Annotated in this window: 45 protein-coding genes (2 of these 45 running past the window's edge); 9 read left to right on the plus strand and 36 right to left on the minus strand. The window is 71.9% G+C overall.

Features of this window, described 5'->3' with window-relative positions; genetic code table 11:
• The 12 genes from FRCN3DRAFT_RS0234800 to FRCN3DRAFT_RS47685 all read right to left on the minus strand — a co-directional run.
• Positions 1 to 742 carry the 5' portion of a PspA/IM30 family protein gene (locus FRCN3DRAFT_RS0234800; protein WP_007513407.1) on the minus strand. It extends 137 nt beyond the left edge of the window, so 742 of the gene's 879 nt are visible here — the first part of the coding sequence; the start codon lies at positions 740 to 742; its stop codon lies off the left edge, out of view.
• 309 nt (positions 743 to 1,051) lie between these two features.
• Positions 1,052 to 1,369, minus strand: coding sequence for a helix-turn-helix domain-containing protein (locus tag FRCN3DRAFT_RS0234805; RefSeq protein WP_007513408.1), 318 nt, complete (start codon positions 1,367 to 1,369; stop codon positions 1,052 to 1,054).
• 284 nt (positions 1,370 to 1,653) lie between these two features.
• Positions 1,654 to 2,949 (minus strand): competence/damage-inducible protein A, encoded by a 1,296-nt coding sequence (locus FRCN3DRAFT_RS0234810; RefSeq protein WP_035931073.1) that lies wholly within the window; start codon positions 2,947 to 2,949, stop codon positions 1,654 to 1,656.
• On the minus strand, positions 2,939 to 3,745 hold the full coding sequence (locus FRCN3DRAFT_RS47675; RefSeq protein WP_007513412.1) for a CDP-alcohol phosphatidyltransferase family protein: 807 nt from the start codon (positions 3,743 to 3,745) through the stop codon (positions 2,939 to 2,941). The genes FRCN3DRAFT_RS0234810 and FRCN3DRAFT_RS47675 overlap by 11 nt, the downstream gene beginning before the upstream one ends.
• Positions 3,742 to 5,439 (minus strand): MiaB/RimO family radical SAM methylthiotransferase, encoded by a 1,698-nt coding sequence (locus tag FRCN3DRAFT_RS0234820; protein ID WP_027141223.1) that lies wholly within the window; start codon positions 5,437 to 5,439, stop codon positions 3,742 to 3,744. Before FRCN3DRAFT_RS0234820 ends, FRCN3DRAFT_RS47675 begins: the two co-directional genes overlap by 4 nt.
• Positions 5,440 to 5,556: 117 nt before the next feature.
• Positions 5,557 to 6,771, minus strand: coding sequence for a helix-turn-helix domain-containing protein (locus FRCN3DRAFT_RS56785; protein ID WP_232794345.1), 1,215 nt, complete (start codon positions 6,769 to 6,771; stop codon positions 5,557 to 5,559).
• Positions 6,772 to 6,991: 220 nt separating this feature from the next.
• Positions 6,992 to 9,541, minus strand: coding sequence for a DNA translocase FtsK (locus FRCN3DRAFT_RS0234830; protein WP_007513415.1), 2,550 nt, complete (start codon positions 9,539 to 9,541; stop codon positions 6,992 to 6,994).
• 306 nt (positions 9,542 to 9,847) lie between these two features.
• Positions 9,848 to 10,240: a type II toxin-antitoxin system VapC family toxin gene (locus FRCN3DRAFT_RS0234835; RefSeq protein WP_007513416.1), complete on the minus strand. Its 393-nt coding sequence runs from the start codon at positions 10,238 to 10,240 to the stop codon at positions 9,848 to 9,850.
• Positions 10,237 to 10,506: a type II toxin-antitoxin system Phd/YefM family antitoxin gene (locus FRCN3DRAFT_RS0234840; protein WP_007513417.1), complete on the minus strand. Its 270-nt coding sequence runs from the start codon at positions 10,504 to 10,506 to the stop codon at positions 10,237 to 10,239. Before FRCN3DRAFT_RS0234840 ends, FRCN3DRAFT_RS0234835 begins: the two co-directional genes overlap by 4 nt.
• Positions 10,507 to 10,569: 63 nt before the next feature.
• On the minus strand, positions 10,570 to 12,255 hold the full coding sequence (locus tag FRCN3DRAFT_RS0234845) for a ribonuclease J (RefSeq protein WP_007513418.1): 1,686 nt from the start codon (positions 12,253 to 12,255) through the stop codon (positions 10,570 to 10,572).
• Entirely contained in the window at positions 12,252 to 13,193 is a 942-nt protein-coding gene (gene dapA, locus FRCN3DRAFT_RS0234850; RefSeq protein WP_035931075.1) for a 4-hydroxy-tetrahydrodipicolinate synthase, read from the minus strand. Before dapA ends, FRCN3DRAFT_RS0234845 begins: the two co-directional genes overlap by 4 nt.
• Positions 13,194 to 13,442: 249 nt before the next feature.
• On the minus strand, positions 13,443 to 13,766 hold the full coding sequence (locus FRCN3DRAFT_RS47685) for a hypothetical protein (protein ID WP_035931077.1): 324 nt from the start codon (positions 13,764 to 13,766) through the stop codon (positions 13,443 to 13,445).
• 181 nt (positions 13,767 to 13,947) lie between these two features.
• On the opposite strand from FRCN3DRAFT_RS47685, the gene FRCN3DRAFT_RS0234860 reads away from it, so the two are divergent.
• On the plus strand, positions 13,948 to 15,645 hold the full coding sequence (locus FRCN3DRAFT_RS0234860; RefSeq protein WP_007513421.1) for a hypothetical protein: 1,698 nt from the start codon (positions 13,948 to 13,950) through the stop codon (positions 15,643 to 15,645).
• Between the two features lie 96 nt (positions 15,646 to 15,741).
• Here FRCN3DRAFT_RS0234860 and FRCN3DRAFT_RS0234865 read toward each other — a convergent pair whose 3' ends face one another.
• The 7 genes from FRCN3DRAFT_RS0234865 to hisS form a co-directional block, all read right to left on the minus strand.
• Complete coding sequence (locus FRCN3DRAFT_RS0234865; protein WP_007513422.1) at positions 15,742 to 16,449, minus strand: hypothetical protein; 708 nt, start codon at positions 16,447 to 16,449, stop codon at positions 15,742 to 15,744.
• A 228-nt stretch (positions 16,450 to 16,677) separates the two neighbouring features.
• Positions 16,678 to 17,940 (minus strand): acetate/propionate family kinase, encoded by a 1,263-nt coding sequence (locus tag FRCN3DRAFT_RS0234870; protein WP_007513424.1) that lies wholly within the window; start codon positions 17,938 to 17,940, stop codon positions 16,678 to 16,680.
• Positions 17,941 to 17,985: 45 nt separating this feature from the next.
• Entirely contained in the window at positions 17,986 to 20,469 is a 2,484-nt protein-coding gene (locus tag FRCN3DRAFT_RS0234875; RefSeq protein ID WP_007513426.1) for a phosphoketolase family protein, read from the minus strand.
• Positions 20,470 to 20,760: 291 nt separating this feature from the next.
• Positions 20,761 to 21,957 (minus strand): CU044_5270 family protein, encoded by a 1,197-nt coding sequence (locus FRCN3DRAFT_RS50175; RefSeq protein ID WP_007513428.1) that lies wholly within the window; start codon positions 21,955 to 21,957, stop codon positions 20,761 to 20,763.
• The gene (locus FRCN3DRAFT_RS0234885) at positions 21,950 to 22,657 is read right to left on the minus strand and encodes an RNA polymerase sigma factor (protein WP_232794346.1); all 708 of its coding nucleotides are present in this window, start codon (positions 22,655 to 22,657) and stop codon (positions 21,950 to 21,952) included. Before FRCN3DRAFT_RS0234885 ends, FRCN3DRAFT_RS50175 begins: the two co-directional genes overlap by 8 nt.
• 82 nt (positions 22,658 to 22,739) lie before the next feature.
• Complete coding sequence (thyX, locus tag FRCN3DRAFT_RS0234890) at positions 22,740 to 23,474, minus strand: FAD-dependent thymidylate synthase (protein WP_007513431.1); 735 nt, start codon at positions 23,472 to 23,474, stop codon at positions 22,740 to 22,742.
• Positions 23,475 to 23,607: 133 nt separating this feature from the next.
• Positions 23,608 to 24,924 carry a histidine--tRNA ligase gene (hisS, locus tag FRCN3DRAFT_RS0234895; protein WP_007513433.1) on the minus strand — a complete coding sequence of 439 codons (1,317 nt, stop codon included), beginning with the start codon at positions 24,922 to 24,924 and terminating at the stop codon, positions 23,608 to 23,610.
• Positions 24,925 to 25,218: 294 nt separating this feature from the next.
• On the opposite strand from hisS, the gene FRCN3DRAFT_RS0234900 reads away from it, so the two are divergent.
• Positions 25,219 to 27,051: an Hsp70 family protein gene (locus FRCN3DRAFT_RS0234900; RefSeq protein ID WP_007513435.1), complete on the plus strand. Its 1,833-nt coding sequence runs from the start codon at positions 25,219 to 25,221 to the stop codon at positions 27,049 to 27,051.
• Positions 27,052 to 27,053: 2 nt separating this feature from the next.
• Positions 27,054 to 29,333, plus strand: a complete 2,280-nt coding sequence (locus tag FRCN3DRAFT_RS0234905; RefSeq protein ID WP_007513437.1) for a hypothetical protein — start codon at positions 27,054 to 27,056, stop codon at positions 29,331 to 29,333.
• 13 nt (positions 29,334 to 29,346) lie between these two features.
• On the opposite strand, the gene dapB is transcribed toward FRCN3DRAFT_RS0234905, so the two are convergent.
• From dapB to FRCN3DRAFT_RS0234930, 5 genes are all read right to left on the minus strand, one after another.
• On the minus strand, positions 29,347 to 30,087 hold the full coding sequence (gene dapB, locus FRCN3DRAFT_RS0234910; RefSeq protein WP_007513439.1) for a 4-hydroxy-tetrahydrodipicolinate reductase: 741 nt from the start codon (positions 30,085 to 30,087) through the stop codon (positions 29,347 to 29,349).
• Positions 30,088 to 30,182: 95 nt separating this feature from the next.
• Entirely contained in the window at positions 30,183 to 31,535 is a 1,353-nt protein-coding gene (locus FRCN3DRAFT_RS0234915) for a M16 family metallopeptidase (RefSeq protein WP_035931080.1), read from the minus strand.
• A 199-nt stretch (positions 31,536 to 31,734) separates the two neighbouring features.
• Positions 31,735 to 33,918 carry a polyribonucleotide nucleotidyltransferase gene (locus FRCN3DRAFT_RS0234920; protein ID WP_007513442.1) on the minus strand — a complete coding sequence of 728 codons (2,184 nt, stop codon included), beginning with the start codon at positions 33,916 to 33,918 and terminating at the stop codon, positions 31,735 to 31,737.
• A gap of 231 nt (positions 33,919 to 34,149) precedes the next feature.
• A complete protein-coding gene (rpsO, locus tag FRCN3DRAFT_RS0234925; protein ID WP_007513444.1) occupies positions 34,150 to 34,419 on the minus strand; it encodes a 30S ribosomal protein S15 in 270 nt (89 codons plus the stop codon).
• A gap of 301 nt (positions 34,420 to 34,720) precedes the next feature.
• Positions 34,721 to 35,662: a bifunctional riboflavin kinase/FAD synthetase gene (locus FRCN3DRAFT_RS0234930; RefSeq protein ID WP_007513447.1), complete on the minus strand. Its 942-nt coding sequence runs from the start codon at positions 35,660 to 35,662 to the stop codon at positions 34,721 to 34,723.
• Between the two features lie 609 nt (positions 35,663 to 36,271).
• Here FRCN3DRAFT_RS0234930 and FRCN3DRAFT_RS47695 point away from each other — a divergent pair.
• The 4 genes from FRCN3DRAFT_RS47695 (at position 36,272) to FRCN3DRAFT_RS0234955 (ending at position 43,712) form a co-directional block, all read left to right on the plus strand.
• Positions 36,272 to 37,414 carry a restriction endonuclease subunit S gene (locus tag FRCN3DRAFT_RS47695; RefSeq protein ID WP_007513448.1) on the plus strand — a complete coding sequence of 381 codons (1,143 nt, stop codon included), beginning with the start codon at positions 36,272 to 36,274 and terminating at the stop codon, positions 37,412 to 37,414.
• 133 nt (positions 37,415 to 37,547) lie between these two features.
• A complete protein-coding gene (locus FRCN3DRAFT_RS0234945; protein WP_007513450.1) occupies positions 37,548 to 39,083 on the plus strand; it encodes a type I restriction-modification system subunit M in 1,536 nt (511 codons plus the stop codon).
• Entirely contained in the window at positions 39,080 to 40,195 is a 1,116-nt protein-coding gene (locus FRCN3DRAFT_RS47700) for a restriction endonuclease subunit S (RefSeq protein WP_007513452.1), read from the plus strand. Before FRCN3DRAFT_RS0234945 ends, FRCN3DRAFT_RS47700 begins: the two co-directional genes overlap by 4 nt.
• A gap of 34 nt (positions 40,196 to 40,229) precedes the next feature.
• The gene (locus FRCN3DRAFT_RS0234955) at positions 40,230 to 43,712 is read left to right on the plus strand and encodes a DEAD/DEAH box helicase family protein (protein ID WP_007513454.1); all 3,483 of its coding nucleotides are present in this window, start codon (positions 40,230 to 40,232) and stop codon (positions 43,710 to 43,712) included.
• A 47-nt stretch (positions 43,713 to 43,759) separates the two neighbouring features.
• Here FRCN3DRAFT_RS0234955 and truB read toward each other — a convergent pair whose 3' ends face one another.
• The 8 genes from truB to rimP form a co-directional block, all read right to left on the minus strand.
• The gene (gene truB, locus FRCN3DRAFT_RS0234960) at positions 43,760 to 44,734 is read right to left on the minus strand and encodes a tRNA pseudouridine(55) synthase TruB (RefSeq protein ID WP_007513456.1); all 975 of its coding nucleotides are present in this window, start codon (positions 44,732 to 44,734) and stop codon (positions 43,760 to 43,762) included.
• Positions 44,735 to 44,745: 11 nt separating this feature from the next.
• On the minus strand, positions 44,746 to 45,894 hold the full coding sequence (locus tag FRCN3DRAFT_RS0234965; RefSeq protein ID WP_007513457.1) for a DHH family phosphoesterase: 1,149 nt from the start codon (positions 45,892 to 45,894) through the stop codon (positions 44,746 to 44,748).
• Positions 45,891 to 46,505, minus strand: coding sequence for a 30S ribosome-binding factor RbfA (gene rbfA, locus FRCN3DRAFT_RS47705; RefSeq protein WP_007513460.1), 615 nt, complete (start codon positions 46,503 to 46,505; stop codon positions 45,891 to 45,893). Before rbfA ends, FRCN3DRAFT_RS0234965 begins: the two co-directional genes overlap by 4 nt.
• Positions 46,506 to 46,527: 22 nt before the next feature.
• Positions 46,528 to 46,857 carry a DUF503 domain-containing protein gene (locus tag FRCN3DRAFT_RS0234975; RefSeq protein ID WP_007513462.1) on the minus strand — a complete coding sequence of 110 codons (330 nt, stop codon included), beginning with the start codon at positions 46,855 to 46,857 and terminating at the stop codon, positions 46,528 to 46,530.
• 126 nt (positions 46,858 to 46,983) lie between these two features.
• Complete coding sequence (gene infB / locus FRCN3DRAFT_RS47710; protein ID WP_035931083.1) at positions 46,984 to 50,214, minus strand: translation initiation factor IF-2; 3,231 nt, start codon at positions 50,212 to 50,214, stop codon at positions 46,984 to 46,986.
• A 222-nt stretch (positions 50,215 to 50,436) separates the two neighbouring features.
• A complete protein-coding gene (locus FRCN3DRAFT_RS52195) occupies positions 50,437 to 50,868 on the minus strand; it encodes a YlxR family protein (protein WP_335341686.1) in 432 nt (143 codons plus the stop codon).
• Positions 50,789 to 51,949 carry a transcription termination factor NusA gene (gene nusA, locus FRCN3DRAFT_RS0234990; protein ID WP_007519447.1) on the minus strand — a complete coding sequence of 387 codons (1,161 nt, stop codon included), beginning with the start codon at positions 51,947 to 51,949 and terminating at the stop codon, positions 50,789 to 50,791. The genes FRCN3DRAFT_RS52195 and nusA overlap by 80 nt, the downstream gene beginning before the upstream one ends.
• A complete protein-coding gene (gene rimP, locus FRCN3DRAFT_RS50180; protein ID WP_007519448.1) occupies positions 51,946 to 52,968 on the minus strand; it encodes a ribosome maturation factor RimP in 1,023 nt (340 codons plus the stop codon). Before rimP ends, nusA begins: the two co-directional genes overlap by 4 nt.
• 378 nt (positions 52,969 to 53,346) lie before the next feature.
• Here rimP and FRCN3DRAFT_RS0235000 point away from each other — a divergent pair, with 378 nt between their 5' ends.
• Positions 53,347 to 53,961 carry a hypothetical protein gene (locus tag FRCN3DRAFT_RS0235000; RefSeq protein ID WP_007519449.1) on the plus strand — a complete coding sequence of 205 codons (615 nt, stop codon included), beginning with the start codon at positions 53,347 to 53,349 and terminating at the stop codon, positions 53,959 to 53,961.
• Between the two features lie 97 nt (positions 53,962 to 54,058).
• Positions 54,059 to 54,574 (plus strand): DUF4439 domain-containing protein, encoded by a 516-nt coding sequence (locus tag FRCN3DRAFT_RS0235005; protein WP_007519450.1) that lies wholly within the window; start codon positions 54,059 to 54,061, stop codon positions 54,572 to 54,574.
• A gap of 12 nt (positions 54,575 to 54,586) precedes the next feature.
• Here FRCN3DRAFT_RS0235005 and FRCN3DRAFT_RS0235010 read toward each other — a convergent pair whose 3' ends face one another.
• The 4 genes from FRCN3DRAFT_RS0235010 to cysT all read right to left on the minus strand — a co-directional run.
• The gene (locus FRCN3DRAFT_RS0235010) at positions 54,587 to 55,042 is read right to left on the minus strand and encodes an RrF2 family transcriptional regulator (RefSeq protein WP_007519451.1); all 456 of its coding nucleotides are present in this window, start codon (positions 55,040 to 55,042) and stop codon (positions 54,587 to 54,589) included.
• A 94-nt stretch (positions 55,043 to 55,136) separates the two neighbouring features.
• Positions 55,137 to 56,072, minus strand: a complete 936-nt coding sequence (locus FRCN3DRAFT_RS0235015) for a sulfate/molybdate ABC transporter ATP-binding protein (RefSeq protein ID WP_007519452.1) — start codon at positions 56,070 to 56,072, stop codon at positions 55,137 to 55,139.
• Complete coding sequence (locus FRCN3DRAFT_RS0235020) at positions 56,069 to 57,004, minus strand: sulfate ABC transporter permease subunit (protein WP_007519454.1); 936 nt, start codon at positions 57,002 to 57,004, stop codon at positions 56,069 to 56,071. The genes FRCN3DRAFT_RS0235015 and FRCN3DRAFT_RS0235020 overlap by 4 nt, the downstream gene beginning before the upstream one ends.
• Positions 56,997 to 57,671, minus strand: the 3' portion of a protein-coding gene (gene cysT, locus FRCN3DRAFT_RS0235025) for a sulfate ABC transporter permease subunit CysT (protein ID WP_007519456.1). The gene runs 183 nt beyond the window's last position; only the last 675 of its 858 coding nucleotides appear in the window; its start codon lies beyond the right edge, outside the window; the stop codon is at positions 56,997 to 56,999. Before cysT ends, FRCN3DRAFT_RS0235020 begins: the two co-directional genes overlap by 8 nt.

Here is a 57,671-nt window from a genome sequence, read left to right on the forward strand (position 1 = left end):
CGCCGCCGGCGGTACCCGGCCCGGCGGCCAGGCCCGCGCGCAGCTCGGCCAGCCGGTTGCTCGCCTTCGCGTCGATGGTCGCCCGGCGGACCTCCAGCATGCGCGCCTCGACCCCGGAGGAGGCCAGCTCGTGGCGACCCATGGCGACGGAGTAGCGCTTCTCGACCTTCTCGCGGACCTCCGCGAGCGTTGGCGTGTCGCCGGCCGGGGCGAGGTCCGACATCGACTCCATCGCCTTGCTCATCTGCTCGCGCATCGCGGCGTGCTCGATCTGCGTCAGCAGGCGAGCACGCTCGGCGAGCTGCTGGCGCAGCCGCTCGGTGTTGTCGTCGACGGCGCGCCTGGCGAGCTCGGAGGACTCGGCCGCCTGCTGGTGCAGGGTGCGCATCTCGTCCAGCGAGGACTCCGCCGCGACCAGCTCGCTGGCGAACGCCTGCGCCGTCTGTTCGTACTTGCCGGCGCCGGCGGCGTCCCCACCGGCGCGGGCGTTGTCGGCGAAGGCGAGCGCGGAGCGCGCCGACTCCGTGAGCATGGTGACGTTCTCGATCTGACGGGCCATCCGCATCTCCAGCTGGCGCTGGTTGCCCAGCACCAGGGCGGCCTGCTGGCGCAGGGCCTCGTGCTGACGGCGGCCCTCCGCGATCGCCTGGTCGATCTGCACCCGCGGATCGGCCTTCTCGTCGAACTTCCGGTTCGCCGACGCGGACAGATAGCGCAACGCCCGCCGGACGACATTCGCCATAGTCCGATCGTCGCACGTCCCCGGCCCGTGCAGACAGCCCTGCGCCAACGTCACCAATCGACGTCATATGTCCAGTTCCGGACACCGCTGGCCACGGTCCACGCCTTATGCGCGCTTACCACCGATTCCGCTCATAGCTGAGCGCCTGACCTGGTGTGGATCGGGAGTGGGCCACGAAATCGACAGGGGTGCGGGCGCCGGGTCAATCCGGCGCGCGAGGCACCGGAGCCCGGTATCGAAACGCTTTACAATGCGTTACATCGCGGTTTCGCGACACACCATCCGGTTTGTCGCGCCCGGTCGACGCTGTCAGGCCGCGCGGTCGACCATGGGGGCCGGAGGACGGGCGGAGACGACCATCGGAGCGCCGACCCTCGGCGTGTCGGTGGCGAGCTCGGCGAGCTCGACGTCGTCGCTCACCTCGCGCAGCAGATCCGCCAGCCGGACCCCGAGCGCGTCGCAGATCGACGCGAGCAGCTCGGAGCTGGCCTCCTTCTGCCCACGCTCGACCTCGGACAGGTAGCCCAGCGACACCCGGGCCGCGGACGACACCTCCCGGAGCGTCCGGTGCTGATCCTGACGGCGACGGCGGAGCGCCTCACCGATCATGCGTCGGAGCAGGACCATCGCGCCTCCTCCTTCGTGCACGGTCTGGGTTTCACCGTATACCTACTGGGGTGGTCACCGACTGGCCGTTGACGGGACCGTAGCTCTGTAACCACCGCGCGTCTGGCAAACAATCCCAGGAGTGCCCCGGAACGCGCCCTGGAAGCGCATCCACCTGCTTCAACGGTCGACATCCGCCATCGGAGCCCTTGGTACCCCCACTAGTGGGGGCGGCGCGGGCCTCGTACAACGACCCGCTTGATGCGCGATCACCTGGGACAAACATGATCGCACCTCCTAGCCCACTAGCTGGCGGAGATCTCCACACTTCCCGACGGTCCGGCACCGACCGCCGGCAGTCCCGAGAGCGTACGCCGTAACACGTCGAGCGCCTGCACGACCGCGAAGGTCTGGATAAGCGGTCGGTCTCCGGGCAGCCGCAGCGACCGGGTCACGGTGCCGTCCGGGCCGGCGAGCCCCAGGTGCAGGGTGCCCACCGGCTTGCCCTCCTGCTCCTCGGGCCCGGCCACACCGGTGGTCGCGAGCCCCCAGGTGGCGCCGAACAGGTCGCGCACGCCGGCCGCCATCGCGGCGGCGGTGCGCGCCGACACGGCGCCGTCCGTGGCGAGAACCGCCTCGTCGACGCCGAGCACGGAGGCCTTCGCGTCGGTCGCGTACGCGACGACGCCACCGCGGAAGTAGGCCGACGCGCCGGGAGTCGCGGTGAAGGCCGCCGCCAGCCGGCCGCCGGTGAGTGACTCGGCCACGGCGACGGTGCCCTGGCATGCCGCCAGGTGGGCACCGATGACGCCGGCCAGCGTGTCGTCATCGGTGCCGTAGACCGCCGGGCCCAGCGCCGCGCGCGCCGCCGCCTCGACCGGTTCGATCAGGCGCCCGGCCTCGGCGCGGTCGGCGGCCGCCGCAGTGATCCGTACTCGGGTCTGGCCCTCGCTCGCGAGGAACGCGATCGCCGGGTTGCCCACGCCGCGCAGGCGCTCGACCTCGATCGACAGCGCCTCGGCGACGGCCGACTCCCAGACGCCGGCCGTGCGCAGCACCCGATGTACGACGACGGATGGCTGCCCGGCCCGGCGCGACAGGTCCGGCAGCACGCTGCCGGTGAACATCGCGTACATCTCGCGCGGCACGCCGGGCATCGCGTACAGCACGGCGCGGCCGATCTCGATCCGGATGCCGGGCGCGGTGCCCGGGCCGTTCGGCAGCGGCTCGGCGCCTTCGGGCAGGTCGGCCTGCCGGTAGTTCATCTCCGGTACGTCGCGGCGAAGCTCGGTGAACCGGCGCCGCAGCTGCGCCTCGAGGAACTCGTCGCGGCGCAGCGCCACCCCGGCGGCCGCGGCGATCCCCTCGCGGGTGAGGTCGTCCTGGGTCGGGCCGAGGCCGCCGGTCACGATCACCACGTCGCAGCGCCCGGCGGCGGTCCGCAGCGCCTCCTCGATCCGGTCGATGTCGTCGCCGACCACCACCGACGTGGCGACTCGGACACCGACGGCGGCGAGCTCGCGGCCGAGCCAGGCGGCGTTGCCGTTGAGGATGTCGCCGTAGAGCAGCTCGTCGCCGACCGCGACGATCTCAGCCAGCATCGACGTCCCGTCCCCTGCCACCGGCGACCTCCCTCGGATCCTCGTCGGGCGTTCTCGGCGAGGCTGAGGCACGCCGCAGCGCCAGCGCCCGGGCGACGTAGTCGACGCCGGTGGCGACCGCGACGACCACGCCCGCCGCGAGCACCGCCTTGCTGACCCACGCGGCCGGACCGGTCAGCGGCAGCACGGCCAGCCCGAGCGAGATGTTGAGCAGCAACGTCTTGAGCTTGCCACCCCGGCTCGCCGCGATCACGCCGTGCCGGATCACCCACAGCCGAAGCAGGGTGACGCCCAGCTCCCGGACGACGATGACCACCGTCACGGCCCAGGGAATCTCGCCGAGGATCGACAGCGACACCAGCGCCGCGCCGGTCAGCGCCTTGTCCGCCACCGGGTCGACGAACGCGCCGAACTCGGTGACCAGACCGTGCCGGCGGGCGACGGCACCGTCGATCTGGTCCGTGACCGCGGCGACGGCGTAGGCCGCGAAGGCGGCGATCCGCCAGCCGTCCTCGTGCGGACCGACGAACAGGAACACGACGAACACCGGCACCAGGACCAGCCGCATGATCGTCAGGATGTTGGCGATGTTGAGCAGCCTCGGCGCCGCTCCAGCGGGAGCCGGGGGCTGGACGCCGTCAGCCGGCGAGACGACGCCATCCGAGGCGCCGAGGCCATCCGGGGTGCCGACGTGCGTCGCCGCGTCCGCGTCCGCGAGCGCGGGTCCGTCGGCCTGGGCGGGCACGCCGGACGCGACCGTTCGGCCAGCCTCGCCGGGCAGGCCCGCCATCGTCACGGACGAGCCCCGACGGCGACCCGGGCCGCGGGACCACCGGCCGCTGGCGCGCCTGCCCGGTCCAGCACGGCGACGAAGTCGGCGACCAGGTCGACGCCTTCGGTGGCGACCACGCGCGCGAGCACCAGATCACCGACGACGACGGACGCGCCGGAATCGCCAGACCGTCCGGGCGTGTCGGTCACCGCGGGAAGCCGGACGACGCAGGCGCCGTCGACCTCGGGCTGCTGGTGGGCGGCACAGCCGTGGGCCGTACGGCCCGACGGGCCGCCGGCCGCGTCCGGCCCGGCCTCGGGCACGCCGGCCTCCGCGAAGCCGTCGTCGGAGATCTCCTCGACGAGCACCTCCACGGTCTCGCCGACCCGCCGCTCGGCGCGCGCCGCGGTCAGCTGCTCGACCAGGTCGGCGATGCGGGCACGCCGGCGCTCGATGGCCCGCGGGGCGATCTTGCCGGGCAACCCGACGGCCTCGGTGCCTTCCTCGTCCGAGTAGCCGAACACGCCGACCGCGTCGAGATCGGCCTGTTCTAGGAAGTCGGCCAGGATGTCGAGGTCCTCGGCCGTCTCGCCAGGAAAACCGACGATCACGTTGGAACGGGCGCCGAGCTCGGGCGCGAACGCCCGGCCCCGGCGCAGCAGGTCGAGGAAGTCGGCCGACCCACCGAACCGGCGCATCCGGCGCAGCACCGTCGGGCTCGCGTGCTGGAACGAGAGGTCCAGGTACGGCGCGACCCCTGGAGTGGTCAGCAGCACCTCGAGGAGGGATGGGCGCGTCTCCGCCGGCTGCAGGTACACCGTGCGGACGCGGACGATGCCGGGGGTCGCGGCGAGCTGGGGCAGCAGCTTCTCCAGGGCGCGCAGGTCGCCGAGGTCCTTGCCGTAGGAGGTGGAGTTCTCGCTGACGAGCACCAGCTCTCGGGCGCCCTGGGCGGCGAGCCACTCCGCCTCGGCGAGGATGTCCCCCGGCGCGCGGGAGACGTGCGAGCCGCGGAAGGACGGGATCGCGCAGAAGCTGCACCGTCGGTCGCAGCCGCTGGAGATCTTCAACGCCGCCACCGGGCCGCGTTCCAGTCGCCGCCGGACCACCACCGGCTTCGCCGGGGCAGCCGGGACGACCGCCGCCGAGGCACCCAGTGCGGCCGGGGCCGCGAGGGCCGCTGGAGCCCCCGAGGCCGTCGGAGCCGCCGGCGCGACGGTGGCGTGCCCCGGCACCACGACGTCGGCGGCGGCGGCGGCGCGGCCCCGCTCGACGGGCGTGATCGGCAGCAGGGTGCGCCGGTCGCGCGGGGTGTGGGCGGCCGGGCGCTCGCCGTCGAGCACGGCGCCCAGCCGCGCCGCGATGTCCGGATAGGCGTCGAAGCCGAGCACGGCGTCGGCCTCGGGCAGGCTCTGGGCGAGTTCGGCGCCGTAGCGCTCGGCGAGGCAGCCGACCGCGACCACGGCCTTCGGGCCCGGACCGGCGGCGTCGGGCGCGGTGCGCAGGCCGTCGGCGGCGAGCAGGGCGTCGATCGAGTCCTTCTTGGCGACGTCGACGAAGCCGCAGGTGTTCACGAGCACCGCGTCGGCCTCGGCGGCGTCGTCGACCAGCTGCCAGCCGCCGTCGGCGAGCCTGGCCGCGAGTTCCTCGGAGTCCACCTCGTTGCGCGAACAACCCAGAGTGACGAGCGCGACACGACGACCCTGACCAGCGGACACCACGTCAGGCTACCGGGCTACGGCTCGCGGGCGCGTCGCGCCGGCCGCCGGGCCACGAAGTGAGTGCTCCCGCCGGATACGGACGTGGTCCTGGGCACCCCGGGCTCCCCGGGCATCTCAGTTGCTCCGCCCCGCCGCGGGAGCGGCGCCGTCGACCGTGCAGTCACCCGAGCCGCCGAGCGCCACCAGCACCGTCACGACCTGCCCAGGCGCGCCCATCGTGCCCAGCTTGTGGCCGTTGCAGGACAGGTCCATCGCGCCCGCGTTGCCCATCTTGACCCGCAGCGCCTTGGCCGTGAGCGTCCTGGTGTCGCCCTTGGCCAGGATCTGGCGCAGCACGACGTGGTTGCTGTCGTCGCTGACCTCCAGCCAGCTCTGCGCGCTCACCGCCTCGAGCCGCAGGTTCACCTCGGTCGGCGGGGCCGTCGACGGTGGGGCGGCGCCAGGCGCCGCGCCCGGCGAGGCGGCCGCCGACGGGCTGGGCGCCCCGGTCACGGCCGTGGGCGTCGGCCCGTCATGCCGCGACGAGCCCGGAATCAGGAAGGCGACCAGGGCCAGCAGGCAGAGCACCGCGGCGGAGACGACCATGGCGGTGCCCCAGTGTCGGCCACCACGACGTCCCTCGCCGTGGCGAAGTGGGTCGAACGAACTGGCCGACGACGGCGACGACGGCGACGGGATCCGCTCGTGATCGGCGTCGTAGGCGGCGACCAGGGGCTCCGGGTCGATCCCGAGTGTGCGGGCGATGCCGCGGATGTGACCGCGGGCGTAGACGGAGCCACCGACGCCGGAGAAGTCGTCCTGCTCCATCTGGCGGATCAGCGTCGCCCTGATCCGAGTGCGGGCACTGACCTCGTCGATCGACATCCCGGTGGCCGATCGGGCTCTGGCCAGCCGGGCACCGATGGTCGCGCCGTCGTCGGCGGCCTCCGGGGAGGCGACGCCGGCCGCCTCGTCGCTCTGGACATCCTCGTCCTCGGATGCCGCGTCCTCGGATGCCGCCAGGACCGGTTCCTCCGGGCGGACCTCCTCGGCCGCGGACGTCCCAGCCGACCCGTCGGCGGACCTGCCTGCAGGCCGGCCGTGCCCGTTCGGCGGGGACCCCGGGCCCTGCCGATCAGGCGGGGACCCCGGGTTGGGCCGATCCAGCAGGGATCCGGCCAGCGATCCAGCGGGCACCTCAGGCCTCGTCGGCCTCACGGGAGCCTCGGGCTCCGCCGGCTCGGCGGGAACCGCGCCGGCCGGGGGCGCCACCTGGGCTACCCGGCCAGTGCTCTCGACGGGGTCGGCGCTGAGGTCCCGATGCTGGTCGCGCGGTCCGTCGAAAGCCACCACGGGCGAACCTCCGCACGCATCCGACGCTGGCCGGCGCGGGCCGCGGCGCCGATGACCCGACATCGGGGGCCGCGTTGGGGGCGACGGCCGGCCAATGACGATCAACGGGCAGCGGGGGTGCCGGGCCAACGGCAATGAATAGACGTTGCCTGAGTTTACGATTCCACGCCGCGTGTCGAAACCCGTCGCCGCCCCCGAAGGGACCAACTGACCAACGTCAGCCACTCCGCAAGGTAACGAGAAGTCCTTCCAGCTCATCTGGCATCACCAGGACATCACGGGCCTTCGAGCCTTCACTCGGGCCGACGATCCCCCGGCTCTCCATCAGGTCCATGAGCCGGCCGGCCTTGGCGAAACCCACGCGCAGCTTGCGCTGCAGCATCGACGTCGAGCCGAACTGGGTGCTCACCACGAGCTCGACGGCCTGCAGGAACAGCTGCATGTCGTCGCCGATGTCCTCGTCGATGTCCTTGCGCGGGCCGGCCTCCTCCTCGAACACGTCCTCCCGGAACGCCGGCGGGGCCTGCTCCTTGGTGTGGTCGACGATCGCGGCGATCTCGTCCTCGGAGACGTAGGCGCCCTGGATGCGGGCCGGCTTGCTCGCCCCCATCGGCAGGAACAGCGCGTCGCCCAGGCCGACGAGCTTCTCGGCGCCGGCCTGGTCAAGGATGGTGCGGCTGTCGGCCAGGGACGCGGTGGCGAACGCCAGCCGCGACGGGACGTTGGCCTTGATCAGGCCGGTGACGACGTCGACCGACGGGCGTTGGGTCGCGAGCACCAGATGGATGCCGACGGCGCGGGCCATCGCGGTGATCCGACAGATCGCGTCCTCCACGTCCCGTGGGGCGACCATCATCAGGTCCGCGAGCTCGTCGACGATTGTCAGGATGTACGGGTACGGCGTGTAGACGCGCTCCGAGCCCGGCGGCGCGACGATCTCGCCGTTGCGCACCTTCCGGTTGAAGTCGTCCACATGGCGCACACCGTTGGCCGCGAGATCCTCGTAGCGGTTTTCCATCTCCTTCACGACCCACTGCAGCGCGTCCGACGCCTTTTTTGGATTCGTGATGATGGGGGTAATGAGGTGCGGAATACCCTGATAGCTGGTCAGCTCGACCCGCTTCGGGTCGACGAGCACCATCCGCACCTGGTCCGGCGTCGCACGCGCCAGCACGCTCGTGATGAGGGTGTTGATGCACGTCGACTTGCCGGCCCCCGTCGCGCCCGCGATGAGGATGTGCGGCATCTTCGCCAGGTTCGCCAGGACGTAGCCGCCCTCGATGTCCTTGCCGAGCCCGACCAGCAGCGGGTGCGGGTTGCCGGTGGCGTCGGCGCTGCGCAGGACGTCGCCGAGGGAGACCAGCTCACGGTCGGTGTTCGGGATCTCGACGCCGACCGCGCTCTTACCCGGGATCGGGCTGATGATCCGCACATCCGGGCTCTTCACCGCGTAGGCGATGTTCTTCGCCAGCTGGGTGATCCGCTCGACCTTGACGGCCGAGCCCAGCTCGACCTCATAGCGGGTCACCGTCGGGCCGCGGGTGAACCCGGTAACCCGGGCATCCACCTTGAACTGGGAGAAAACATCCGTGAGCGACGCGATCACCAGGTCGGTCGCGGCCGAGCGCAGCTTCGGCGGGGTGCCGGACTTCAGCAACGTCGGCGACGGAAGCACATAGTCACCCTCGACGGGCACCGGCACGAGGTGCTCGATCTCGTCGTCCGCCCCCGCGACCGAAGCGGCTCCGGCCGCGGAGCCGGCCCCACCGGCCGGCTTGCGCTGCCGCGGCGGGCGCCGCGCGGGCGCGGCCGGCTCCTCCACGTCGCCGTCGGGGCCGAGGTCCAGGCCAAGGTCGAGGTCGAGGATGTCGCCGGTGGCCACACCGGCGCCGTGCCCGGCCGGCGGTGGGACCCTCCGGCCCGCCGGGCCAGCGAACTCGGTGTCGACGTCGTACACGTCGCCAGCACCAACTCCGGTGCCAGCGGCGGCGGCGCCGATGTGACGGCGGCCCCTGCCCCGGCCGCGGCCCCCGGCCGGCGTGCTGCCCGCGAGCAGCTCGTCGGCGAGTCCGACCCGGCCCGACTCGCCGGGCAGCTCGTCGGCGTCGTCGAACTCGTCGATGTCGTCGCCGGGACCGCCGGCGCGGCGCGGGCCGCGGGCCGACGCCCCTCGCTGGCCGTCGCGGTCCTCCCGGACGCCGGCGGCCAGCCGGTCGACCAGGCCGCGGGCCAGCACCGGAACCTGCCGCAGCGGCGTCCGCGTGATCACCAGCACGCCGAAGAGCGCCAGCAGGATCAGCAGTGGCGCGGCGACATACGGCGTGACCGCGGCCGCCAGGGGCGAGGAGGCGATGAAGCCAGCGGTACCGCCCGCGGCGCGCAGTTTCTTCAATCCGCCGTCGAAGTCGGGGATGCCGCGCACCACGTGGTAGAAGCCGAGCGCGCCGAATGTCGTCGCGACCCAGCCGATGACCACCCGGCCGCGGCTGTCCGGGTCGGCCGGGGCTCGAACCAGTCGCCAGGAGGCGACGAACCCGATCACCGGCAGCAGCAGCGCCCCGGCACCGAACAGCAGCCGCAGCAGGGAGCTCAGCGCGGCGCCGACCGGCCCGGCGGCGTGGAACCACAACGCGGCCATCGTGAGGATCGCGCCGCCGAGCGTCGCGAGCCCCACACCGTCGCGCCGGTGCTCTGGTTCGATCCGCAGCTCTCGGCTGCCGCGGCGAATGTGCCGCAGCGAGGTACCGAACACGGTCGCGCCGGTCATCCATAGCCGGCCGACACCCCGGAGCAGCCACACGGTGATGGCGAGCGAGAGGGGCGTACGGGGGTTGGACGCACCGCGTGCGCGTCCACCGCCGCCGGAACCGCCCGACGGACGACTCGCGCCCGAACCACGGCCACGGGCAGGCCGGCTACCAGCGCCGGCGGCCCGGGACGTGGCCGATCCTTCCCGGGGTCGCGCGCCCGCCCCGGTCGTGCGTGTGGCCACGCGAGCACGTTACAAGCCCGGCCCAACCACTCCCGGCATCCCCGACCTTCCGGGCGCGCCGTGGAGCGGTCACAGCGCCGCTCACGCCGGCACCACAGATACGTCATATGCCGACAGTTGTTGGTCGGCAGTCACGATCGGCACGTCGAGACACTGGGCCTGGGCCACGATCAACCGATCGAACGGATCACGGTGATGATCAGGCAGGTCAGCTACCCGCAAGGTGTGATCATGCTCGATGGCAAGCGCCACGGTTCCGGATAGCCGAAGAAGCTCCGGAATGAACCGGTTGGGCGGCTTTGGGAGGGGCAGCTTCCCCAACCGGTACTTGATCGCGATCTCCCAGCTGCTCACGGCGGACAGCAGCAGCTCGTTGCGGATGTCAGCAAGCAGTTCCCGAGTGGTGTCGCTGAGCCGGCCAGGCTCAGCGACCATCCACAGCCAGGTCTGCGTGTCCACGAGAAAGCGGTTCACCGGTAGAAGAGATCCTCGACGTCCGCGGGAAGCGGTGCGTCGAAGTCATCGGGCACCGTGAACTGGCCCTCGGCGATACCCAGCCTGCGGACCCGCGGGCCAGGAAATGGAACGATCTTGGCAACGGGCTGGCCGCTGCGCAGGATGTCCACCTCCTGGCCGCCGTCCACCGCGCGCAGCAGTTCGGACAGCCGCGTCTTCGCCTCGTGCACGCCGACCTGGATCGCAGGCTTGGCCACAGGCTCCGGGATCCCGGGCTTAGTCATGGACTTAGTCTACCCGGGTTCACATCAAAGATCACCCAGCTTGGGGCGGCGACACGGTCCGGCTCAGACCTCGACGACGACGGGGACGATCATGGGGCGGCGGCGGTAGGTGTCGCTGACCCAGCGGCCGACGATGCGGCGGACGAGCTGCTGGAGAGCGCTCGCGTCGGTCATGCCCGAGCGCATGCCGTCGGCCAGGCCGTCCGCGACCATCTTGCGCACCTTCTCGAAGGCGGCCCTGTCGTCGGAGAAGCCACGGGCGACGAGATCCGGCCCGGCGATGACCTTGCCGGCGGCGGCGTCCACCACCGCGGTGATCGTGATGAAACCCTCCTCGCCGAGGATGCGCCGGTCCTTCAGGCTCGACTCGCCGACATCGCCGACGGCGCCGCCGTCGACGTAGACGTAGCCGCACGGCACGGCACCGGTGATCGACGCCTGGCCCTCGACGAGGTCGACGACCATGCCGTCCTCGGCAAGCACGATCCGCTCGGCGGGCAGGCCGGTCAGCTCGGCGAGCGCGGCGTGCGCTCGCAGATGCCGCCACTCGCCGTGGATCGGCATCATGTTCGACGGCCGGGTGGCGTTCAGGACGTAGAGCAGCTCGCCGGCGGCCGCGTGGCCGGAGGTGTGCACCTTGGCGACGCCCTTGTGGACGACCTTGGCGCCCCAGCGGGTCAGGCCGTTGATGACCCGGTAGACCGACTCCTCGTTGCCGGGGATGAGGCTGGAGGCGAGGACGACCGTGTCGCCGGCCTCGATCCGGATCGCATGGTCGCGGTTGGCCATCCGCGACAGCGCCGACAGCGGTTCGCCCTGCGAGCCGGTGCAGACCAGGCAGATGTTGCGGTCAGGCAGCGACTCGATGTCGCGGGCGTCGATGACCAGGCCGGGCGGCACCCGCAGCAGGCCCAGATCACGCGCGACGCCCATGTTGCGGATCATCGAGCGGCCGATGAAGCAGACCGAACGGCCGTGCGCCTCGGCGGCGTCGAGGACCTGTTGCACCCGGTGCACGTGGCTGGCGAAACTCGCGATGATGATCCGCTTGCCGGCCTCCCGGAACACCCCGTCGAGCACGGGGGCGATCTCCCGCTCCGACGTGACGAAGCCGGGTACCTCCGCGTTCGTCGAGTCGGACATCAGCAGGTCGATGCCCTCCAGGCCGAGGCGGGCGAACCCGCCGAGGTCGGTGAGCCGGCCGTCGAGCGGCAGCTGGTCCATCTTGAAGTCGCCGGTGTGCAGCACCAGCCCGGCGGCGGTGCGGATCGCGACCGCGACGGCGTCCGGGATCGAGTGGTTGACGGCGAGGAACTCGCACTCGAACGGGCCGAAGCCGTGCTTCTGCTCCTCGGTGATCTGCATGGTCACCGGCTTGATCCGGTGCTCCTGGAGCTTGGCGACCATGAGTGCCAGCGTCAGCCGGGTGCCGACCAGCGGAATGTCGGCTCGCTCGCGCAGCAGGTAGGGAACCGCGCCGATGTGATCCTCATGGGCGTGCGTGAGGATGATCGCCTCGATGTCGTCGAGACGGTCCCGGATCGCGGTGAAGTCCGGCAGGATCAGGTCGACGCCGGGCTGGTCGGTCTCCGGGAACAGCACGCCGCAGTCGACGATCAACAGCCGGCCGTCGTGCTCGAAGACAGTCATGTTCCGGCCGATTTCGCCGAGACCACCGAGCGGGATGATCCGTAGGCCCTCGACCGGCAGCGGCGGCGGGGCCCCGAGCCCCGGGTGCGGACGGCTCATGAGGCGTTCGCCCCCACAGGCGCGGCGGCGAACGCCGGCGCCGCGGGCGGCTCCAGCACCGCCGCGGCCAGGTCCAGGCGGAGCTGGTCGATCTCCGCGGCGGTGGCGTCGACCAGCGGCGGGCGAACCGGCCCAGCAGGCAGGCCTCGCAAGGTTAGAGCGGCCTTCGTTGTAATCACTCCCTGAGTTCGGAAGATGCCCTTGAAGATGGGCAGCAGGCCGTGGTGTATGCGTCGCGCGCTTATCAGATCGCCGGCATCGAAGGCCGCGATCATTGCTCTTAGGGCGGGTGTCCCGACGTGCGCGACCACGCTGACGAGGCCGACGGCACCGACCGAGAGCAGCGGCAGGGTGAGCGCGTCGTCGCCGGAGTAGTACGCCAGCGTCGAGTTCGCGATGACCCGCGAGGAGCTCTCCAGGTCGCCCTTCGCGTCCTTCACCGCAACGATGTTCGGGTGCTCGGCGAGCGCGAGCAGCGTCTCGCTGGCGACTGGCACGCCGGTCCGCCCCGGAATGTCGTAGATCATGACGGGCAGGCCGGTGGCGTCCGCGACCGTCCGGAAGTGCCGGGCGAGACCGGCCTGCGGCGGCTTGCTGTAGTAGGGCGTCACGACCAGCAGGCCATCCGCGCCAGCCCGCTCGGCGGCCCTGGCCAGCTCGGCGGTGTGCCGGGTGTCGTTGGTACCGACCCCCGCGATCACGGTGGCGCGGTCACCGACGGCCCCACGGACCACCCGGAGCAGCTGGTCCTTCTCCGCGTCCGAGGTGGTCGGCGACTCGCCAGTGGTGCCACTGATCACCAGACCGTCGTTGCCGGCGTCCACGAGGTGGGAGGCCAGCGCCGCGGCACCGTCGAGATCGAGAGCGCCGTCCGGGAGGAAGGGCGTCACCATCGCGGTGATCAGGCGCCCGAACGGCGCGGGGGGCAACACTGACATACCGGCCACGCTAGCTGGCACCTCCGACTTCCCTGCTTCCCCACCGATCCGCCATGAGGTGGTCGGCGCTGATCAGTACATCCGGCCCGGCCAGGCTCGGCAGGCGGATCCGCGGGGACCCCTCGCGTCCATCAACGCCAAAGCCAGCCGCCGCTCCGGCGCCGCGCCCGCGCACCGCCAGCGTCATTCTCCCGCCCAGAGCGCCGTCGCGCCCACGAGCCCGCCACCCGGGCGGCCGGCGCGCCCGAGTCAGCGCTGCTCGGAGGCACGCGACGCCCGGGGACCCAGGCGGCCGAAGACCAGCATGTTCCGGTCGAGGCGCTGCCACAGCTCGCGACGACCCAGGCGGGCCAGCGACCGACCGCCCACCACCGGGGACCTGCGTACCGAGACGCCAAGCCCGAAGTTCTTCGGCATGATCAACCGCCCGTTGCTTCTCGACTGTGCTGTCTCGACGGCCGCCGCGCGGTCCCAACGGCTGCGCTGTAACAGCAACCGCCGCGCCACACCGACAACCACGATCCGCCTACACCAAGATGCGCCGACGGTCACCGTGCCCGCGACATCGGCCATGGGTCTGCGATCAGGGTATCGGACGCCGCCACCGTGCGCGGCCCGTCGGCTCGCCCGGTAGGGCCGGCCCGGTCCGCGCGGCGCCGGAGCCGCTGGACCGTCCTGAGCGGAATCGGCGGGAAAGCGCCTAATGTGCGACCGTGTCCATCACTCTGACGGCCCTGTACCTGACGGAGCGCTGATGGTCGGCGTGGGCTCGCCCCCGGGAGGCGGTGCCGGGTCACGGGGCGCCGACGCGCTACGCCGCTGGCGGCGTCGGGACGACGCGGACGCGGCGCCGATCCTCGACCTGACCGACGTCCATGAGGTCACGACGGCGCTGCTCGTACCGCCGCCGGAGCTGCGCGGGGTGCGCCGCCGGGTCGTCGACCAGTTCACCCTGTTGTCCGCGAACCGGGCCAAGCTCGCACGCTCGATCAACTGGGGGCCGTTGGACGGCCTGCTGAACTCCGTCGTGCCACCGACCCGGCGACTCGACACCCGCGGCCGGCTGCCCGCCGAGGTCTCACTGCTGCTGCCGGTCTCGACGCTGCCCAAGCGGGCCCTGGTCGCGTTCAACCTCGCCGGCCCAGGTGGATCCGACGCCCATCTGGTGCCGTACACCACCTCGGTCGCGATCCAGGGATATGTCGTCGCCCTGCTGGCGGAGGAGATCGGTCACCTGCCGCCACCGGACGCCCGGCGCATGGTCGACGCGATCAGCCGGTTCCGGCCCGGCCGGCTCGCGGGCAACCGGCCACGCCTGATGCCGCAGCGCCGCCCCCTGGACGCGCTGACGGCCCGGCCGCTGTCGCTGCGCGCCCTTGGGGAGTATCTGGCCAGGGAGGCCGACCTGGCGGTGCCCGAGGCGACGCTGCACCGCTGGACCGGACTCGTCGAAGGGGCGCAGGGAGTGCTGCTCGCGGCGCTGGACGAGCCGTTCGACCCACTGTCCAGCGCCGACACGCTGCTGCTCGCGGCCGGCGAGCTGCGGCGCGACCCCGAGCTGCCCGACGACCCGACCGTCGAAGACGTCGAGCGGTATCTGACGGCGTTCGTCGACTGGGTCGACGAGCTGGCGGCCGCCGGCCCGCGGGCGGTGCCGGTGCTCTCGACGATCGCCGAGTACGGCCGGCGCTGGGAGGCGCTGGCGCAGGTCGCCGTCGACCCCTACCGCCCGTCACTGATCAAGATGACCGAGGAGCGGCGCGCGCTGCTGGTCCGCCACCCGCCCGCCCGGCAGTACACATCCCGGTGGCGATGGGTGACCGGGAGCCTGGCGATGACCAGTCCGATGGCCCTGGTCGACCTGGACCCAGGCGTGGGCAGCTACCACGTCAGCATCGGCACGGACGACAGCAGCATCGAGATCAGCCACCCGGTCGTCCTCGACCTCTACGACGACCCGGTCGAGCGGACCTACGTCGAGGACGTGCAGGACAACCGCGAGGTGTACGCGTACTACACGACCGACGTGCGCCGACCGAGCCGAGCGCGCCTGGCGGTCGGCCTGTCGGTATCGCCGGACGTCTCCCGGGTGACCGTCGCCATCAGCGTCCTCATGGCGCTGGCGGTGGGCCTCGCGGCGCTGCCGGTCGAGCTCGGCCCGGACGCGGTGGCGGTCATCGCCGTCCCGTCGTCGTTCGCCGCGACGATCCTGCTCACCCGCGAGCGCAGCAGTCTCGCCGCCTGGGTGCTCGGACCGCTCAAGGCCACCCTGCTCGCGTTGCTGGTGGCGCTCGCCGTTCTTTCCGGCCTGCGCGCCCTCGGCTGGCACCAGCCCGCCGACTCGGCGGGTACCGCGGTCACGCCCGGAGCCCCTGCCGGATCGGCGAACGGGGTCCCTGCCGGATCGGCGAAGTGGTCAGCGGCGACGCCCCTGACCGGTCGGCCTGACTGACCAAGCCGAAGAGGCGCCCGGGCGAGACGGTTGTGCTCTCGCCCGGGCGCCTCGGCCGGCGCGGCGCCGAACGCGTCGGCGCCGCGGGCCGGCTGACTACTGCTGGCCGCCCGGCCAGCCGCCCTGCGGCGGCTGCTGCTGCCAACCGCCCTGCGGCGGCTGGGGCTGCTGCTGCCAGCCGCCCTGCGGCTGCCCCTGCGGGGGCTGCTGCCAACCGCCCTGCGGGGGCTGCTGCTGCCACGTTCCCGGCGGGACCTGCTGCTGCCCCTGCGGCCACTGACCGGGCTGCGTGCCCTGCGGCCACCCCTGCGGCTGGCCGTACGGCGGCTGGGGGCCACCCGCCGGCGTGGTGTCGCCGCTGCGGAACCGAAGGAAGGCGAACACGGTGAGCGCGATGGCGGCGATCAGGCCGAGGTAGGTCCCCGCCCGCGCGCCGGCCTCGATCGACCCGCCGAACAGGGAGGCGTCCCCGTCGTCGGGCCGGTCGTAGGTCACCCAGCGGAGCAGGATCAGCACCACCGCGAGCCCACCGGCGCCGACGAACGCCAGCGCCGGCTGGACCGGGCCGAGCGTGGGCACCCGGAACCCGGCGAACACCTGCGCGGCGACGAGCCCGGCGACGGCCAGGCAGAGCAGGACGGAGAACCAGGCGGCGAACCCCATGTTCCAGGCGTTCGCGCTGGCGCTCGCGCTACCGAACTTCACGCCGTACCAAGGCAGGAAGCTGAAGATGAACATGAGGAGGCCAGCCCCCATGACCCCGATGTCGCCGGTCGCGAGGTCGCGACCTCCGATTCTTGGCATGACGCAACCCTTCTTCTCCGGACGCCTACGGCTCCGGAAGATCATGGCGTATCCGCTTCGGCTCGCTGGCCAGCCCCCGCGACCGAGTACGGCCGCAACAGCGATCCCCACCAGGATCTCTACCGATGAACAAGATGAACAGAAACGGCGCTGCCAGACGTTCGTCCGGGCAAGCTACACCCGAATGGGAGATTTGTCGTCTTCTAGTGCCTGCCGGTTGACGGGCCGTTACGCCGCAGACGTGCCCATCGGCGGCGCTTCACCCGTTCGGGCCGCCCCCGGCTGTCGCTCTTCCGACAAGATCCCGCGGACGCCGCGGGCGATTTCCAGGTCCTCACGAGCGGCGACCACGAAGGTGCGGACGGATGCCCCGGCGGCCGTGAGGTCGGTGTCCTCGCTGGCGGCCGGATCGTGCTCCGCGTTGCGGACCGGGTCGACGGCGACGCCGAGGAAGGCGAGGCCGTCGGCCGCGGCGGCACGGACCTGGGCCGAGCGCTCACCGACGCCGCCGGTGAACACGAGGGCGTCCAGGCCCCCGAGCGAGGCCGCCATCGCCGCGATCCCGGCGCGCAGCCGGCGCAGGTAGACCGCCAAGGCCAGCCCGGCGTCCTCCTCGCCGCGACCGGCCCGCTCGACGACGGCGCGCATGTCCGAGGTGCCGGCGAGCGCGGCCAGCCCGGAGGCGTGAAAGAGCGCCTCAGTGAGATCCCTGGCGCTCATCCCCACCGACGTCTGGAGCCACAGCAGCAGCCCCGGGTCGACGTCGCCGGACCGGGTGGCCATGACCAGCCCCTCCAGCGGCGTGAACCCCATGGTCGTGTCGACGCTCGCCCCGTCGCGGACGGCCGCGAGCGACGCGCCCGACCCGAGGTGGCAGGTGACGACGCGACGGGCGCCCGCGGCGCCGGCGACGCTCCCGGCGGTCACGGCGCCCGCGGGGGTCACGACGGCCACGAGCTCGGCCGCGCGGCGGGACGCGTAGGCGTGCGAAAGCCCGTGAAAGCCGTAGCGGCGGATGCCGTACCGCTCCCGCCAGACCGCCGGCACCGCGTAGGTGGCGGCGGCCGGCGGCAGGGTGGCGTGGAACGCGGTGTCGAAGCACGCGACCTGGACGGCGTCCGGCAGCACCTCGCGCACCGCGTCGAGCGCGGCCAGTGCCGCCGGCTGATGCAGCGGCGCGAGCGCCGTCAGCTCGGCCAGGCGCGCGGCCACCGCGTCGTCGACGCGGACCGGCGCGACGAACGCGGTGCCGCCGTGCACGATCCGGTGGCCGACGGCGACCGGGCCCATGGCCGCCTCGGCCCGCTCGGCTCGTTCGGCTCGCTCGGCGCTCCGCCGGGCGAGCAGCTCGCCGACCGCCGCGCGCAACTCCGCCAGGTCGACGCGGCCGGCGGGAGCGGCCAGCTCGCGCGCGCCGAGCAGCGTCTCGTCCGGCGCGACGAGCGCGAGCTTGAGCGTCGCCGAGCCCGCATTGACCACCAGCACGTCCACGGCGCCGCCCGTCTCGGTCAGTAGGGCCAGATCAGCACGGCCAGATCAGTACGGCCAGACCCAGTCGCGGATCTCGGGCGGGTCCTCGCCGTGCTGGCGGGTGTAGGCGCGGACCCGCAGCCGCTCGTCGACCATCGCCTGGCGGACGTGCGCGGCCCGCGCGCCCAGCGACGGCACCCGGTCGATCACGTCGGCGACCAGGTGGAAGCGGTCGAGGCCGTTCATCATCACCATGTCGAACGGCGTCGTGGTGGTTCCCTCCTCGATGTAGCCGCGGACATGGATGTTGTGGTGGTTGGTCCGCCGGTAGGTCAGCCGGTGGATCAGCCACGGGTACCCGTGGTAGGCGAAGATGACCGGCCGGTCGGGAGTGAAGAGCGCGTCGAACCGGGCGTCGGAGATGCCGTGCGGATGCTCGCTCTCGCTCTGCAGGGCCATCAGGTCGACGACGTTCACCACCCGGACCCGCAGCCAGGGGATGTGGCGGCGCAGCAGGTCCACGGCGGCCAGCGTCTCGAGCGTCGGCACGTCGCCGGCGCACGCCATCACCACATCCGGAAGCCCGTCACCGGCGCCGGGGCCGCCATCGGCGCTGTCCTGGTCGTTGCTGGCGAAGTCCCAGATGCCCAGGCCGCGGGTGCAGTGGGCGATCGCCTGCTCCATGGTCAGGTAGTTCAGCGCCGGCTGCTTGCCGGCGACGATCACGTTGATGTAGTCCCTGCTGCGCAGGCAGTGGTCGGCGACCGACAGCAGCGTGTTCGTGTCCGGCGGCAGGTAGACCCTGACGACCTCCGCCTTCTTGTTCACGACGTGGTCGATGAAGCCGGGGTCCTGGTGGGAGAAGCCGTTGTGGTCCTGGCGCCAGACATGGCTGGTGAGCAGGTAGTTGAGCGACGCGATCGGGCGGCGCCACGGGATCTCGCGGGTCGTCTTCAGCCACTTCGCGTGCTGGTTGACCATCGAGTCGACGATGTGGATGAACGCCTCGTAGCAGGAGAAGAGGCCGTGCCGGCCGGTGAGCAGGTAGCCCTCCAGCCAGCCCTGGCACAGGTGCTCGGAGAGCACCTCCATCACCCGGCCGGCCCGGGCGAGGTGCTCGTCGGTCGGCAGGATCTCGCCCTCCCAGACCCGGTCGGTGACGTCGAAGACGGCGCCGAGCCGGTTCGAGGCGGTCTCGTCGGGGCCCATCAGGCGAAACGTGCTCGGGTTGTCCCGGATGAGGTCGCGCAGCAGCTGGCCGAGCACGGTCGTCGCCGAGGTCGACGACGTGCCGGGCGCCGGCACGTCGACGGCGTACTCGCGGAAGTCGGGCAGGGCGAGGTCGCGCAGCAGCTCGCCGCCGTTGGCGTGTGGGCTGGCGCTCATCCGCCGCCGCCCCGCCGGCGCGAGCGCCGCCAGCTCAGGGCGCGGCCGGCCGGTGGCGTCGAACAGCTCCTCGGGCCGGTAGCCGCGCATCCAGTCGGCGAGCTCGTCGATCCGGTCCGGGTGGTCCCGCACGTCGGTGATGGGCACCTGGTGCGCGCGCCAGGTGCCCTCGACGGGCAGGCCGCCGACCGTACGCGGCCCGGTCCAGCCCTTCGGGGTACGAAGCACCACCATCGGCCAGGCTGGCCGGACCACGTCCCTGCCCGCGGCCAGCGCCGCCCTGGCCTCCTCCTGGATCCTGGCGATCTCGTCGAACGCCTCGTCCAGGACGGCGGCGAGCCGGCGGTGCGCCTCGGCCGGGTCATCGTCGGCGCCGGCGGTGACGTGCAGCGGCGCGTAGCCGTAGCCGCGCATCAACGCGTCCAGCTCGGCCTCGGGGATGCGGGCGAGCACGGTCGCCTGCGCGATCTTGTAGCCGTTGAGGTGCAGGATCGGCAGGACCGCGCCGTCGCGGGCCGGGTCGAGGAACTTGTTCGAGTGCCAGCTGGCCGCGAGCGGGCCGGTCTCGGCCTCGCCGTCCCCGACGACGCAGGCGACCACCAGGTCGGGGTTGTCGAAGGCGGCGCCATAGGCGTGCGCCAGGGCGTAGCCCAGCTCGCCGCCCTCGTGGATCGAACCGGGCGTCTCCGGGGCGACGTGGCTGGGAATTCCGCCCGGGAACGAGAACTGCCGGAACAGCCGGCGCAGCCCGGCCTCGTCCTGGCTGATCGTCGGGTAGACCTCGGAGTAGGTGCCCTCGAGGTACGCGTTCGCGACGATGCCGGGGCCGCCGTGCCCAGGACCGATGACGTACATCATGTCCAGGTCGCGCTCTTTGATCACCCGGTTGAGGTGCGCGTAGACCAGGTTGAGGCCCGGGGTGGTGCCCCAGTGGCCGAGCAGGCGCGGCTTGATGTGCTCCCGCTGGAGCGGCTCCCGCAGCAGCGGGTTGTCCAGCAGGTAGATCTGCCCGACGGACAGGTAGTTCGCCGCCCGCCAGTAAGCGTCGAGCAGCGCCACCTCCTCATCCGTGAGCGGCGCCGACCCGCCGACGCTCGGGCGCGTCGGCGGGTCGGCGATGGGCTCGGCTGGCCGGGAGGTGGCGAGGTCCGCGGCACCGGTCATCGGCTGGCTCTTTCCTGTCGAGGCCGGTTATCGGGCTGGCTGGGACGGGTGACGCCCGTCAGGACGCGCGCCGTCCCAGCCAGCCCGGCTGGCTCGGCGGGCGCACAGGTTCATTCGACCACTCCCCCGTGGCGCCGAGGACATGTCCACCTACCTCAGCCGTCATGACCTCAGTCTCTAGGAGTGTGACCCGGCAGGCCTGTAGTGCCACCGGTCGGAGTCCCGTGCGTGCCTCGCGAGGACGGTGTCGCGGACCCCTGGGAGCCACGGACCCCAGAGAGCCACGGGCTTCTAGGGAGCGGAGTCGACCACCTCGGTCGTCACCGCCGTGTAGGCGAGAGTGGCGCCCTTGGGCAGGCGGATCTTCGCGTCGTCAACCAGGACAACCTCCCGCTCGCCGATGTACTCACCCGTCGCCGGATCAAAGATGATCTCCTGGCGGACCTCGGGATCCTCATCGCGACCGACCGCGACGCCGTCCTTGCCGGCCAGGTTCGCGGCATGATCCGTGACCGCGACGCCGGGGATGCCACTCGCCGCGCGGAACAGGGCGGCACGAAGGTCCGCCGGCACGAATCCGCCTCGCAGCAGGTCCGCGATGAAGACCAACGCCTCGCCGTCCTTCGACTTACCCTGGCCCGCCGAGTCGTGGTAGATCCGGCCGAGAAGCTGGTCCGGGTCACGAGGCAGGCCGGCGATGAACTCCGGCGTCGGGGTCTGCCAGCTGGGGGTGACGGGCCCGTGGAACGCGCCGCCGGCCGCGCGGACCAGCTCGGTCGGGGGCTGGGGGAGCGGCGTCGCCCGCGGCACGCCGTTCTTGTCCAGCCGCCACTCCATCCCGCCGGGAACGGTCCTGCGCAGGACCCACGGCTTCGCCGGGTCGCCCGGGATCCAGGTCTCGTTGACTTCGTCGCCCTGCCAGCTGAGCTGCTTGCCGGGCCCTTCGTCCACGAAGAAGACGTCCCTGCCCCGGTTCGTGATCTTCCGATACTGGGACGGGCCGACCGGCGGGTCGGGCGTCGCCGCCGAGCTGGCCGCTGCCTGCTCCAGCAGCGAGGCGGCCTCGGCCGTGGCCCCGGCCGTGCCGTCCACGGTCAGCGTGTCGACGGCGAACAGGCCGCCTGCAACGATCACCGCCGCGGCCGCGACCGCGACGGCCCGGCGTGCCGTGACCCGAGGGCGGCGGCGGGCCTTCCCGGCGTTCCGCGCGGGGCGGCCCTCCTGGTGAGAGCTGGGGGCCGGGGCGGTCCCGTCGCCAGCCAACGCCGCGCGGTCCAGGAGGCGCCGGCGGGCGTCGGCGAGCCGGTCAGGGCCGGGCTCCCCCACGTCGTCCCACAGCAGCGCCAGTGATGCCAGCTCGGCGCGGGCAGCCACCTCGTCCGAGGCCGGCTCGTTCCGTGGGCGCGCGAGGCGCCTCCCGCCCTCGTCTGTCCGCTCGTGCCCCTCGCGGCCGGTCATCCGGCCATCCGCGGGCAGCCAGTCATGCATGGTGGCCCTCCTCGATCGGGCGCGGGTCGCCGGCGCCAAGGGTGGCGCGCAGGCGACGCCGCGCGCGGTTCAGGCGTGAGCGCACCGTGCCGACCGGGACGCCGACGGCCTCGGCGATCTCCGCATAGGAGAACGCGGCCCAGGCGAACAACAGCAGCACGTCCCGGTCCTCGGCGGACAGCTCGGCCATGGCCGCCGCGACGGCTCTCTTCGACGCCTGAGCGTCCACCCGTTCCAGGGCACGCTCGATCCCGTCTTCGGCCAAGGTGTCCGCGCCGGCGCGGCCATAGGCTCGCAGCCTGCGCTCCTCGTCCCGGCGGTGCCGGCCGAGGAGGTTGGAGGCAATGCCGTACAGCCAGGGCCGGGCATCGGCCCTGGTGACGTCGTAGCTCCCCCGGCGCTCGAAGGCGACCAGGAAGGTCGACGCCACCAGGTCATCCGCGATCTGCTGGCCCGCCCTGCGGGCGAGGTAGCGGTGGATCGCCGGGGCGTGCCGGTCGAACAGCTCGGCGAAGTCCGCCGGCACGTCGACCGAACGCGCGACGACCTGCGCGTCGGTCGCCGTCCGCTCCCGCTCGGCGCCGGCCGGCCGTTCCGGACCGGCCACCGCCTCGCGGGCTCCCGCCGCTCGGCCGGGCCGGGCGGGCCAGCCGCCCACGACGGCCGCGACATCTGCTCTGGCCCCGGTGTCTGCGCTCACATAGCTACTTGCCCGTTACGCCCCTTCGGGTTCACGGCGACGGGCGCCCCTTCCGAATCACGGGGCAGCGGGCAGGCGGCGACTATCCCTCGGAAACGAGCGGGCTGGAGGCGATCTCGGTGCCGTCGTCGAGCGCGGAGAGGCGGAAGTCCGCGAACACGTTCGGCGCGACCTCCCGCAGCGCCCGCAGGACCGCGACGGCGAGCTCGCGGATCTCGACGTCCGCGGACTCGCTGGCGCGCATCGCGATGAAGTGCCGCCAGGCGCGGTAGTTGCCGGTGACGACGATCCTGGTCTCGGTGGCGTTCGGCAGCACCGCACGGGCGGCCTGCCGGGCCTGCTTGCGCCGCGACGTGGGCGCCGCGACCTCGGCGAAGTGCTTCTCCAGGCCTTCCAGCAGCTTCGAGTAGGCGGCCAGGGACGCGGCCGTCGCCTCCTCGAAGATCGCGTGCAGCTCCGGGTCGGCGGCGATCACGTCCGGCTCGACCATCTCGGCGTCCCGCTCGGGCACGTAGCGCTGGGAGAGCTGGCTGTAGGAGAAGTGCCGGTGGCGGACCAGCTCGTGGGTGAGGCTGCGGGAGATGCCGGTGAAGTAGAGCGTGACGGTGCCGTGCTCGAGCACCGACAGGTGGCCCACCTCGAGGATGTGCCGCAGGTAGCCGGCGTTCGTCGCGGTCGCCGGGTTCGGCTTGCTCCAGCTCTGGTAGCAGGCCCGGCCCGCGAACTCGGCCAGCGCCTGGCCGCCGTCGGCGTCGGTCTCCCACGGCACGTCGGCCGGCGGGAGGAACTCCGTCCGCGCGATCACCTGAACTCGCACTGCCACCTCCACGACCGACCCACCCGTTGCCGATCCACCGTAACCGCCGCCTACGACACCCGGACCCGGGCCCGGACCAGTACGCGGACCTGTAACCGGTACCTGGTCGGACCGGGCCGAGGGAGGCAATGCGTCAGGGCGTCCAGGTCTCCGGGTCGGCGGGGGCCTGGTCGCCGGTGGCCATGTCCTTGACCTCGTGGTCGCGGCCGTCCTCGAACGGGGGGAACCACACCGCGCCGATGCCCTTGCGGGAGGCGTAGCGGATCTGCTTGGCGAGCTTGTCGGCCTGGTGGTAGGTCTCCACCTTCAGGCCGCGGGCACGCAGCCGGGCGGCCGTCGCGACCGCGGCGCGCCGGCGCTCGTCGCTCGGGATGACGACCAGGACGTCCGCGGGGCTCGCCGGGCCGGGCGTGATCAGGCCCTCGGCGACGAGCTTGGCGAAGATCCGCGTGAGGCCGATGGAGATGCCGACGCCGGGCAGGCTGCGCCGGATGAACGAGCCAGCCAGGTCGTCGTAGCGGCCGCCGGAGCAGATGCTGCCGAAGCCGGGCCAGTCGACGAACTTCGCCTCGTAGACCGTGCCCGTGTAGTAGTCCAGCCCGCGGGCGATCGACAGGTCGGCGACGACGCTGCCCGCCGGCAGGTCGGCGAGCTCGTCGAGGACGAACGACAGCTCGTCCAGGCCCTCGGAGAGCAGGTCGGACTTGACGCCCAGCCGGCCGACCGCCTCGATGACGCCGGCCGACCCGTCGGCCTTGACCGCCGCCAGGTCGAGCACCGCGCGGGCCTGCGTGGCGGACAGGCCCACCGTCCCGACGAGCAGCTTCTCGACGCCGTCCGCGCCGATCTTGTCGAGCTTGTCCGCGACCCGGATCACCGCCACCGGGTCGTCGATCCCGAGGCCCTCGTAGAAGCCCTGCAGCAGCTTGCGGTTGTTGACGTTCAGCGTCCAGGCCGGCACCCCGAGGTCGGTGAGCACCTCGTGGACGATGCGCGGCAGCTCGGCGTCGAAGTAGAGCGGCACCTGGTCGACGTTGATGACGTCGATGTCGCACTGGGTGAACTCGCGGAACCGGCCCTCCTGCGGCCGCTCGCCTCGCCAGACCCGCTGGATCTGGTAGCGGCGGAACGGGAAGGCCAGCTCGTTGAAGTGCGCGGCGACGTAGCGGGCGAACGGCACCGTCAGGTCGAAGTGCAGCCCCAGCCGGCCGCTGTCGTCGCCCGTCTCGGCCTGCAGCCGGCGCAGCGCGTAGACCTCCTGGGAGGTCTCGCCCTTCGCGGCGAGCACGTCGAGCGACTCGACCGACGGCGTCTCGACCGAGCAGAAGCCGTAGCGCTCGAAGGTCGCGCGGATCCGGTCGAGCCAGTTCTGCTCCACGGCCCGCACGCCGGGCAGCCATTCGGGGAAGCCACTGATCGGGACGGGCCTGACGATCGGGACATCGCTCATCGCGGCGGAACCTGACCTCTCACATCGACTCGGATGGGTGGGAGACGACACACGGCATGGATCGCCGTGGTCGATCACCGATGTCGGGAGAGGTACACGCTGCGCACTCTACCGGTTGCCGATGATCAGTCACGGGTCGAGCCACGGCGACGGGACGCCAACGGACGGTCGACGGGCGGTGGCCGGGAGTCCCTGTCAACGTCGCGCACCCGACGGCTGGCCACATGTGGTCCCGAAGCGGATAGGTTTCTGGCCGTGCGCGCACGACGAGGGGGCTCATCCGGGCTGTCCGGTATGTCCGGCGACGGCACGGTGTTCGGCATCGACCTCGGCACCACGTTCAGCTGCCTGGCCCGGGTCTCCCCCGCCGGCGAGGCAGAGATCGTGCCGCTGCTCGACGGCTCGATGACCCTGCCCAGCGTCGTGCTGTTCGTCGGCCCCGACGACTACATCACCGGCGAGACCGCCCGCCAGCTCTCCCGCGCGCGGCCGGACGACGTGTGCTCGCTGGTCAAGCGGAAGATGGGCGAGGGCGACTGGCGGTTCGTGCCGGCCACAGCGCCGCCGGGAACGGCCTGGTCCGCCCCGGCGATCAGCGGCCTCATCCTGGCGGCGCTGATCTCGGACGCGGAGCTCACCGGCGGCGAGCCGGTCCGCGACGTCGTCATCACCGTCCCGGCCTACTTCGGCGACGAGGAACGGCGGGCCACGGTGCTCGCCGGCGAGTACGCCGGGCTGAACGTCATCGACGTCATCAACGAGCCGACCGCCGCCGCGCTCTCCTATGGTTTCGCCCGTTTCGAGGTCGGCAACCGGCGCACCCTCGCGGGTCCCGGCGCCGCCGACGAGGAGGTCGCGCTCGTCTACGACCTGGGCGGTGGCACGTTCGACGTGACGATCGTCGAGCTCGCCGACCGCCGGGTCTCCGTCGTCGCGATCGACGGCGACCACCAGCTCGGCGGCGCCGACTGGGACGAGAAGCTGGTGCTGCACCTGGCGGACGCGTTCGCCGCCGCGCACCCGTCACTGCCCGACCTGCTCGACGACGGCGAGGCCACGCAGACGCTGACGCTCGCCGCCGAACGCGCCCGCCGCGAGCTCACCGACAGCACGGCCACGACCGCGCGGATCGAGCACGCCGGCGCGAAGCTCGACGTCGAGCTGACCCGCGCCGAGCTCGAGCGGCTGACCGGGGGCCTGCTCGACCGCACGATCACCCTCACGAAGGCCGCGGTCGAGGCCGCGCGGGCCCGCGGGGTGCGTGGCGTCGACCGGGTGCTGCTCGTCGGTGGCGCCTCGCGGATGCCGGCGGTGGGCCGGCGGCTGTCGGAGGAGTTCGGCGTCCCGGTCGAGCTCTCCGACCCCGACCTGGCGGTCGCGCGGGGTGCCGCCCTGTACGGCGAGAAGAAGGCGCTCGAACGCCTCGTCATCAACGACCTGGTGACCCGTGGCCAGCTGCCCGACGGCGCCGGCGTCGACGCCGCCGACCAGGCCGACCTGGAGGCCGCCTGCGGCCGGCTGGCCGAGGCGCTGGGCCTGCCCGCAGCGCGGGTTCGCCGCACCGTCGAGGTGCAGGTCGTCAACGTCATCTCGCGCGGCTTCGGGGTGCTCGCGCTCGACCGGTTCGGCGACCACGGCGCGGTCTTCCTGGTGCACCGCAACGACCGGCTGCCGGTGATCGTGCGCCGGCCGTTCGGCACGGTGCGCGACGACCAGGACGCCGTCACCGTCTACGTCGTCGAGCAGGCGGGCGGCACCGAGTCCCGCCGGATCGAGGACAACAAGATCATTGCCGCGGCCGAGATCATCGGCATCCCGCCGGGCTACCCCGCCGGCACCGAGATCGAGATCACTTTCCGGATGGGCTTCGACGGGATGCTGGAGGTCACCGCCCGGCACGAGGGGCTGGCCGACCAGCCGCTGACCGTGCGGGTGGAGACGTCCGCGGCGCTGAGCCAGGCCGACGTCGCCAGGGAACGCGAACAGGTCGCGCGGGCACGGCGCTCCAGGGATGCCGGCCGGGCCGCCAAGCCCGGCGAGAAGCCCGGCGGCAGCCCCGACCCCGGCGGCCCGGGGCCGGGCTTCGGGCGCGGCGGACTCGGCGGTCCGCCGACCGGATGGACCTGACCATGCGGCCGTTCGACGCCAACGACTACCGCAGCCGGGTGCTCGCGCCCATCCACGCCCGGGGCGGCGCGGAGCACAGTGACCCGTTCGAGATCTACGACATACCGCTGGAAGACGTCGCCGCCCTCGACGACGCGGCCGTCACCGCCCGGATCGACGAGGTCTGGGCGTTCTGGCAGCGCAGCCGCGACCATCCCCGCTACCGGGGCGTCGTGCTCGCCCTGCTGGCCCGGCACAGCGAGCTCACGGAGGCGCTGAGGACCCGCGCGGCCCGCACGGAGCTCGCCGCGCGGGTGGCCCAGGCCAGGGCGGAACGCGAGGACGGTCGGTTCGCCGCCGTGGACGCGGCCGTGGCGCGGCTCGTCGAGCGGTTCGGCGGGCTGCCCGAGGACAAGATCCCGGGCCTGCGGAAGATCGCCAGGGACGCCGGCCTCGGCGACGACGAGTTCGAGCGGCGCATCGCGCGCCACCGCCGGGTCGGGGCCGGCGCGGCCGAGCGCACCACCCGGCGGCCGGTGCCGCCGGAGGTGCTCCGCCAGGTCCGCTCGGACCTCGACGAGCTGGGCCGGATCGTCGGCGAGGACCCGCCGCGCAGCCTGTTCGAGCTGCTCGGCGTGCCCCCGGGCACCGACCGGGACGCGATCCGCGCGATGCGCGACGAGGCCCTCGCCCGCAACCGCGCCCGCCGGCCCGACCGGCGCCGCGCCCTGCTGGACGACCTGCTCGCCGCCGTGACCAACCTGCTCGTCGACGGCGACCCCGAGGCGTACCTCGACGGGCTCGCCGCGGCGGCGGCCGACCTGCTGCGGCCGCGGCTGGCGGCCGCGGTGCTGGTCGAGGACCGGCTGCTGCCGGCCGACGCCGCCGCGCTGGTCACAGCCGCGCAGGCTGAGGGGCTCGACCCAGCCCGGGCGGCCGCGGTCGTGCGGGCGCTTGCCCGCGAGGCCGGCGTCGACGACGCGGGCGTCGCCACTCCGGCCGACAGCCGGGACACCCGGCGGGCCGATTCCCGCGCGGGACCCCGCGCCGGCGCGCGAACGACGCCGCCCGTGCTCACGACGCCCTCCGTGCCCCCGGCGCGAGGCGGGTCGGACGACTGGACGGGCGCCGACCCGCCACCCGACTGGCGCGACGCGCTCACCCTGGCCCGGACGGCGCTGGCGGCCGGTACGCCGATCGCGGCCAGCGACCAGCTCGCGCGCGCCCTGGAGATCGCCGGCAGCGCGCTGCCGCCGATCCGCTCGCTCGGCGACGAGATCGAGACGGCCATCCGGCGTGCCGGCGAGCGATGGGCGGAGCTGGCCCGGGCCGTCGCGGACCGACGCCTGGCGCAGGCCAGGCGGCTGGCCGCCGACCTCGCCAGGACCGGGCGGGACGTACCCGGTCCCGACGGGGCGGAGCTCACCACCGTGACCGAGGCCATCGAAGCCGGCCACCGCCGCGCCGACGAGCTGCTCGCGTCCGCGGCCACGACCGCGCCGGCCGAACGCGCCGCCCTGGCGCTCGCGGCGCTCGACCTCGTCGCGGACTCCGCCGAGGCGCGTGACCTGCTCGCCGAGAACCTCGCCCCGCCGACGGCGCTGGTCGTCATCCGCGGCTCGGGCGCCGTCGAGATCCGGTGGGCGCCGTCCGCAACGCCCGCGGCGCGCTACCGGGTCACCCGCGTCGGCGCCGACGGCGCGACCCGCACCGTCGGCATGACCGAGGCGACCTTCATCGAGGACGGCGGGGTCCCGGCCGGCGCCGAGCTACCGGGCTACGAGGTCCGCGCCGGCGTCGGCGGTGCCTGGTCGCGACCCGCCGTCTGGCCGACCCCCACCGGCGCGGCCGACGACCGGTCGCCGGGCGCGCTGACCGAACAGACCGGGAGTACGTCCGGCACGGCTGGCACGTCCGGCGCCGCCGCCGGCGCGCCGCCTGAGGCCGCGGACGACGACCGGACCCAGCTGATCGCGCGCACGCCCGCCGACGCCCTGGAGCCGGCGCGTGACCTCGCCATCGTCGCGGGCAGGCTGCGGTGGACCTGGCCGGACGGCTGCACCGAGGTCATCGTGACCTGGCGCCAGGACGCCCCGCCCATCGCCGCGAACGACCCGGTGGCCCAGTCCCGCAAGGTCACCAACACCCGCTACGAGCTCGACGGCGGCTTCACCCTGCCCGCCACGCGCCCCCTGCACGTCGCCGTCTTCGGCTGCCTGCGCGACCCCGCCGGCCGCCTCGTCGTCGCCTCGACCGCCTCCCCCGACGCGCGCCGCCACCTCCCGGCCCGCGACCGCCTCTGACCCGTCGGTAGGGCTAGAGATCGAGCAGGGGGTCCAGGCCGACGGTGAGGCCGGGGCGGGTCGGGATCTGGCGGACGGCCAGCAGGACGCCTGGCATGAAGGACGTCCGGTCGAGGGAGTCGTGGCGGATGGTCAGGGTCTCGCCCGAGCCGCCGAGGAGAACCTCCTGATGGGCCACCAGGCCGCTGAGCCGGACCGCGTGTACCGGGACGCCGTCGACGGTGGCGCCGCGGGCGCCGTCCAGCGCGGTGGTGGTCGCGTCCGGCCCACCCGGGTGCAGACCCGCCTCGCGGCGGGCGGCGGCGACCAGCTCGGCGGTGCGCCGGGCGGTGCCGCTCGGCGCGTCGACCTTGTTCGGATGGTGCAGCTCGATGATCTCGACGGACTCGAAGAACCGGGCGGCCTGAGCGGCGAAACGCATCATGAGGACCGCCGCGATGCCGAAGTTCGGCGCCACCAGCACGCCGATCCCCGGGTTCGCCGCGAGCCAGCCCCGCACGGTCGCGAGGCGATCATCGTCGAACCCGGTGGTGCCGACCACCGCGTGCAGGCCGTTCTCCACGCACCAGCGCAGGTTGTCCATCACCGCGCCCGGGTGGGTGAAGTCGACGACCACCTCCGCCTTGGTCAGTGGCGAGCGGTCCTCGGCGGCGTCGACGGCGGCGACGAGCGCCAGGTCGTCGGCGGCCTCGACCGCCGCGCATACGGTCGCGCCCATCCGCCCGCGAGCCCCGAGCACACCCACATTGATCATTACCGGACCACCTGTCGCCCAGCGCGGGCGCATCCACGGGCCCGCCTCACCCCGTCAGCGTAGCGACCTGGCGGGGGAGCATCCGATCTTGCGCGCTAGGAGACCAGCGCGGTGAAGTCGTTGTCGTTCTTGAAGGGGCCGATGACGCCCAGGCCCCATGGCTGCGCGACGAGCTCGCCGGCGATCGCCTGGACCTCCTGGAGGGTCACCGCGTCCACCCGCTCGAGCACCTGGTCGACGGAGAGCAGCTCGCCGTGGACGAGCTCGCCCTTCCCAAGCCGGCTCATCCGCGAGCCGGTGTCCTCCAGCCCGAGGACGAGCGAGCCGCGGGTCTGGCCACGGGCCCGGTCGAGCTCGGCCGGGGTGATGCCGTGCTCCGCGATCCGGCGGACCTCGTCGCGGCAGATCTCCAGCACCTCGCGGGCCCGCTTGGGCGTGCAGCCGGCGTAAAGGCCGAACAGGCCGGCGTCGGCGAAGTGCGAGGCGAACGAGTAGACGGAGTAGGCGAGGCCCCGCTTCTCGCGCACCTCCTGGAACAGCCGCGAGCTCATGCCGCCGCCGAGCGCCGTCGAGAGCAGGCCGAGGGCGAACCGGCGCGGGTCCCGCCGGGACATCCCCGCGGTGCCGAGCACGACGTTGGCCTGCTCGGTCGGCCGGCGCGAGACCAGCAGACCGGGCTTGCCCGGGTAGCCGTAGGCGCCGCCGCGCGGCCCGGCGGCGTCCGCGGGGCCGGAGAGCTTCTCGGCGAACGCCTCGGCGACCAGCGCGAGCGTCCGGTCGTGGTCGATGTTGCCCGCGATCGCGACCACGAGGGCCGGCGGGGCGTAACGGGCGCGGTAGTAGTCGGCGATCGTGTCCCGGCCGAGCGACTCGATCGAGGCGATCGTGCCGAGCACCGGCCGGCCGAGCGACGACGAGCCGAGCACGGCCTCGGCGAAGACGTCGTGGACGACGTCGCCGGGGTCGTCCTCGTGCATGGCGATCTCCTCGAGGATCACGCCACGCTCGGCCTCGACGTCATCCGCGGTGATCAGCGAGTTCGCGACCATGTCGCACACGACGTCGATCGCCATCGGCAGGTCCTCGTCGAGGACCCGCGCGTAGTAGCAGGTGTACTCCTTGGCGGTGAAGGCGTTGAGGTCGCCGCCGACCGCCTCGACCGAGGCGCTGATGGCGAGCGCGTCCCGGCTCGGCGTGCCCTTGAACAGCAGATGCTCCAGGAAGTGCGAGCAGCCGGCCGTCGCCGGGTCCTCGTCTCGCGAGCCGACGCCCACCCAGATGCCCACCGCCGCGGACCGAACGCCGGGGATGTGCTCGGTAAGCACCCGCAGACCGCCGGGCAGGACCGTGCGCCGCACGGCCCCGGCCAGCAGCTGTTCGGTCGGCTGCCCGGAGAGCAGCGCCGCGGCCCGCGTGGGCGGGACCTGGGTCGTGTCGGTCTGCGTCACAGCCTCTACCTTGGTCACTCCGCTGGGTCCGGCGGGCCGTCCGCCCCTGCCGGCATGAGGATCATCCATCGAGCGAGCCCGACACGAAAGCAAAGCTCCTCATTCCGGGGGACATTCCGGAAGGAGAGGCGACATGGCCACCCGTGGCCGGTCCGCGGCTGCGGACCGGCGACGGGCAGGCGCACGGCGCGTCAATCTGTCACGCGCTGGCCGTGGCGTTCTCCTCGGCCGCGGGCGACAGGCTGATCTTGCCTCGGCTGTCGATCTCGGTGATCTCGACCTGCAGCTTCTGGCCGACGTTGAGCACGTCCTCGACCTTCTCGACCCGCTTGCCGCCGGAGAGCTGCTTGAGCTTGCTGACGTGCAGCAGCCCGTCCTTGCCCGGGGTGAGCGACACGAAGGCGCCGAAGTTCGTGATCTTCACGATCGTGCCGAGGTAGCGCTCGCCGATCTCGGGCATCTGCGGGTTGGCGATCGCGTTGATGGCACTGCGCGCCGTCTCCGCCGACGTACCGTCGGCCGCGCCGATGTAGATCGTGCCGTCGTCCTCGACGGTGATCTCGGCGCCGCTGTCGGCCTGGATCTGGTTGATCATCTTGCCCTTCGGGCCGATGACCTCGCCGATCTTGTCCACCGGGATCTTCACCGAGATGACCCGCGGGGCGTGCTCGGACATCTCGTCCGGCCCCTCGATGGCCTCGGCCATGACGTCCAGGATCGCGAACCGAGCGGCCCGGGCCTGCTGCAGCGCCCCCGCCAGCACGTTCGCCGGGATGCCGTCCAGCTTGGTGTCCAGCTGCAGCGCGGTGACGAAGTCCCGGGTGCCGGCGACCTTGAAGTCCATGTCGCCGTAGGCGTCCTCGGCCCCGAGGATGTCGGTCAGCGTGACGTAGCTGTCACCCTCGCGGATGAGGCCCATCGCGATGCCCGCGACCGGCGCCCGCAGCGGCACACCGGCGTTGAGCAGCGACAGCGTGCTCGCGCACACCGAGCCCATCGACGTCGAGCCGTTGGAGCTGAGCGCCTCGGAGACCTGGCGGATCGCGTAGGGGAACTCCTCGCGACTCGGCAGCACCGGCAGCAGCGCCCGCTCGGCGAGCGCGCCATGGCCGATCTCGCGGCGCTTCGGCGAGCCGACCCGACCGGTCTCGCCGGTCGAGTACGGCGGGAAGTTGTAGTTGTGCATGTAGCGCTTGGTGCGATCCGGGTTGAGCGTGTCGACGGTCTGCTCCATCCGGAGCATCGCCAGCGTGGTGACGCCCAGGATCTGGGTCTCGCCCCGCTCGAACAGCGCCGAGCCGTGCACCCGCGGCACGTAGTCGACCTCGGCCGACAGCGCGCGGATCTCGGTGGTGCTGCGGCCGTCGATGCGCAGGCCGTCCTCGACGACCCGCCTGCGGACCAGCTTCTTGGTCAGCGCGCGGTACGCCGCGCCGATCTCCTTGTCCCTGCCGTCGAACTGCGAGCCGACCTTCTCGACCGCGAGCGCCTTGACCCGGTCGAGCTCGTTCTCGCGCTCTTGCTTGCCGGCGATCCGCAGCGCCGCGGCGAGCTCGTCGCCGACGGCCGCGGTGAGCACCTCGAGCACGTCGTCGCCGTAGTCCAGGAACACCGGGTACTCGCGGACCGGCTTGGCCGCGGAGGCGGCCAGCTCGCGCTGGGCGCGGCACAGCTCGCGGATCGCGGGCTTGGCGGCCTCGAGGCCCGCCGCGACGATCTCCTCGGTCGGCGCCGGGGCGCCGCCCTCGACCAGCGCCACCGTGCCCGGCGTCGCCTCCGCCTCGACCATCATGATCGCGACGTCGGAGTCGTCCTCCAGGACGCGCCCGGCGACGACCATGTCGAAGGTCGCGCGGGCGAGCTCGGTGTGCGTCGGGAACGCCACCCACTGGCCGTCGACGTAGCCGACCCGGGTCGCGCCGACCGGGCCGGTGAACGGCAGGCCGGCGAGCAGCGTCGACGCGCTGGCCGCGTTGATCGCGACCACGTCGTAGAGCGTGTCCGGGTCGAGCGCGAGCACGGTCTCGACGACCTGGATCTCGTTGCGCAGGCCCTTGGCGAACGACGGGCGCAGCGGCCGGTCGATCAGCCGGCAGGTCAGGATCGCGTCCTCGCTGGGCCGGCCCTCGCGGCGGAAGAACGAGCCGGGAATGCGCCCGGCCGCGTACATCCGCTCCTCGACGTCGACCGTCAGCGGGAAGAAGTCCAGGTTCTCCTTGGGCTGCTTGCTGACCGTCGTTGCGGACAGCACCATCGTGTCGCCCAGGTAGGCGACCACGGAGCCCGCGGCCTGCTTGGCCAGCCGGCCGGTCTCGAACCGGATCGTCCGGGCGCCCAGCGGGGTGTTGACGACCGCCTCGGTCGCCGTTGTCGAGTCATCCACTCGTTTGTCCTCCATCCTCTTCGCCTGCCCGGTACGAGGCGTGGGGATGCCGGTGCTCAGTCGTCGCCCTCGGGATACCCGCTTCGGCCTGGTGGCCATGCGGGGCCCGGGAGTCACGACCGAGGACCGGCGACTCGCGCCGCCTCGAACCCGGTCAGGTCCTCCGCCACGTCGAGAGACCCTCCCTCGACGCCAGAGGGAGCGGCCCGATGGACCACTCCCTCTGCCCTGCTATCGGCGCAGACCCAGTCTTTCGATCAGCGCTCGGTACCGGCCGATGTCCGTCTTCTGCAGGTAGTTCAGCAGTCGACGGCGCCGCCCGACCAACAGGAGCAGGCCACGGCGGCTGTGGTGATCGTGCTTGTGCATCTTCAGGTGCTCGGTCAGGTCACTGATCCGTCGGGTCAGCATCGCGACCTGCACCTCGGGTGAGCCCGTGTCGTGCTCCACCGTCGCGTACTCGGTCATGATCTTTTGCTTCACGTCGCTGGAAAGCGGCACGATCCACCTTCATCTTTCGTGCGGGGTGGCGCGCTCGGGGTCTTGGTCACCCGAGCAGAGCGGAGTTCCAAGTGCTGTGGGTCCCTCGTGGATCCCTCGTACCGAAGATCCCAGTGTGAGATCCCAGTGCGAGACCCCCGCGAGGAGTCCCCAGCGCTGAGAACACACCACTCCCGTCTTGACTACGCAGCCTATCAACTCCGGGGAACCGACCTGCTACCCAGCATCCCCACCGAGCCCTGGCCGTGCCCTGGCCCGAGTCCTCGCCGAGCCCCGACCGGGCTCAGCGTCCCCGGCCGGGTCAGGTGGAGGTGGTCGCGGTGCGGGTGGCCTCGACGTCCAGGGCTATCTGGTCGACGAGCTCCGCGACCGAGTCGAACTGGAGCGTCGGGCGCAGCAGCGTGACGAACTCGAAGGCCATGTACTCGCCATACAGGTCTTCGTCGAAGTCCAGCAGGAAGGCCTCCACCCGCCGGTCGCGGCCGGCGAAGGTCGGGTTCGTCCCGATCGAGATGGCCGCCGGCTGGCGCCGGCCCCGCCAGCAGGCGAACCCCGCGTACACGCCGTCGGCCGGGATGGCGGCCCACGGTGTCACCTGCAGGTTCGCCGTCGGGTAGCCGATCGTGCGCCCGCGCGCGTCACCGTGCACGACGACGCCTTCGACGCGGTGCAGCCGGCCGAGGCCGTGGGCCGCGCCGGCGACGTCACCCTCGGCGACCTGCGTGCGGATGTGGGTCGAGGACACCACCACCGCACCCTCGGGCTCGTCCTCGCTCAGCAACGACACACTTTCGACCTCGAAGCCGAGCTCGGCGCCGGAGCGGACGAGCGTGTCCATCTTGCCGGCGGCCCGGTGGCCGTAGGTGAAGTTCTGGCCGACGACGACCGCCCTGGCGCGCAGCGTCTCGGCGAGGATCTTCGCGGCGAACTCGTCCGCGGTCACCTCACTGAACTCCAGCGTGAACGGCTGGACGCACAGCGCGTCGATGCCGATGGCGGCGAGCAGCTCGGCCTTGAACTCCAGCGTGGTCAGCAGCGCGGGATGGCTGCCGGGGCGCACGACCTCGGCGGGATGCGGGTCGAAGGTGAGCACCAGCGACGGCACTCCCAGCGCCCTGGCCCGCTCGACGGCGAGCCCGATGATCTTACGGTGCCCCAGGTGCACGCCGTCGAAGAAGCCGATCGTGACGACGCCACCACGCCAATCGACGGGTGTGTTGTCCAGCCCTCGCCACCACCGCACGTCCGAAGCCTAGGGCATGCCCGCCCCAAGCCTTCGCGGGTGGGACGAACGCCATGATCACTTTCTGTCGCCACCGGCGTGGTTCACCACGCTGGTCAGACCCCCACTCAACATCGCCTCGGTCAAGGTCGACGCGTAGCCCCACAGCGCCACAAGGAAGATCGCCAGGACTGACCCGAAATCCGAACTCCGGGCCCTCGCAAGTTCGGATTTGAGCACAGTCCTGGCGATCTCCAACGGAAGAGACCGGGCGGATGCGGCCGGGAACCGCGCTCGGTGGATTCAGTGCGGTGAGCGATCTGCCACCGTCGATGCTTGCGGCGCGGGCGAGCGCGAGGGTGTCGAGCAGTCCTGCCGGCCCGGCTGCCCGTCGCGGAGCGGCACGGCCGCGACCTCAAGGATCGCTTGGATCCAGTCGGAGACTCGGGCCTGAACAGGCATCGACCCGACAGGGCCATCTGGCGACCGAGCCTGGGTCACCAAGGCAACACAGTCGAAGTCGGGACGAGGCGTGCGGCGTGCCTGTCTACGTGCCAGTACGCTCCCTGCGTGCCTACAGGTGATCTCCCAGACACAGGGCGGCATGTCCGGCCTGATGCGAATGGCGAGATGGCCTACTCGACATACAGGCTCGACGATGTCTGCGAAATAATCATGGGCCAAGCCCCTCGGGGAGAGGCCTACAATACGGAACTCGAGGGCTGGCCGCTGATCGCCGGCCCCGGCGATTTCGGGCTCGTCCGCCCCTCGCCGAAGAAGTTCACCAGGAAGGCGTCGAAGATCTCACGGCCCGGCGATGTGATCGTCGGGATTCGAGCATCGATCGGGTCCAGGGTTCTGGCCGACGGCGAGTACTGCCTTGGACGGGGTGTAGCCGCCCTGCGACCGCTCCCCGGCCTCCACTCCCAGTTTCTCTGGCACTGGCTGGGCCATAGCGCGGCGATGCTGGCCAGCAAGGGAAGAGGGGCCACGTTCAAGCAGCTCAGCCGGGAAGACATAGGCGAGCTGGAGATTTCCCTGCCCTCGGTCGAGGAACAGGACCGGCGCGCGAAGATCCTCGATCAGGCGGAAATACTGCTGGCACGGCGGCAGGAGGCGATCACTCTCTTCGACGACCTCGCGGCGGCAACCTTCATCGACATGTTCGGTGACCCGGCGTCAAACCCGCATGATTGGAACTCGTCGACCATCGGGCACGTCGCGGAGCAGGTGACCGACGGGGAGCATCTCACTCCGCGGAGAGAAGCGGAAGGAATCAAGCTGCTGTCCGCCCGCAACGTCCGAGACGGGTACATCGACTTCTCGAACGTCGACCACATCGGGCCCGAGGAGCACGCGCGAATCAGGCGGCGCTGCGATCCCCGCCGAGGGGATGTCTTGATATCCTGCTCGGGAACCATCGGCCGAGTGGCTCCGGTGGAGACAGACGAGCCCTTCTCCCTAGTTCGTAGCGCCGCACTGGTGAGACCGAGAATGTCTCTCGTCACGACGGACTACCTAGCCGGCTATCTCCGGACTCCGGCACTCAGGGCTCGCATGTTGCGGGCGGCACGGTCGTCGAGTCATGCGAATCTCTTTCAGGGTCCGCTGAGAAATCTTCCCGTTCTTTGCCCACCCATCGGGCTACAGGTCGAGTTCGGGCTGAGGATTCGAAGCATCGCACGTCTGCGGGGCGCCCACACCGCCCATCTCGCCAAACTCGAGGATCTCTTTTCCGCTCTCAGGTACCGCGCGTTCGAGGGAAAGCTGTAGAAGGGCAGTAGGGTAGACTCCAGCAGTCGATCACAGGCCGACATCGACAACGCGGAGCGGACGGATCGTGATCATCTACGCCATGACCTGACGGACTGAGGTTGGCGCGTCTGTGTGCCGGTAGGCTCCCTTCGTGCTTACAGGTGATCTACGAAGCAAGATCGATCGGGTCTGGGACGCGTTCTGGTCGGGTGGGATCTCCAACCCGCTGGAGGTCATCGAACAGATCACCTACCTGATGTTCATCCGCCGGCTCGACGACCTTGAGACTGGCAAGGAGAACCGGGCGAAGCGCACCAAGCGGCCCGCGGAGAACCTGCTGTACGCCGCGGAGGCGCAGGAGCTGCGCTGGAAGAACCTCAAGGCGCAGGGCAGCCCCGAGGCGACGTTCGCGCTGGTACGGGACAAGATCTTCCCCTGGCTGCGCCAGCTCGGCGGCGAGGGGTCGACCTACGCGCTGCACATGCGCGACGCCCGGTTCACGATCCCGACAGCGAACCTGCTGAGCAAGGTCATCGACATGCTCGACGAGGTCCTCGGCGACCAGCAACTGTTCGACGAGCGTGACACCAAGGGCGACCTCTACGAGTACATGCTCAGCAAAATCGCCACCGCTGGACAGAACGGCCAGTTCCGCACGCCGCGACACATCATCGAACTGATGGTGGCGATGACCGCTCCTGGACCCGGCGACACGATCTGCGACCCGGCCTGCGGCACCGCGGGCTTCCTCGTCGCAAGCGCGGCCTACCTGCAGCGGACCCACGGCGACTCGCTGCTCGACCCGGCCACCCGTCGGCACTACGACCACGAGATGTTCCACGGCTTCGACTTCGACGGCACGATGCTCCGGATAGGCAGCATGAACATGCTGCTACACGAGGTCGAGCAGCCCGACATCCGCTACCGCGACTCGCTCGCCCAGAGCGCCGCCGGGGAGGCCGGCAAGTACTCGCTGATCCTCGCCAACCCGCCGTTCGCCGGCAGCCTCGACAATGAGACGACCGCCAAGGACCTGCTCGCCGTCGTCAGGACCAGGAAGACCGAGCTGCTGTTCATCGCGCTGTTCCTGCGGCTGCTCAGGCCGGGCGGCCGGGCAGCGGTCATCGTGCCGGACGGCGTGCTCTTCGGCTCGACGAAGGCGCACAAAGACCTGCGGAAGATCCTCATCGAGGAACACAAGCTCGACGCGGTGGTCAAGCTACCTGGCGGCGTCTTCAAGCCGTACGCCGGAGTCTCGACCGCGATCCTGTTCTTCACTCGGACGGACAGCGGTGGCACCGACGACGTCTGGTTCTACGAGGTGACCGCCGACGGCTGGAGCCTCGACGACAAGCGCGCCCCGCTGTTGCCGGACGAGAAGCTCGGCGCGCTCCCCGCCGTCCCGCTGGACGAGGCCGAGCACGCGAAGAACAACCTGCCCGACGTTCTCCAGCGCTGGGGCAAGCGGATGGGCAGCGAACGCAAGCGCGCCCGCACCGACCAGAGCTTCTGCGTCCCCAAAGCCGACATCGCCGCCAATGCCTACGACCTAAGCCTCAGCCGCTACAAGGAAATCATCCACGCCGAGGTCGAGCACCGCCCACCGCTGGCGATTCTCGAGGACTTGGAACGCCTCGAGGCCGAGATCCAGCAGGGCATGTCAGAGTTGAAGGGCCTGCTGGGATGACCGCCGCGTGGGACCTGGTGCCATTCGAGTCGGCAGTCACGGACATCTCGTCGAAGGGTCCGACCGTCGCGCAGTCGGAATATTTGCGGTCCGGCACCTTCCCAATCGTCGATCAAGGAAAGAAGCCCGTGGCGGGGTTCACCGACAATCCCGCACTGCTACACGGTGCCAAATCTCCAGCGATCATATTCGGTGATCACACCAGGATTTTCAAGTATGTGGACTTCCCGTTCTGCGTGGGCGCCCAGGGCGTGAAGGTCCTCCAGCCCGCGGACGGTTTCGAGCCTCGATTTCTCTTTCATTATCTGCGGCAGCTCAAGATTCCCGCTTCGGGGTACTCGCGGCACTTCAAGGTCCTTCGCGAGTTCGGCATAGTTCGACCGCCGACGGAGGTCCAACACCACATCGCGGACGTCCTGGACCGAGCGGACTCGCTTCGTGCCCGGCGACGGGAGGCGATCGGGTGGCTCAACGAGCTTGCCCAGTCGATCTTCATCGAGATCTTCGGTGACCCGGCATCAAATCCTGGCGGGTGGCCCGTCCAACAGATCAGCGATCTCACGGATTCCGTCACGTACGGGACCAGTGAGCGCGCGGACATTGTTGGCGAACTTCCCGTCCTACGCATGGGAAACCTGACCACGACCGGCGAGGTTGATCTCGGCGACCTGAAGTTCCTCCCGCGCGCCGCTACCCCCGACAAGCACATCGTCCGCCGCGGGGACATCCTTTTCAATCGTACGAACAGCCCCGATCTGGTCGGCAAGACCGCACTCTACCGAGGTGACGAGCCACTCGCCTACGCCGGCTATCTAATACGGGTCCGTACCAACGGCCTAGCCGACGCCGAGTATGTCGCCGCTTTCCTGAACACCCCGTACGCGAAGCGCGTTCTTCGCGGAATGTGCAAGACCATAATCGGCATGGCGAACATCAACGCCAAGCAGCTTCAGTCGATCAACATACCAGTCCCCCCACTTGATCGACAACGCAGGTTCGCGCGCACCATTCAGGAGATCGTCAAGCTGAGGGCAACGCAGCGCGGACATCTCGCCGAACTCGACAAACTTTTCGCGTCCCTCCAGCACCGAGCCTTCCGGGGTGAGCTGTAGGATAACGCTCGTTTAGCGCTATCCGGGGGTGGGCGTGGGCAACTTCGGCTTTCTGCAGGCAGAGTGGCCGGACCTGTGCAAGGAGGCGGGGCAGGCCGAGCGGAACGCGCTGGTGGACCCACGGGCGGCGTGCTTCTATGCGCGGCGAACGCTGGAGCTGGCGATTCACTGGCTGTACGACGTGGACACTTCGCTGAAGCCGCCGTACAAGGACCAGCTGGCCGCGCTGATCGCCGAGCCGACGATGGTGACGCTGGTCGGGCAGACACGCCGGATCAAGATGGACGCGATCCGCAAGCAGGGCAACGTGGCCGTCCACCACAAGACGCCGGTCGCCGAGAACGATGCCCTCCGGTCGCTGACCGAGCTGTTCCACATCCTGTACTGGATCGCCCGCACCTACACCCGCGACCCGGCGAATCTACCGGCCGACAGGCTGGGCTTCGAACGGAACCTGCTTCCCCGCCCGGTCGACGTCCGCCAGCAGACGATGGCCGCGCTGAAGAAGCAGGAGGCGCAGTTCCTCGCCCAGCAGGCCGCGCAGGCGGAGAAGCTGGCCGAGGAGCGGGAGCGCAATGCGCAGCTCGCCGCCAGGATCGAGCAGCTGCGTGCCGAGCTCGCCGTGGCCAAGGCGGCGAACACGGCCCGGCCGGACACCCACGACTACAACGAGGCCGATACCCGGGCGTACATCGTCGACCTGCTGCTCAAGGAGGCCGGCTGGCCACTCGACAAGGCGCAGGACCGCGAGTTCCCCGTCACCGGGATGCCCATCACCGCCAGCAACAAGAGCGGCAACGGCAAGGTCGACTACGTGCTGTGGGACGACGACGGCAAGCCCCTCGCGCTCATCGAGGCCAAGCGGACCACCAAGGACGCGATCACCGGCCAGCACCAGGCGAAGCTGTACGCCGACTGTCTGGAGAAGAGTCACGGCCAACGCCCGGTCATCTTCTACACGAACGGCTATACGACCTGGCTGTGGGACGACTATCCCGTCGCCGGCTACGCACCGCGCGAGGTCCAGGGCTTCTACACCAAGGATGAGCTGCGCTTACTCGTCCTGCGGCGGGCGATGCGCAGGCCGCTCGCCGCCGAGTCGATCAACGACGACATCGTGAACCGGGCGTACCAGTCACGGGCGATCCGCCGGATCGGCGAGGCGTTCGAGGAGAAGCAGCGCGGCGCGTTGCTGGTCATGGCGACCGGCGCCGGCAAGACCCGCACGGTGGTCGCCCTGGTGGACCAGCTCGCCCGGGCCAACTGGGTGAAGCGGGTGCTCTTCCTCGCCGACCGGCAGGCGCTCGTCAGGCAGGCCACGAACGCCTTCAAGGCGCACCTGCCGGGCATGCCGGTCGTCAACCTGCTGGAGGAGAAGAACGAGACCGCCCAGGTCTACGTCAGCACCTACCCGACGATGATGAACCTGATCGACGAGGTGGATGCCGGCGGGCGGCGCCGGTTCGGACCCGGCTACTTCGACCTGGTGGTCGTCGACGAGGCGCACCGGTCGATCTTCCAGAAGTACCGGTCGATCTTCGACTACTTCGACTCCCTGATCGTCGGCCTGACCGCCACCCCGCGCGGCGAGATCCACCGCAACACCTACGAGCTGTTCGGCCTGGAGGACCGGGTGCCCACGGATGTCTACGACCTTACGGAGGCCGTCCAGGACGGTTACCTCGCGCCGCCGCGGGCCGTCGATGTGCCGTTGAAGTTCCAGCGGCACGGCATCCGCTACGACGAGCTGTCCGAGGACGACAAGGAGAAGTGGGACGCCGCCGAGTGGAGCGAGGACGGCTCCGTCCCGTACGAGGTGCGCTCCGACGAGCTCAACACGTTCCTGTTCAACGCGGACACCGTCGACAAGGCCATTGAGGTCCTGATGACGCGAGGCCTGCGGGTCGCGGCCGGCGACCGCCCGGGAAAGACGATCATCTTCGCGAAGAACCAGGCCCACGCGAACTTCATCGCCGAGCGGTTCGACAAGAACTATCCCGAACACCAGGGCGAGCTCGCCCGGGTGATCACCTACCAGACGTCCTACGCCCAGGACCTGATCGACAAGTTCTCCGACCCGGAGAAGGCGCCGCACATCGCGATCTCGGTCGACATGCTCGACACCGGCATCGACGTGCCCGAGGTCGTCAACCTGGTGTTCTTCAAGCTGATCCGCTCGAAGATCAAGTTCGCACAGATGATCGGCCGGGGCACCCGGCTGTGCGCCGACCTGTTCGGCCCGGGCCGAGACAAGAACGAGTTCCTCGTCTTCGACCTCTGCCAGAACGTCGAGTACTTCAACCAGAACATGGCCATCGAGGAGCGCACGCCGGCGCCCTCGCTCGGCCAGCGCATCTTCCAGCGCCGCGCAGACGTGTTGCTGCACCTGGACGACCGGCTCGCCCACGCCGGCACAACTCCCGACGGCACCGGGCCAGCCTCGGCAGACCCCAGCGCCAGTAACCCCGATGACGTGGTCAGCGGCGAGGCCGAGCTGCGGGCAGATCTCGCCCGCCGGCTGCGCGACCAGGTGACCGGGATGAACCCGGAGAACTTCCTGGTCCGCCCGCACCGCGAGCAGGTCGACACCTACTCCGCCGCCAACAGCTGGAAGAAGATCACATCGGCGGAGCACGGCGACCTGGAGAAGCTGGCCGGACTGCCGAGCGCCTACCAGGACGACCCGGCCGGCGAGGAGGCCAAGCGCTTCGACCTGCTGATCCTGCGCCTCCAGCTGGCCTGCCTCGGCGCGGAGGCCGGGTTCGCCACGATGCGCGCGCGGGTCCAGGAGATCGCCGCCGCGCTGCTCACCCAGACCACCATCCCCGCGGTCCGCGACCAGGCCGAGTTCCTCGACGAGCTGACCACGGGCACCTGGTGGCAGAACGTCACCCTGCCGATGCTGGAGAACGTCCGCCATCGCGTGCGTACCCTCGTCCGGCTGATCGAGAAATCCAAGCGCAACATCGTCTACACCGACTTCGAGGACGAGCTTGGGGAGATCGGCGAGCTTGCCCTCACCTGGCAGCCGCGCGGGGACGACTTCGAGAAGAAGATCCGCACCTACCTGCGCAGCCACGAGGACCAGCTCGCCATCCAGAAGCTGCGCCGCAACCTCCAGATCACGACGGTCGACCTCGGCGAGCTGGAAAAAGTGTTCCTGGAGACTGGCCTCGGCAACGATGAGGACATCGAACAGGCGAAGACCAGGCATCACGGCCTCGGCCTGTTCCTGCGTTCGCTCACCGGCCTCGACCGTGAAGTCGCCACCCGGGCGTTCGACCGCTTCCAGGCAGGCCGCGCCCTGACCGCCAACCAGCTTCACTTCCTCGGCAAGATCGTCGAAGTTCTCACGGCTCGTGGTCTGCTTGAGGTCGGCGACCTCTACGAACCCCCGTTCCGGCAGCTCTCGCCGAGCGGGCCGGAAAGGTTCTTCACGGAATCGGACATCGACACGCTCGACACGATCTTCGAGGAGATCCGGGGCACCGCTACTCCGCGGTCGGAGGCGGCCTAGCGGAAGCCGCCGGCGGCGACGCGCGTCGCTTCAGGCGTCGGCGTCGGTCAGCCGGCCGGGGCGAAGACGACCAGGTAGCGGCACTCGCCGGCGTGGTCCTCGGCGAGAGCGAGAGCGGTGCCATCGGCGGCGAGGACGCCGTAGGGGCCGACGAGGCCGGCGGCGGGCAGGCGGCGGCCGTGGGCCACCGCGGCCGCCTGGGAGGCATCCACCCGCCGGACGGGGAAGGCGGTGGCCACGGCGTCGGCGAGCGGCGTCACGGCCGCGGCGGCACGCTCGGCGAAGGCGTCCATGCCGAGCGCCTCCGTGACCGCGAACGGACCGACCGAGGTACGCCGCAGCGCGGTCAGGTGGCCGCCGCAGCCGAGCGCCGCTCCCAGGTCACGCGCGATCGCCCGAATGTAGGTGCCGCTGGAGCAGGCGACCCGGACGGCGAGGTCGGTGCCGGCCGGGTCGGGCGCGCCGGTGGCACGGTCGAGGCGCTCGCGCAGCTCGAAGGCGCTGATCGTGACCCGGCGGGCGGCGAGCACGACGTCCTCGCCGGAGCGGACGCGGGCATAGGCCCGTTTCCCGTCGACCTTCACGGCGCTGACACTGGACGGGACCTGGTCGATGGCACCGGTCAGCGCCGCCATGGCGGCGGCGAGCCTCTCGGGCGCGGCATCCACCGGGCGCTCGTCGAGCACCTCGCCCTCGGCGTCGTCGGTGACCGTGGTGGCGCCGAGACGGATGACCGCCTCGTACTCCTTGCTGGTGAGCGCGAGGTGCCCGAGCAGCTTCGTCGCGCGCCCGACGCCGAGCAGCAGGACCCCGGTCGCCATCGGGTCCAGGGTGCCGGCGTGGCCGATCTTGCGGGTGCGCAGGATCCGCCGTGCCCTGGCGACGACGTCGTGCGAGGTCCAGCCCTGGGGCTTGTCGAGGACGACCAGCCCATCGAGCACGGCCCGGCTGGTCCCGGGCGACGCGGAGTGGGAGGCCTCGGCCGCGGTGGAGGCGGCGGTGGGCGTCGTCGGCAGGGTCATCTGGGCTCCGTTCACACCGGCGGCAGGTCGGACAGCCGCGTGACGCGGGTGGTGCTCCAGCCCAGTGGGCCCACGCCACTGTGGCCCGAGGCCACCCGGCGCACCTGGTTCAGGATCCCTCCGACGATCTCGCCGACGCGCCGCTCCTCATCGGACCGCTCATCGGGCTCCGCGCCCGGCCGGCCGTCGCTCGGCCGGCCATGGGCCGCGTCGCCCTCCTCGGGCCCGCCGACGAGGAATCCGGCCTTCTCGCGGTGTCCGCCGCCGCCGAGCTCCGCGGCGAGGGCACCGACGTCGATCAGCCCGCGCGAGCGCAGCGAGACGGTCCAGCCGCCGCCGGGAAGCTCCTTGGCCACCGCGGCGAGATCCGCTTCCAGCACACCCCACAGCACGTCGACGACGCCCTCGACGTGCTCCAGCCGCAGCCCGCGCTGGGTGAGGTCCGCGGCGGTGATGTAGGTCCACGCCAGCCGGTGCCCCGGGGCGTCGGAGGACTCCGAGAGGCCGGCGCGGCCGAGCACCTCGGCGAGCAGGCCCAGGTAGCCGAACCGGTGGATGCCCCACACCGACCAGCCGATCACGGTCGGGTCGGCACCGGCCTCCACCAGCCGGGCGGCGGCCCGGTGCGCGGCGGGGCTTGCCGTCGCCTGCCGGAACGAGCCGGTGTCGGTCGCGAGCCCGGCGTAGAGCGCGGTCGCGACGAGTGCGTCCAGCGGCAGCCCGAGCCGGTCGAGCAGCTCCAGCACGACCGTCGACGTCGACGGCGCATCCGGGTCGACGAGCCTGACCTGCCCGAACTCGGCGCTGGAGCGATGGTGATCGACGACGAGGGAGCGCGGGGCGGCCGTCATCCGGGCCGCGAGCACGCCCAGCATGTGCGGCGCCGCGGCGTCGAGGGTGACGACCAGATCGAGGTCGCCCGGGAGATCCGCGGGCGCCGCCAGCAGCTCCCGCCCCGGCAGGAAGGCCAGGCCGTCGGGCACTCGGAACGGGTCGGCGTCGAACGAGACGACGACGTCCGCTCCGGCCTCCCGCAGCGCGAGCCCCAGCGCGAGTGCCGAGCCGAGGGTGTCGGAGTCCGGGTTGGCGTGAGCGAACAGCCCGACGGCCCAGCCGTCGGCGACGGCCTGCCGCAGCAGGCCAGCCGCGTCGGGGCTCATCGCCCGACGCCTCCCACGGGTCGTTCCTGGCCCGCCTCGCCTCCGAGACCGTTGTCATCGTCCGCGAGGTCGTCGGCGTCGGCGAGGTCCCCGGCGCCGGCGTCGTCCAGGCCCTTGACGACGCCACGGTCGTCGATGTCGTCAAAGTCGTCGACGTCCTCGAAGTCCTCGAGATCGTCGTCGTCCTCGATCACGCGTGGGTGCCGGTACGGGTCAGGGTCGCCCGCCGGGCTCGCGCCCTCGCGGACGGAGGCGACCTGGGCGTCCCTGGCCTTGGCGACCTCGAGCAGAGCGTTGAGGTGCTGGGCGTCGTCGGGCAGCCGGTCGTGCACGAAGGTCAGCGTCGGCGTCGACTTCACGCCGGTCGCCTTGCCCACCTGGGAGCGCAGCAGGCCCTTCGCCGACTCCAGTGCGCGCGCCGACGAGGCGCGGGCCTCGTCGTCGCCGTAGACCGTGTAGAAGACGGTCGCCTCCATCAGGTCCGGGGTCACCCGGGCGTCCGTGATGGTCACCATCCCCAGCCGGGGATCCTTGACGCCACGCTCCAGCGCGGCAGCGACGACCTCCCGGACTCGCACCGCCAGCCGACGCGCGCGGGCGGGGTCAGCCATCGTTCAACACCTCCATGCCCCTTCAGGCCCGGTACGGGGCCTCCCGGGGCGCCTCGTCGACGTCGTCCTCGGCGAGAAGACGACGGCGCGACTCCAGAATCTCCAGCTCCGGGTGTTCGGCGACCAGACGCTCACAGCCGTCGAGCACGTCGACGCAGAAGCCCCTGTCCGCGGCCACGACCGCGATGCCGATCTTCACCCGCCGGTGCAGGTCGTGGTGGTCCACCTCGGCCACGCTCACCGGGAACCGCTTGCGCAACTCGGCCACGACCGGCCGCACGAGCGACCGTTTCTCCTTCAGCGAGTGGACGTCACCAAACACCCCGTCCACGCTGAGCAGACCTATCCACATGTATGTCTTTGTCCTGCTAACTAGTCAACGATCTCATCCGAGACGACGCCCCCGGAGCAACATCTGACCGGTGCCCCCTGCTCGCTGCCTTGCGGCAGCTTCGCTGGGGGCACCGGTCAGAACCGGTCACGCGCGCGGGATCTCGCGCTGCTCGAAGGTTTCGATGACGTCTTCGATCTTGATGTCGTTGAACGAGCCGAGCCCGATACCGCACTCGTACCCGTCACGAACCTCGGTGACGTCGTCCTTGAACCGCTTGAGCGACTCGACGGTGAGGTTGTCGGCGACCACGACACCGTCCCGGATCAGGCGCGCCTTGCTGTTGCGCCGGATGAGACCGCTCCGGACGATGCAGCCGGCCACGTTGCCGATCCGCGGCACCCGGAAGACCTCGCGGACCTCCGCGGTGCCGAGCTGGGCCTCCTCGTACACCGGCTTGAGCATGCCCTTGAGGGCGTTCTCGATGTCCTCGATCGCCTGGTAGATGACCGAGTAGTACCTGACCTCGACACCCTCGCGGTCGGCCAGCTCCGTCGCCTTGCCCTGCGGGCGGACGTTGAAGCCGATGATCAGCGCGTCCGACGCCGAGGCCAGCATGACGTTGGTCTCGGTGATCGCGCCGACGCCCCGGTCGATGATGCGCAGCCCGACCTCGTCGCCGAGGTCGATCTTGAGCAGCGCGTCCTCGAGGGCTTCGACCGAACCGGACACATCGCCCTTGAGGATGAGGTTGAGCTGGGTCTTCTCGCCCTCCTTCATCCGCTCGAGGATCGTCTCCAGCGTCGGGCGGCCACGGCTCATCGCCAGCTCGGCGTTGCGCTCGCGGGCCTGGCGCCGCTCGGCGATCTGCCGGGCGACCCGGTCCTCGGGGACAACCAGGAAGTTGTCGCCCGCGTCCGGGACGCTGGTGAAGCCGAGCACCTGCACGGGACGGGCCGGGCCCGCCTCGGACACGTTCGCGCCGTTCTCGTCGAGCATCGCCCGGACGCGGCCGAAGGCCTCGCCAGCGACGATCGAGTCGCCGATCTTGAGCGTTCCGCGCTGTACCAGCACGGTCGCCACCGGGCCGCGGCCGCGGTCGAGCCGGCCTTCGATCGCGACACCCTGGGCCTCGACGTCGAACGCCGCCTGCAGGTCCAGCGACGCGTCGGCGGTCAGGACGATCGCCTCGAGGACACCCTCGATGTTGGTCCGGTTGCGGGCCGACACGTCGACGAACATGGTGTCGCCGCCGTACTCCTCGGCCACCAGCCCGTATTCGGTCAGCTGGCCGCGGACCTTCGCCGGGTCGGCGCCTTCCTTGTCGATCTTGTTGACCGCGACCACGATCGGCACGCCGGCCGCCTGGGCGTGGTTGAGCGCCTCGATGGTCTGAGGCTTCACGCCGTCGTCGGCCGCGACCACCAGCACCACGATGTCGGTCACCTGCGCGCCACGGGCACGCATGGCGGTGAACGTCTCGTGGCCCGGGGTGTCGATGAAGGTGATCGGCCGTTCCTCGCCGTCGACGACCGACCGGACCTGGTAGGCGCCGATGTGCTGGGTGATGCCACCCGCCTCGCCGCCCACCACGTCGGTGGACCGGATCGCGTCGAGCAGCTTCGTCTTGCCGTGGTCGACGTGACCCATGACGGTCACCACCGGCGGCCGGGTGGTCAGCACGACGTCGTCGCCGTACTCGCCGCCGAACTCCAGGTCGAAGCTCTCCAGCAGCTCCTTGTCCTCATCCTCGGGGCTGACGATCTGCACGTCATAGCCGAGCTGGACGCCGAGCAGCTGCAGGGTCTCGTCGGTGCACGACTGGGTCGCGGTCACCATCTCGCCGAGCTGGGTGAACACCACCTGGACCATCGCGCCCGGGTTGGCGTCGATCTTGTCGGCGAAGTCGGCGAGCGACGCGCCACGCGGGAGCCGGATGGCCTGCCCGTTGCCACGGGGGACCATCGCCCCCATGCGCGGCGCCTCGAGCCCGCTCTCCCACTCTTGACGCTTTGCGCGCTTCGACTTGCGCTGACGACCCGGACGGCCACGACCACCGGGACCGAACGCGCCCGCCGTCGTGCCGCCGCGACCGCGACCACCGGCCGCGGGACGGCCGCCACCGGCGCCGCCACCACCACCACCGGGACCGCCGGGACGACCTGCGCCACCGCCACCGGGAGCGCCACCGGGACGACCGGGAGCACCGGAGCGACCGGCGAAACCGCCGCCGCCACCGGGACGCGGACCACCGCCACCGCCGCCGGGACGCGCGCCCGGACCGGCGGGGCGACCAGGAGCGCCGCCGGCCGGGCGCGGGGCGAACATGCCGGGACCGGGACGCGGGCCACCGGAGCCACCCGGCCTGGGCGGCATGCCGCCGCCGGGACCGGGACGCGGGCCACCGGAGCCACCAGGCCGAGGCGGCATGCCGCCGGGACTCGGCCGCGGGCCACCAGGGCCGCCCTGGCGCGCGGCGCCGGGAGCACCGCCGGGACGACCGGGAGCGCCGGAGCGCGGGCCACCGGGCGCCGACGGCGGCCCGGGGCGTGGACCGGCGGCGGAACCGGGCGTCGTGTACGGGTTGTTGCCGGGTCCAGCCGGCCGGGGGCCGGGACGTGGGCCTGGCCGGGGACCGCCACCGGGCCGGGTGGGCGCGGCGGAGGGACCGCCGGCCGCCGCCTGCGCGGCGCCGGGAGCCCCGGGACCGCCGGCAGAGCCGCCGGGCGCCGCGGGGCCACCGGAACGCGGTGGACGCCCCCCGGAAGGACCAGAAGGACCAGAGGGAGCGGGGCGCGGGCCGGGCCGTGGGCCGGCCTGCGACGGAGACTGCGGCGCGGCCGAAGCGGCCGCGCCGGCCGGACGCGCCACCTCAGGACGAGGCGCGGTGTCCGGACGGGCGGGCGCGACCGGCGCCTCGGCACCGCCGGCGGGGGAACCACCGACGGAGGGACCACCAGCGGACGGACCGCCGACGGCGGCCGGGCTGCCGGCGGACGGCGGCAGCGGAGCGCCGGCACCAGGCGCGCCAGCTCCCGGGCTTACCGGGCGGGCGGCTGGGCCAGGACGAGCGCCACCGGGACCTGGGCGCGGCCCTGGGCCTGGACGGCCGGGGGTCGGACCAGGGAATGGACGGGGGCCGGCGCCTGGACGGGCGCCGTTACCTGTTGGGCCGGGCGCGGGGCGACCAGCCGGTCGGGCGGCCGGAGCCTCACCCTCACCGCCGAGCCGCTCCTTGAGCTTGCGCACCACGGGCGCTTCGACGGTGGACGAGGCGGACTTAACGAACTCGCCCATTTCCTTCAACGTGCCGAGCACGGTCTTGCTGTCGACGCCGAGCTCTTTCGCGAGCTCGTGTACGCGGGCCTTACCTACCACGGTGCTCCTTCGTTCGGCCCGCGGTTCAGCGCCCGCGTGACCTCGTTACCTGCTGGTCGCGATCATGGCTGCGTGCTCATTGCGCGGTCATCGCTCTCGACCTGCTTCCTGTCGACGTCATCCGGCGCCTATCCGGGGACGCCCCCGTCGGGTAGGGCACTCCCCCGCCCTCTTGCTCAGGACGCACCGCCTGGGCACCGCCCAGGCGCATCGCCCCTCTGGCTAACAACGTCCGGGCTCGTCATCGTCCCGGGCGGGACCATGAACCTGCTGGACGTGAGCCCGGACCCGCTCGAGATCGAGCGGACCAGGCACCCGCAACGCCCGCGGAAACGCACGACGGCGCTCCGCGAGATCGAGGCATGCCGCGTCGGGGTGCACGTGCGCTCCCCGCCCAGGCATACGACGGCGTGTGTCCGGCAGAAGTACACCGTCCACCACGACGATACGCAGCAGGTCGGACCGCGCCGCTCGGGTCCGGCAACCAACACAGGTGCGTATGACAGCTGTAGTTGCCCTAACAGCAGTAGTCGCACCAGTCAGGCTCGGCTCCGCACGGCGTGCCATAGCGAGTCTATCCCGTTGCGCCCCTAGGCTGCCCGCCCGTGGCCGGCGAACGCCGTCCGGGCGCTCCCCCGGCGGAGGTGGCGGCATCGGATCGCCGCAGGTCCGCCGGCCCGGCTCCGGCCCGGCGCGGCGGGTCCGCTGGGCGTCGCCCGGCGCCACCATTGTCACCTTCCGTATCCGAATGGATGTCGATCCGCCAGCTGGTCAACCGCGCGGCGAGCCGGGCGTTCTGACCCTCACGGCCAATGGCGAGCGAGAGCTGGTAGTCCGGCACGGTCACCCGCGCCGAGCGGCCGGCGAGGTCGGTCACCTCGACGCGCGAGACCCGCGCCGGCGAGAGCGCGTTGCCGACGAACGTGGCCGGGTCGGCCGACCAGTCGACGATGTCGATCTTCTCACCGTGCAGCTCGGCCATCACGGCGCGAACCCGGCTGCCCATCGGGCCGATGCAGGCTCCCTTGGGGTTCACTCCGGCGACCTTCGAGCGGACCGCGATCTTGCTGCGATGCCCGGCCTCGCGGGCGATCGCCGCGATCTCCACGGTGCCGTCGGCGACCTCGGGAACCTCCAGCCGGAACAAGCCCTTCACCAGCTCGGGATGGGTCCGAGAGAGCGTGACGGCCGCGCCGTGCGGCCCCCGGGCCACATGCACCACGTAGCACTTGATGCGGTCACCGTGCTCCAGGCGCTCGCCGGCGACCTGCTCGGCCGGCGGCAGCACGCCCTCGACGGTGCCGAGGTCGACGAGCACCACCCGCGAGCCGGCGCGCTGCTCGTGGTGCTGCACCACGCCGGAGACGATCTCGTGCTCGCGGTCCGCGTACTGGCCGTAGGTGACCTCCTGCTTGGCCTCCCGGAGGCGCTGCATGATGACCTGTTTGGCGGTCATCTGGGCGATCCGGCCGAAGTCCGCGGGAGTGTCGTCCCACTCCCTGGCCGTGCCGTCCGGTCGGATCTCGCTGGCCAGCACGGTCACCTCACCGGTCTGGCGGTCGACCACCACCCGGGCGTCGACCACCCGGGGCTCCTCGGCCGCGCCGCTGGCATGCGGGCCCTGCGTGTGCTGGTAGGCCTTGAGCAACGCTGTCTCGATCGCCTCGACCAGGGTCTCGAAGGCGAGGTCGTACTCCCGTTCGATCCCGCGCAGCTCGGCGACACTGATTTTCACCGGTCTGTCTCCTCACCTGGGCTTGGGCCGCTGTCCTCATGACCTCCGCCGGCTCGGCCCCGCCGAGCCCCTCCCAGGTCGTTACCGGTGGCCGGGCCGCCGCCCGCGGGCGCGTCCCGCTCGAGCCCCCTCGGGCCCTCGGCCCCGCCACCGTCGTCATTCCCGTCGTCCTCGTCGAGGCCCTCGTCGTCGAGGTCCTCGTCGTCGTCCTCGTCCCAGACGTCGTCGCCAGCGCCGAGGTGATCCTCCTCGCCTGGCGCCTCGTCCTCGTCGAACTCGTCCTCGTCGGGTTCCTCACCCGCCGCCGCCTGCCCCTCGGCCGCGCCAGACCCACCCGCCGCGGAGGCGGCGTCCGGCACGGAGTCGGCATGGCCGAACTCGATCTGCACGACCGCGTGGGCCACGTCGGCGAAGCGCAACCGCTCGATCTGGGTTCGCACTGGGCGCCCGCGCCGCACGGGACCGACCGCCACGGCCAGGTCCGCGCCGTCGTCGTCGGCGCCCAGAACCCGGCCCACCACGGCCGTGCCGTCGGCGCGCCTGGCCTCCACCAGCCGGCCACGCGCCCGACGCCAGTGCCGCGGCAGCGTGAGCGGCCGGTCGACGCCGGGAGAGGTGACCTCCAGCATGTAGGCACCGATGAGGCCCGCCTCGTCGCCCACCTGGTCGAGCAGGTCGGAGATCAGCCGGCTGGCCTCCGCGACCGCGTCCAGGTCGACGCCGCCGTCACGATCGACCGCCACCCGCAGCACACTGCGCGAGCCCGCCCGCGAGAGGTTCAGGTCCTCCAGGTCGAACCCGGCCTCGGCGAGCGCAGGGGCCAGCCGTTCCCACACCGCGGCCCGCAGCGCCGCGACGCTGTCAGCCGAGGCCGCCTTCCCTGCCGGCGCCGGCCGGGCGGCCTGCGTCGCCGCGGGCTGGCCGGAACCCTGCTGGCCAGCCCCGGCATACGCGGCCCTTCCAGGCCGCGCGGAACCGCCCGGCGGCCGGCGGCCTGTACGGCCCGCGTCCCGTGCCACGTCGCCCAGTCCTCTCCGCGTATTCCAACACTTGACCAGCGCCCGAACTTGGCCAGCGCCCGACTCTGGCATGCCCCGCGGGCGGGCGGCGCCACGTCATTCCGCCCAGGTGGCCGGTAGCCCGACACACCATGCCTGTCCCATCGCGCCAGCAGGGACAATGATCAAGATGGCTGCCGACGATACCCGCAGCCTCATCCGAGATCCATAGCCTACGTCCGTCGCGGTGCGGCTCCAATCACGGCCTGACCGTAGTCAGTGCTCACGGCCACGAGAGACGGCCTCAGGCCCGTCGCCGGCACGCGCCCGGTCGGTGCGCGGGGGGCCACTCCGATGGCACCGACGTGTGATTGGCTGCGAGGCGTGGGTGGGGGTGGGGTGGGTGTACGCGGCGCGCCGTCAAGGCGGGCCGCGCTGGCGCTGCCGGCGACCGGGCTCGCCGTGACGGGGCTGGCGACCATCGCCGGCTGCACCGAGTCGCGGCCGGCCGGCGCGCCCGCGCCACCGCCGGTCGATCTCGCGGCCGCGCGAGCCGCCGCGCGCACCGAGCACGACCTTTTGGCTGACTACGACGCCGTGATCGCTCGCCACCCCGCGCTCGCCGCGCTGTTGGGCGGGTTGCGGGCGCATCACACGCAGCATCTGGCCGCCCTCGCGGCCCAGGTGCCGGCCCTGGCGACCGCGAGCCCGGACGGCGCCACCCCCGGTGGGCCGTCCGCCACGGCCCTGGCCACCCCGTCAGGCACCACCACGGCCCCCGCTGTGGGTGCCTCCCCGTCCGGGAGTGCGGGCGCACAGCCCGGCGCGGACGACTCGCCGGCGGCGAGGGCCAGCGCCCTCGCCGAGCTCGCCACCGCCGAGCGCACGGCGGCGGACGCGCATCGCGCGAGCTGCCTCGCCGCGACGAGCGGGCTCGCGCCGCTGCTCGCGAGCCTGCGCGCGGCGGAGTCCTGCCATGCCGACCTGCTCTCGCTGGCCGGCCCGGCCGGCTGAACGCGGACCCACCCGCCGCCCCGACCCGCACCGACCCCGAACCCGGACCAACCTGGCCGACTCCGGCCCCAACCGACGAGGAAGACAGACGGGCACCATGGTGGCGACCAGCCGGCCGGCGACCCCGCCCAGCGCCAAGGCCACACCCGGCGCGGCGCTGGACGCGCGCGCCATCACCGCTCTTTCGGCGTTGGTGGCGGTCGAGCACGCCGCCGTGTACGGAGCGGCCTCCGCCGGCGGCGCGCTCGCGCCTCTGGGCGTGGACGCGCGGGATGCCCGTGGCCTTGCCGCCGCCGCCTACACGGCGCACCGGCAGCTACGTGACGCGCTGATCGCGTTGCTCCTCGACGCGGGCGCGAAACCGCCGGCGTCGCAGCCCGCCTACACGCTGCCGGTGAACCCGGCCAGCGCGGGGGCCGCGCTCACGCTGCTCGCCGAGCTGGACGACCGGACCGCGGCGAGTGCCTATGACGCCATCGGCTCGGCCACCGGCCGGGCCCGCGAGCTCGTCGTCGACGCGCTCGCGCAGGCGGCGGGGCGCGCCCAGCGCGCCCGGCTGACCGCCGGCCTGGCTCCCGCGACCGCGGTCAAGGCCCTCCCGGGCCGGTCCTGACCCCGCCCGGCCTCAGCGCCTGGACCAGGCGCCCGGCGCCCGGCCGCGCTCGCGGACGATGTCGGGCAGGTCGCCGGTCGCGATGTCCGCCAGGGTCACCGCCTCCAGCACCTGGCGCAGACTCACCCGGACGGCGATCCAGACGTCCTGCAGGTTCTTGGCCGCACCCTCGTACGACACCTCTTCCGGCCGGCGCCCGCGCACGCCGGCCAGCGGCCCGTCGGTGGCCCTGATCACGGTCGCCACGTCGATCTCGTGGGCCGGTCTGGCGAGCTGGTAGCCACCGTCCGCTCCGCGCCGGCTGCTCACCAGACCGCTGCGTCGCAGGTCGGTCAGGATGTTCTCGAGGAACCGCAGCGGCAGGTCCTGCGCCAAGGCAAGCGTTTCGCCCTTGACCAGGCCGCCGTCGCTGGCGGCCAGGGTCAGCAGTGCGCGCAGGGCGTAGTCGGCGCGCGCGGAGATCTGCATGACTCCATCTTGCCGCTCCGCCCGCGACCACGCCCACAGCGGGGGCCGCCGGGAGCGTGGGCGGGGCCTTGCCGGCTCCCGGCCCGCGCCTCTTTCAACGGGCGGCGCGGACCCAGACGCGCTGGCCGAGCGCGAGCTGGAGGTCCTCGGCCTGCCCACGGGTGAGCTGTGCCCAGGGCTGCTCGGCCCCGGTGTCCAGCGTGGCCCGGACCTCGTAACCGATGCGCTGCAGGCCGGCGACCTCGGCGGACGTGGTGTCGGGGGTGTCGGACGTGAAGATCTCCAGGTCGTGCGGGCGGACCAGCCGACCGGCGAGACGGGTGACGGGGCCGAGGAAGCCCATGACGAAGTCGTTCGCGGGCTTGTCGTAGACGTCGGCGGGGCTGCCGACCTGCTCGATGCGGCCCTGGTTGATGACCACGAGCTCGTCGGCGACCTCGAGGGCCTCCTCCTGGTCGTGGGTGACGAAGATCGTGGTGACGTGCACCTCGTCGTGCAGGCGCCTCAGCCAGTCGCGCAGCTCCTTGCGGACCTGGGCGTCCAGGGCACCGAACGGCTCGTCTAGCAGGAGCACGGTCGGCTCGACCGCGAGGGCGCGGGCCAGGGCCATGCGCTGGCGCTGCCCGCCGGAGAGCTGCTCGGGCAGCCGGTCGGCGAACTGCTCCAGGTGGACCAGGGCCAGCAGTTCCTGCACCCGCGCGCGGATCTCGGCCTTGGGACGCTTGCGGATCTCCAGGCCGAAGGCGACGTTGCGGTAGACCGTCAGGTGCTTGAAGGCCGCGTAGTGCTGGAACACGAAGCCGACGTTGCGGCGCTGCGGCGGGAGGCGGGTGGCGTCCTGGCCGTTGATCCGGACGGTGCCCGAGTCCGGCTGCTCGAGGCCGCCGATGATGCGCAGCAGGGTGGACTTGCCGCCGCCGCTGGGGCCCAGGAGCGCGGTCAGCCGCCCGTCCGCCACGGTCAGGTCGACGTCGTCGAGCGCGACGAAGCTGCCGAACCGCTTGCCGACCGAGCTGACCTCGATGCTCACCTGAGCCCACCTTTGTCCAGTTCGACGTCGTTCGACGCGACGTTGTTCAGCGCGAGGGCGGCCGGCGCGGGGTCGGCCGAAAGGGCGAGGTCATCCGGCACCACGGCCGGTGGCCCGCTGTGCTTCGACTCGTTCTCGCGCCGGCGGAGGAACACGAGCACGATGACGAGCACGGTGACGACGATGAGCAGGAACGCCAGCTGGAAGGCCCCTGGTTCGAGCTGCTGGACCCGTTCACCGACCAGCAGCGGCACGGTCTGGGTCTGGTTCTCGCCGCTGACGTTGCCGGACACCACCAGCACGGCGCCGTACTCCCCGATCGAGCGGGCCAGGCTCAGCACGATCCCGTACAGCAGCGCGGGCCGGATGATCGGCAGCGTGATCCGCAGGAAGCGCTGCCAGGCGCTGGCGCCCAGCACCCGGGCGGCCTGCTCCTGCTCGATGCCCTCCTCCGCGAGGACGGGGACCACCTCGCGCAGGACCAGCGGGAACGAGACGAAGGTCGTCGCGAGGATCATGCCGGGCAGCGAGAAGATGATCTCGATGCCGGCGTTGTGCAGGGTGCTGCCGAACCAGCCGTCGACCGGGCCGTAGACCAGCACCAGCGCGAGGCCCACCACGATCGGCGAGACCGAGAGCGGCAGGTCGGCGAGCGCGCTCAGCAGCCGGCGCCCGGGGAAGCGGTAGCGGGTGATCAGCAGCCCGAGGCCCACGCCGAACACGGCGTTGAGCGCGACCGAGGCGAGCGCGATCTCGGCGGTCAGCCGGAAGGCGGTCACCGCCTGGTCGGAGCTGATGGCCGACCAGAAGGCCGCCGGCCCGGGGCTCACCGTCTTCCAGGTCACGACCACCAGCGGGACCAGCACCAGGACCCCGACGTAGAGCAGCGCGACGGTGCGCAGCCCGAGGCGGGTGGAACGGCGGTTACCCACGGCGGGCCGCCGCGCGCTGCAGCAGGTCGAGGCCGACGATCACGAGCAGGCTGACCGCCAGCAGGACGGTCGCGGTCGCCGCGGCAGCGGGGAAGTCGAAGTTCTCGATCTTCTGGTAGGCGTACATCGAGGACACCTTGGTACGGCTGAGGCCGCCGGAGATCAGTAGCACCGAGCCGTACTCGCCCATCGCCCGGGCGAACGCCAGCGTCGCCCCCGACGCGATCGCCGGCAGCAGCACCGGCAGCACGACCCGTCGGAAGATCGTGAACGGCGACGCGCCGAGGCAGGCGGCGGCCTGTTCGACCTCGGTGTCCAGCGCCATGAGTACCGGCTGGACCGACCGCACCGCGAACGGAAGCGTCACGAAGAGCAGCCCGAGCACGATCGCCCGCTGGGTGCCGAGCAGGTGGACGCCGACCGGGCTGTTGGTGCCGTACACGGCGAGCAGCACCAGCCCGGCGACGATGGTCGGCAGCGCGAACGGAATATCGATGATCACGTCGACGAGTCGCCGACCGGGGAAGGGGTCACGCACCAGCACCCAGGCCAGCAGCGTTCCCATCACGGCATTGATCGCGGCCACCAGCAGTGAGCTGACCACCGTCAGGCGCAGCGCTCTCACGGCACTGGGGTCGGTGATGTTGTCCCAGAAGCCGGACCACCC

Source organism: Pseudofrankia saprophytica (assembly GCF_000235425.2).
Classification (GTDB): domain Bacteria; phylum Actinomycetota; class Actinomycetes; order Frankiales; family Frankiaceae; genus Pseudofrankia; species Pseudofrankia saprophytica.

Bases quoted from the DNA above. Each gene is read 5' to 3' on its own strand.
- FRCN3DRAFT_RS47695 (WP_007513448.1), top strand. From the start codon at position 36,272: ATGGCCTACTCGACATACAGGCTCGACGATGTCTGCGAAATAATCATG.
- dapB (WP_007513439.1), bottom strand. From the start codon at position 30,087: ATGATCAATGTGGGTGTGCTCGGGGCTCGCGGGCGGATGGGCGCGACC.
- FRCN3DRAFT_RS0234845 (WP_007513418.1), bottom strand. From the start codon at position 12,255: ATGAGCCGTCCGCACCCGGGGCTCGGGGCCCCGCCGCCGCTGCCGGTC.
- FRCN3DRAFT_RS0234840 (WP_007513417.1), bottom strand. From the start codon at position 10,506: ATGACTAAGCCCGGGATCCCGGAGCCTGTGGCCAAGCCTGCGATCCAG.
- FRCN3DRAFT_RS0234965 (WP_007513457.1), bottom strand. From the start codon at position 45,894: ATGAGCCCCGACGCGGCTGGCCTGCTGCGGCAGGCCGTCGCCGACGGC.
- FRCN3DRAFT_RS0235005 (WP_007519450.1), top strand. From the start codon at position 54,059: ATGGTGGCGACCAGCCGGCCGGCGACCCCGCCCAGCGCCAAGGCCACA.
- FRCN3DRAFT_RS47700 (WP_007513452.1), top strand. From the start codon at position 39,080: ATGACCGCCGCGTGGGACCTGGTGCCATTCGAGTCGGCAGTCACGGAC.
- FRCN3DRAFT_RS0234900 (WP_007513435.1), top strand. From the start codon at position 25,219: ATGTCCGGCGACGGCACGGTGTTCGGCATCGACCTCGGCACCACGTTC.
- dapA (WP_035931075.1), bottom strand. From the start codon at position 13,193: ATGTCAGTGTTGCCCCCCGCGCCGTTCGGGCGCCTGATCACCGCGATG.
- FRCN3DRAFT_RS0234975 (WP_007513462.1), bottom strand. From the start codon at position 46,857: ATGTGGATAGGTCTGCTCAGCGTGGACGGGGTGTTTGGTGACGTCCAC.
- FRCN3DRAFT_RS0234865 (WP_007513422.1), bottom strand. From the start codon at position 16,449: ATGCCAAGAATCGGAGGTCGCGACCTCGCGACCGGCGACATCGGGGTC.
- truB (WP_007513456.1), bottom strand. From the start codon at position 44,734: ATGACCCTGCCGACGACGCCCACCGCCGCCTCCACCGCGGCCGAGGCC.
- FRCN3DRAFT_RS0234805 (WP_007513408.1), bottom strand. From the start codon at position 1,369: ATGGTCCTGCTCCGACGCATGATCGGTGAGGCGCTCCGCCGTCGCCGT.
- FRCN3DRAFT_RS0234905 (WP_007513437.1), top strand. From the start codon at position 27,054: ATGCGGCCGTTCGACGCCAACGACTACCGCAGCCGGGTGCTCGCGCCC.
- FRCN3DRAFT_RS0234875 (WP_007513426.1), bottom strand. From the start codon at position 20,469: ATGACCGGTGCCGCGGACCTCGCCACCTCCCGGCCAGCCGAGCCCATC.
- hisS (WP_007513433.1), bottom strand. From the start codon at position 24,924: ATGAGCGATGTCCCGATCGTCAGGCCCGTCCCGATCAGTGGCTTCCCC.
- FRCN3DRAFT_RS0234860 (WP_007513421.1), top strand. From the start codon at position 13,948: ATGGTCGGCGTGGGCTCGCCCCCGGGAGGCGGTGCCGGGTCACGGGGC.
- FRCN3DRAFT_RS52195 (WP_335341686.1), bottom strand. From the start codon at position 50,868: ATGCCGCCACCTCCGCCGGGGGAGCGCCCGGACGGCGTTCGCCGGCCA.
- FRCN3DRAFT_RS0234830 (WP_007513415.1), bottom strand. From the start codon at position 9,541: ATGACCGGCGCGACCGTGTTCGGTACCTCGCTGCGGCACATTCGCCGC.
- FRCN3DRAFT_RS0234810 (WP_035931073.1), bottom strand. From the start codon at position 2,949: ATGCTGGCTGAGATCGTCGCGGTCGGCGACGAGCTGCTCTACGGCGAC.
- FRCN3DRAFT_RS50175 (WP_007513428.1), bottom strand. From the start codon at position 21,957: ATGCATGACTGGCTGCCCGCGGATGGCCGGATGACCGGCCGCGAGGGG.
- FRCN3DRAFT_RS0235010 (WP_007519451.1), bottom strand. From the start codon at position 55,042: ATGCAGATCTCCGCGCGCGCCGACTACGCCCTGCGCGCACTGCTGACC.
- FRCN3DRAFT_RS47685 (WP_035931077.1), bottom strand. From the start codon at position 13,766: ATGGCCGATGTCGCGGGCACGGTGACCGTCGGCGCATCTTGGTGTAGG.
- rbfA (WP_007513460.1), bottom strand. From the start codon at position 46,505: ATGGCTGACCCCGCCCGCGCGCGTCGGCTGGCGGTGCGAGTCCGGGAG.